This window comes from Nocardia anaemiae NBRC 100462 (assembly GCF_001612725.1).
GTDB classification, from domain to species: Bacteria; Actinomycetota; Actinomycetes; order Mycobacteriales; family Mycobacteriaceae; genus Nocardia; species Nocardia anaemiae.
Map to the genome: position 1 here is coordinate 1 of NZ_BDAZ01000019.1, position 57,671 is coordinate 57,671.

Consider the following 57,671-nt stretch of genomic DNA (forward strand, 5'->3'; position numbering starts at 1 on the left):
ACCGCCAGTTCGGCTTCGGCCGCGCTCAGTAGGCTGCGGGCCAGGTCGTAGCGTTGATCGATGGCGCGCCACGCGGATACCGCCCTGTACCAGGCGGCCGGATCGCTCTCCCCGATCGCGGCGCAGACACCACGGTAGGCCGTGTCGACGGCGGTGGTCACCGGTAACTGGTCCGCGGTGGACGTGAGATCCGCGATCCGGGCACCGGTCGCGACCAACGGCCACACCTCATGGTGGTGCGTGGTGAGATCGTCGGCCGCCAGCGTTTCGGCGACAATCTCGCGCGCACATCCGGTTTGTCCGTCAGCGATCGCGATATCTGTTCGCACCGTACGCAATTGGAACTGGTACTGGCGCGCCCACGGTCCGTCGCTCAACAGTTCCGCAGCGGCGTCCGCACTGCTTGTTGCCGCAGCCGAAGAGCCCTGAGCCAGTGCGATTCTCGCGTGACAAAGCAGCAGCGCGGCCTTGCTCAACGGCGGCAGGTGTCCGGTGAGCGATTCATCGATGAGGCCGAGCGCCTCCGGCCAGCGTCCGAGCGCGGCCAACGCCTGGGCCCATTTCACCAATAGGATGGGCCCGGCATCGGCGAAACGGAAGGTTTCGTGGGCGGCCCGCAATCCCTGCTGGATGGCCTCGATGGCCGCAGAGTATTCGCCCGCCGCGACCAGTGCCGCCGACTCCCACAGCACCACGGTCAATAACGTCTGCGGATCGTTCGCCGCAGCATGCGCCTGTTCGAAATACCGTACGGCGGAACCATTTCCGGCGACAGCCGCCAAACCCTGGTAGGCGTAGCCGTGCGCGGCGAGCGCTGGGGTGCCGGTCTGTTCGGCAATCTCCACGGCGGCACGGGCGTCGCGCGCGGCCCCGTCGGCGTCACCGTTGAAGACGCGGGAGGCGGCGAGTGCTGCGAGCACCTCGCCGCGCAGCACGTTCGGCGGCTGTGTGGGCAATAACTCCAATGCCCTGGTCAAGTCATCGACGGATCCGCCGCTGCTCTGATTCCGCAGACCCGCGCGGTAGTAGTACAGACGCGCCGCCCGCTCGGGTGCTTCCGAGACATCCAGCAGTTCCAGCGCCGCACCGGCGGCCGTCACACCGCGTTCGACGATGCCACCGTGAAAGCAGGCCTCGACGACGCGTTCCAGCACCGTGCGGCGATCGGCCCCGATCAGCGTGGCCGCGTCGGGCACTCGATCCCACAGCTCCAGCACGCGGTCCAGTCGGCGTACGCGCTCGCCTTGTGCCCCTACATTGGCTGCACCCCAGGACGCCACGAGTGCGCGTGACAGATCGCCCGCGGCGTACGCGTGGTAGGCCAGCTCGCCCATCCGCTGGTCACCGGCCTGCATTGCATCTTCGGCGAGCAGCACCCGAGAGAGCTTGCTGTGCAAGCGCTTTCGCTCGACGGGCAGCATATCGTCATAGACGGCATCGCGAATCAGGCTGTGCCCGAACTCGTAGCCGGTCTCGGTGACGAGCAGTAACCGCTGGTCGGTCAGCTGGCGCAGGGCCAGGTGCAGCGCGTCGTCGGTCAGGTCTGTCGCGGATTCGAGTAGCGTGGCCCGCACCGTCGAACCTGCGGCCGCGGCGAGTCGCAAGAGCGCCTTGGCATCCTCGGGGAGCCCGGCTTGGTACCCGAGCAGCAGATCGGATAGATCGGCGGGCACGCGGTCGGGATCTTCCTGCAGCGCTCGTCCGAGTGCCTCGACGAAGAGCGGAATTCCCTTGCTGCGCTGAAAGACTCGGGCGGTCACCCCCGGCTCGGGTTCGCGGTTGAGCACCGCGGCGAGTTGACGGCCCACCTCGTGTTTGGTCAGTGGCTCCGGATTCAACACGCGCACACCGGGATCGCGGCGCAGCCCGGTGACGAGCCGACGCAGCGGTTCCGAATCGGTGGGCCGGTAGGTGCCGATCAGCAGCAGATCGCGCTGGGTGAGATTCGCGATGAGGAAGGCCAACAGTTCGCGGCTCGAATCATCGGCCCAGTGCAGGTCCTCCAGGACGAGCACCACCGGATGCGCCAGTTGCTCGACCACCGCAAGGATCTCGCCGAACAACCGGATCGGATCGCTTTCGGGCTCGGCCGCACCGGTGCGCATTGCCAGCTCGGGCAGCCAGCGCGAGAGTGCGGGGCGTTCGACCGGAAGTAGCGCGGACAGCTCGTCCAGTCCGATCCGCCGCACCAGAGTGCGCATGATCGTGACGAACGGCGCGAACGGCACCCCGCTCGCGCCGAACTCCGGACACCGGCCGGTCAGCACGAGCACATCCGCGCCGAGCCGCGAGGTGAATTCGCTGACCAGCCGCGATTTCCCGAGACCGGGCTCACTGGCGATCAGTACCGTATGCACCGACTCGTCCTCGTACGCCCGCTGGAGCGCGGCGACCTCTGCCGCTCGCCCGACAAAGGCCCCGAGAACGATCGACACCACGCGATCATGCCCGGCTGACGGGCACAGTGCCAACGTAAAGAGCCGCGGACCCGAAGATAACGAATTCTCGTGATTCGTCGGCACCCGTGTTACCAGCAGAGTCGATCCCATGACGAACAACGACATCCACCCCTTCCACATCGAGATCCCGCAGGCCGCTATCGACGATCTGCGCGAGCGGCTGGCCCGCACCCGCTGGATCGACGACCTGCCCGGCACCGGCTGGGAACGCGGCGTGCCCACCGCCTACCTGCGCGAGCTCGCCGGTTACTTGGCCGAGAAATTCGACTGGCGTGCGGTCGAGGCCGAGCTCAATGCATACCCGCAGTTCAGCACCACCATCGACGGGCAGGGCATGCACTTCCTGCACGTGCGCTCCGTCGAAGCCGATGCCACCCCGCTGCTGTTGCTGCACGGCTGGCCCGGGTCGGTGGTCGACTTCCTGGACCTGATCGAACCGCTCACCGATCCGAAGGCGCACGGTCACGCCGACGTGCCCGCCTTCCACCTGGTCATTCCGTCGCTGCCGGGCCACGGCTTCTCCGGTCCGATCACCGCGGCGGGCTGGCACGACGGCCGGGTCGCGGCGGCGCTGGCGGAGCTGATGGCTCGCCTCGGCTACGACCGGTACGGGGTGCACGGTGGCGACCACGGTGCGTTCCTGGCCCCGCGGCTGGCCCGTGTCGATGGCACGCATGTGTTGGGCGTGCACGTCAATGCGCTGGTCACCTTCCCAACCGGGGATCCGGCCGATATGGCCGCGCTCACCGCGGCCGAGCAGCAGCGGCTGGCACGCATGCAGAACTTCCAGAAGGACGGTTCGGCCTATATGAACCTCAACGGTTCGCGTCCGAACACCATCGCCCAGTTGCTGGCCGATTCACCGGCCGGGCAGCTCGGCTGGATCGTCGAGAAGTACAAGGAGTGGATCGACCAGTCGCGTGAGCTGCCGGAACAGGGCATCGACCGCGATCGCATGCTGGCGAATGTGAGCATCTACTGGTTCACCGATACCGCCCGCAGCGTGGCCAACTTCTACTACGAGCGCTTCCACGATGCCGCGATGTTTGCACCCGCCGCGAAGGGCACCGTGCCCACCGGTGTCGCGGTCTTCAAGGACGGCGACTACGCGATCCGCCGCTTCGCGGAAAAGACGCACAACATCACCCACTGGTCGGAGTTCTACTCCGGCGGCCATTTTCCGGCGCTCGAGGTCCCCGACTTGCTCATCGGCGATATCCGCGAGTTCTTCCGCACTATCGGCTGACCCGTAGCATCACGCCGGGATTTGCGTCTCCACCAAGTGGAGACAGGAGGGTAGCGGTATGGACGGCGACACGCTCTATCCGATCGGCACCATGGCCGAACGGACCGGCCTCTCGGTCAAGACCATCCGGTTCTACGCCGATACCGGTGTCGTGCCGCCGACCAGCCACAGCCCCGCCGGTTATCGGCTCTACGACGACGACGCACTCGCCCGCCTGCAACTGGTGCGAACCCTGCGCGAACTCGGCATCGACCTGCCCGCCATCCGACAGGTGCTCGACCGCAAGCTGACGGTGCCCGAGGTCGCGGCCGCACATGCCGACGCACTGGAGTTCCAGATCAGCACACTTCGAGTGCGGCGCACGGTGTTACGAGCGATAGCCGAGCGGGGCCCGACTCCCGAGGAGATGGAACTCATGCACAAGCTCGTCGAACTCTCCGACGCCGAAAAGCGCCGCCTCATCACGGAATTCATCGAGAACACCTTCGGCGGCATCGATGCCAACCCGGAATTCGTCGACCTCATCCGCTCGGCGATGCCGGAACTGCCCGACGATCCGGAACCCACCCAGGTGCGGGCCTGGGTGGAATTGGCCGAACTCACCCGGGATCCTGATTTCCGCGCATCGGTGCGCCGCATGGCCGAGTACCAGGCCGCGCAGCGCGCCGAAGGCGATACCACCGGCCTGCACCATGAGCTGACCGAACTCGTGCGCGAACGAGTCGGCCGGGCGCTGGCGGCCGGAACAGCACCGTCGTCGGCTGCGGCTCGACCCATCGTCGACGAGCTGGCCGCGGCATACGCGTCGACATTCAGTCGGCCTGATGACGCAGAATTACGGAACTGGTTGCTGACCCGCCTCGATGTCGCGGGAGATCCACGCGCCGAACGCTATTGGCAACTTCTCTCGATCATCAACGGCTGGCCGGTCCCGCCGACCTTGGGACCGGTGTTCGAGTGGTTCGGTGCCGCATTGCGGGCGAACTAGTCCAGATCCGCCAGCTTGGCAAGAATGGCCGCGGCCATGGCTGTCGGATCGCCGTCCGCGGGGCGCAGCACCAGGTCGGCTCGGGTGGGCGCCTCGTAGGGATCGTCGATGCCGGTGAAACCGCGGATTTCACCCGCACGGGCCTTGGCGTACATGCCCTTGGGGTCGCGGGCTTCGCAGACCTCGAGCGGCGTATCCACGAAGATCTCGACGAAGGGGATGCCCGCGGCCTCGTGCACGGCACGGACCTTATTGCGATCGGCGGCGTAGGGACTGATCAGTGAAACCACCGCGACCACACCGGCTTCGGCGAACAGTCGAGCCACCTCGCCGACGCGACGGATATTTTCGACGCGATCGGCGGCGCCGAAGCCGAGATCGGCATTGAGGCCGTGGCGCAGGTTGTCACCGTCGAGCAGGAAGGCCGGACGGCCCGCCGCGACCAGGCGCCGCTCCAATTCCACTGCGACAGAGGACTTTCCGGAGCCGGACAGGCCGGTCAGCCAGACGGTCAGTCCCGCGGTGGGGCGCTCGTCGCGGCCGACGGCGGTGGCGTGCCAGACGACGCGGGAGGAGGGCAGGGTCGGTCCGGTGATCATGCCCGCGGCGACGGTGTTGTTGGTGGTGTCGTCGACCAGGATGAAGCTGCCGGTGGTGCGGTTGCGGCGGTACGGATCGAACAACAGGGGCTGGCGGGTGCGCAGCTGGATGCGCCCGATCTCGTTGAGCGACAGCGAATTAGCGCTCTCGTCTCGGTGCAGGGTATTGACGTCGAGCCGGTAGTCCAGGCTGCGCACCTCGGCGGTCGCGGTGCGGGTGGTGTGCCGGATGGTGTAGGTGGCGCCGGGGGTGAGTTCGGAATCATCGGCGAACCAGCACACCATCGCGTCCAGATCGCGTCCGACATGCGGCCGGTTCGCGGGACGGCAGATCAGATCGCCACGGGAGACGTCGAGTTGGTCGGCGAGCTGAATGGTAACCGCCTGCGGCGGAAAGGCTTCCGCGATCGGCGTCCCCCCTGGACCCCAGATCGCCTCGACCGTGGTGGTGAATCCGGAAGGCAGCACCGCGACCTCGTCGCCCGGCTTGAAGACGCCACCGGACACGGTACCGGCGTAACCACGGAAATCCTCTGCGTGCCTGCGGGTTACGTATTGCACCGGGAATCGCGCATCGATGAGATTGCGGTCGGAGGCGATATGCACCTCCTCGAGATGGTGCAGCAGGGGCGAGCCCTCATACCAGGGCATGCTCGCGCCGCGGTGCACGATATTGTCGCCGTGCAGCGCCGACATCGGGATGAAGGACAGATCGGCGACGTCGAGTTTCGTTGCGAAGCCGACGAATTCCTCCTTGATCTCCTCGAACCGGTCCTGCGACCACCCGGCCAGATCCATCTTGTTCACACACAGCACCAGGTGCGGGATGCCGAGCAGGCTGGCCAGGAAGGCATGCCGCCGAGTCTGTTCCACGACGCCCTTGCGCGCGTCCACCAGGATCAGCGCGAGATCGGCGGTGGAGGCGCCGGTGACCATATTGCGCGTGTACTGAATGTGGCCGGGGGTATCGGCGATGATGAATTTGCGCCGAGGCGTGGCGAAGTAGCGGTGCGCCACATCGATGGTGATGCCCTGTTCGCGTTCGGCGCGCAGCCCATCGGTGAGCAGCGCCAGATCCGGATAGTCGTCGCCGCGTGCCTTACTGGTCCGCTCCACCGCGGCGAGCTGATCGGTGAAAATCGTCTTGGAGTCGAACAGCAGACGGCCGATCAGTGTCGACTTTCCGTCGTCGACGCTGCCCGCGGTGGCCAGGCGCAACAGGGTGGTGGTCGTCATCAGAAATACCCTTCGCGTTTGCGGTCTTCCATGCCTGCCTCGGAAATACGGTCATCGGCGCGGGTGGCGCCGCGCTCGGTGATCCGGGTTGCGGCGACTTCGGCGACCACATCCGCCGGGGTCGCCGCGGTCGATTCGACACAGCCGGTGCAGGTGGCATCGCCGACCGTCCGGAATCGCACCGTGCTGTCATACGGCTGCTCGCCGTCGAGCAGGGTGAGAAACCGGGTGTGCGCCAACAACATTCCGTCGCGCTGCACCACCTTTCGGCGGTGCGCGTAGTACAGCGGCGGCAGCTCGATGCCCTCGGCGGCGATGTAATGCCAGATATCGAGCTCGGTCCAGTTGGACAGCGGGAATACCCGGATGTGTTCGCCTTTACTGTGCCGACCGTTGTAGAGATTCCACAGTTCCGGTCGCTGATTGCGCGGATCCCACTGCCCGTATTCGTCACGGAAGCTGAATACGCGCTCCTTGGCGCGTGCCTTCTCCTCGTCCCGGCGCGCGCCGCCGAATACCGCGTCATATCCGCCCTCGCGGATCGAGCGCAGCAAAGTGGCTGTCTGCAAACGGTTTCGGGAGGCGCGCGGTCCGGTCTCCTCCTTCACCCGCCCCGCGTCGATATCGTCCTGCACGCTGCCGACCACCAGACGTAAGCCGAGCCGCTCGACGGTGCGGTCGCGGTATTCGATGACCTCGTCGAAATTGTGTCCGGTATCGATATGCAGCACCGGGAACGGCAGCGGTGCGGGCCAGAAGGCCTTTGCCGCGAGGTGCAGCATGACCACCGAATCCTTGCCGCCGGAGAACAGCAGCACCGGCCGTTCGAAGGTCGCGGCGACTTCCCGGAATATATGTGCCGACTCGGCCTCGAGCGCCTCGAGATGAGGCAGCTCGTAGGTGCTCGCCGTCGACTTCGCGTACTGGCTCACGCCCCAAAACTAGAACACGTTTCGGTCATTGGTCAATGGGTGGAAACCGGCTTGTGACCCCCGGATTCGGCGGTCACCCGATCCGCGGCGGCCACGAGTGCCGTTCCGCGACGGTCGATCTCGGCGCCGGTGATGGAAGCTCCGACGTACATCGTCAGCACCATGTTCTGCCTGCCGTCGCCGCCGTAGGTGGGTGCGGCGAGCAGGCTGACCGGATGTTCTTTGCGCGGGCGCAGATCGGTGCCGAGATAGACCCGCTCGCCGAGGCTGGTCACCAGTTCGCCGACGAGTTCGCGCACTTCATTGGGCAGATCGCTGGCCGCGACCCCGGCCAGCAGAGCGTACAGCCGCCGACCGGCCGCGGTCAGGCTTTCGACCAGGTAGCCGCGCTCACGACACTCCGCCACGATCCGGCGCAGCCTGGCCTCGTCCTGGCGCAGCGGCACCGTCGGCGGCTTGCGCAACCAGGCGTCGAAGGCCGCGTCGGTATCCCAGAGCACGTACATCAGACCGACCGGCGGCGCGAAATGGTAGGCCGCACCCACCTTGACCAGGCCGGGACCGGTGCTCTCCAGCACCATGATCTGCTCACCGACCACGGCAGAGGCGGTACAGGTGGTGCGGTAGAGGGCCGTGAGTTTCTCCAGTTCGGCGCGCGCGATGCTGGCGATGGCGAAGCTGTCCTGCGCGACCCGGCCTGCTGCGATAAGCGCAGGTCCGAGGCCGTAGGTGCGGGTGTTCGGGTCACGCATGAGATAGCCGCCCGCGGTCAGTTCGGTGAGGATGCCCAGGCAGGTCGGCTTGGCCAGGTCGAGTTCGCGGGCCAGTTCGGAGAGTCCGAAGCGCTTGCCGCGCCGCTCGACGAAGAAATCCAGCACTTGGACCACCCGTGCCGTCGGGGCGGATCTGCGGGCAACCATGGACAACTCCTAGAACAGGTTCTAATCTTGCTCATATCGAAATGTACCAGAGCGGTACATATTTGGAACAGCTACTTCGGAGAAGCCTCTTGCTGACACAGCCGTTCGCGGAAGCCATCGCCGCCGCCGAGGAAATCATCACCGGCGCACCGCATATTCGGACCGAACAGGATCTCGTCGAGGGCTACGACTACCTCGCGGGCAGTATTCGCGCCTCCATCCAGATGGCGTGGGCCTTCGAACGGGACTTTCCGTTCTTCGTCATGTCCACCGGGCCGTACACCAAGATGGGTCTGGACAATCCGGACACCCTCTACTTCCACTCATATCTGCGCCCCGACGCCGAGTACGTGGTGACCGGAACCCGCGGCACCACCCGTGACCTCAGCTTCCAGGTGCTCAACGGCAACTACTCGCCGGTGGACGTCCCCGACAGCGAGACCGCCTTCGATGCCCGCGCCCTCGATATCGCGGCCGACGGGTCCTACGAGCTCCGTCTCGGCCCCGGTGCGGCGCGCCCTGGCTATGTCCATCTCGCGCCCGACTCCGCGATGCTCGTGGTGCGCGAGGTCTACAGCGACTGGGCCACCGAGAAGCCGGGCACGATTCGCATCCAGCGGGTGGATACGATCGGCGACGCTCCGCCGCCGCTGACCAAGGACCTGATGAGCAAGCGATATGAGATCGCCGGGAAGATGCTGGTCTCGCGGCTGAATACCTTCCTGGCGTTCCCGAAGTGGTTCTATCTGAACCTGCCGGTCAATACGATGACCGAGCCGCGCTCCACCCCGGGCGGACTCACCACCCAGTTCTCCTCCGTCGGTCACTACGAACTCGACGATGATCAAGCGATGATCCTCACGGTGCCGAAATCGGATGCGCCGTACCAGGGTTTCCAACTCGGCAGCATGTGGTACCTGTCGCTTGACTACATCAACCACCAGACCAGCCTCACCGCCGATCAGGCGCGCGTGGATCCGGACGGGATGATCCGGCTCGTGATCAGCGAGCGCGATCCCGGATTGGCCAACTGGATCGAGCGCACCGGGCATGCGCGCGGGTACCTGCAGTTCCGCTGGCAGCAGCTGTCGCGGGATCTGAAGCCCGAGGACGGGCCGACGGTGGAGGTGGTGTCGGTCACCGAATTGCCCGAGCGACTGCCCTACTACCAGGAGGCTCGGGTCACGCCCGAGCAATGGAAGGCGCGGATCGCGGCGCGTCAGGTTGCCGTGGCGGAAAGGATGCTCGGCTGATGTTGTTGCAGGACAAGGTAGTTGTCGTCTCCGGGGTCGGTCCGGGACTCGGCCGGGCCATCGCGGTGCAGAGTGCGCGCGCCGGTGCCGATGTGGTGCTGGCCTCGCGTACCGAATCGCGGCTGACCGAGGTGGCCAAGGAGATCACCGAACTCGGCAGACGCGCGGTGGTGGTGCCGACCGATATCAATGATGAAGCGGCCGTGACGAATCTGGTCGAAACGGCGCAGAGCGCGTTCGGCCATGTCGACACCCTGGTGAACAATGCCTTCGCGATTCCGCCGATCACCGATCTGGCCGATGTCGACCTCGATGACGTGCGCGCCGGTTTCGAGACGAATGTGCTTGCCGCACTGCGCTTGACGCGTCTGTTCGTGCCCGCGCTCACCGAGTCCAAGGGCTCGGTGGTCATGATCAATTCGGCGGTGTTGCGGCATTCGCGGCGCACCTTCGGGCCGTACAAGATGGCCAAGGCGAGCCTGCTGGCGTTGGCGCAGAGCCTGGCCACCGAACTCGGGCCGAAGGGCATTCGGGTGAATACCATTGCGCCCGGATATATCTGGGCCGACAACCTGAAGTGGTACTTCAACTATCAGGCCAAGCAGCGCGGAATCAGCCCCGAAGAGGTGTATGCCGAAACTGCCGAAACAATCGATCTGCGCAAGCTGCCCGAACCCGATGAGATCGCCGATGCCGTGGTGTTCTTCGCCTCGCACCTGGCGCGAGCGATCACCGGCGCATGCCTGGATGTCAACGGCGGCGAATACCACCACTAGGAGATGACTGTGATCGGCAGAGACGACGTCGGCACCATCGACGATCTGCACGCCTCGGCGACCAAGGTCGTCGGATTGACCGATTTCGGCGACGACGGCTACCGCGAGGGCCTGGCAGTGCTGCTCGAGTCCTATGCCAAGGAAGCCGAGCTGACGCCGTTCGGCAATAAGGTCAATCGGGCCTTCCTGCGCGGTGCGCTGATTGCCCGGCTGCTGAGTGAGGCGGCGTGGCAACGCTTTCCGGAACATGCCGAAGTCGCGATCGAGCGCCCGATCTTCGTGACCGGGCTGCCGCGTTCGGGTACCACGGCGGTGCATCGGCTGCTCAACGCGGATCCGGCGCATCAGGGCCTGGAGATGTGGCTCACCGAGATGCCGCAGCCGCGGCCGCCGCGCGAGACCTGGGCGGACAATCCGGTGTATCAGCGGATCGAGGCGGCATTCGAACAGCATCATGTGGAACATCCGGAATTCATGGGGGTGCACCATATTTCGGCGGATCAGGTGGAGGAGTGCTGGCAGCTGCTGCGGCAGTCATTGATGTCGGTGTCCTACGAATGCCTGGGCTATGTGCCGGGATATTCCGAGTGGTTGCGCGAACAGGATTGGACCGATGCCTATCGCAGACATCGGCGCAACCTGCAGTTGATCGGGATGCCCGATGCCGACCGGCGCTGGGTTTTGAAGAATCCGAGTCATCTGTTCGCGCTGGATGCGATCTTCGAGGTGTATCCGGATGCGCTGGTGATCCAGATGCACCGGGATCCGCGCACGATCATCGCCTCGGTGTGCAGTCTGAACGAGCAGGCCACGGCAGGGTGGTCGGAGAAGTTCCGCGGTCCGGTCGTCGGTGCGGGGCAATTGGATCTGTGGGCCAGGGGTGCGGATAAGTTCCTCGCGGATCGCAAGCGGCACAATGCCGCTCAGTTCTGCGATGTGTACTACGACGATTTCGTCGCGGACCCGATCGGCACCGTCGGATCGATCTACCGGCACTTCGATATCGAGCTGAGCCCCGAGGCCGAAGGGGCGATGACGGCACTGCATGCGGAAAGCACCTCGGGTGCGGCCCGTCCCGTGCACCGCTACACGCTGGAGGACTTCGGCCTCACCGCCGATCAGGTCGACGCGCGCTTCGCCGAATACCGCAACAAACATTTCCCGACGAGCTAGGGGTACCCGAGCTCAGGTGTAATCACTTGAGCTCGGCACTCACTGCTGTCCCGGTTTGAGCACAATGAACAGCCCGTGTGCCTCCGCGCACAGGCGTTCGCCGTCGTGCAGGGTGGCCCGGACATAGACCTTGCGGCCCTCCTGCCGTTCGGTCCAGGCGTGCACCCGCAGTTCGGTGTCGAGCGGGGTGATGGCGCGGTAGTCGACGGTCAGCGAGGCGGTGCGGGTGACCTCGCCCGCGTGCATTGCCGCGGCCATGCCGAGCAGATCATCGAAGGCGACCGCGATCTGTCCGCCGTGGGCGGCCTTATTGCCGCCCAAGTGGAAGGTCCGGAAGGTGATCCGAGCATGCACGCCGTCCCGGCTCGCCTTGTCGACGGTGAACGGTGGGAGGGTGACATTGCCGCGCGACGGCAGGTCGGCGCGGGTCCAGGTCGGCGCGGACCATTCGTCGACGATCGCGGCGTCCAGCTTGTCGTTGAGCTGCTTGAGTACGCCGATCGTCTCCAGCGCGAGTTCATCGGTCGGACAGGCCAGCCGGGCCCGATCCATCAGGCTGCGCACCTGTTCGATGAACGCGCCGTAGTGCGGGCCGCCGCGCGAAATATCGAGGTCGTCCAGCTGTGCGTCGATCAGCTCCGACATCGGCCGGAACCCGCCCTCGTGGTGCTCCGCGCTCGGCAGCGAGTTACCGACCTGCTCATCGTTCATATAGAACACGTTATCGGTTACGGGTCGAATGCTCGTTCGCTGGGCCAGCGTGATGGGCCGGAATCGGGCGAAGCCGCCGAATAGGGCGGCGACATGGTGGTGGCGTGCGGGGGCGGGGTGGGCTGGCCTAGTGTGGGTACTTGTTCTTGATTCAGGTCTTCCGAAATCCCCACCGCGGGGCGGTCGATGGGTCGGCCATCGGGTCGTCGCCGAACGGTGTTGCCTGGCGAAAGGCTTTGTCCCGTATGAACATTGCTGCTGTTGTCTTCGATTTGGACGGCGTTCTGATCGACTCGGAGCCGGTGTGGGAGCAGGTGCGCCGCGCGTATGTGGCGGAGAAGGGCGGGCGCTGGCTACCCGATACGCAGCAGCGGTTGATGGGGATGAGTACGGGGGAGTGGTCGGACTATCTCAGCGCTGAACTCGGTGTCGGTGCGCCGCCGGATACCGTGGCCAATGATGTGATCGATCGCATGGCGCGGCATTACGAACAGGCGGTGCCACTGCTGCCGGGGGCGGTCGAAGCAGTGCAGCGCATCAGTGAACACTGGCCGCTCGCGGTGGCCAGTTCGTCGCCGCGCACCTTGATCGATACGGTGCTCGGTCGCACCGGCCTGATCGAATTCTTCGGCGTCACCTTCTCGACCGAGGAGGTCGATCGGGGTAAGCCCGCGCCCGATGTCTACGTGGCGGCGGCCGCCTTCATGCGACACAAGTCCACCGAATGCGCCGCGGTCGAGGATTCGAGTAATGGACTGCGCGCCGCACACGCGGCGGGTATGCGCGTGATCGCCGCGCCGCGCCCGGAATATCCGCCCGCGCCGGACGCCCTTGCCTTGGCCGCCGAGGTGATCGACACCCTCGACAAACTGACCCCTGAGATCGTCGCCGGGGAGTGAGACCGACTCGCCGATTTCGATGTCGGGACCGTAAGAGGCGCGGATCTCGAGGCGCGGCTCACGGGTGGTAGGACTCGAGCAGGGCGCGGGCGGCGGCAGTGAGGTCGGCTTCGAGCCAGGTCGGCAGGGCGGGGGCCTGGGCGTGGCGGCGCAGCGCGGCGTAGGGCAGGTCCACTACCGCGCGGCTGACGGCATCGATCTCGCGGTCGCCGTCGCGGCCGAAGCGGGCGGCGGCGATGCGGCGCAGGTGCTCGATGAGCGGTGCGTTCATCTCGTCGAGGCGGGCACGGAATTCCGCATCCGGTCCGCCGTCGAGCAGATCGCTGGGGCGCAGGTTCAGCAAAAGTCTTGCGTCGTCGGGTAATTCGCGACCGAAGTGGATGCTCGCGACGGCCATCGCGACACCGGCCTCGACCGGGTCCGGCTCGGCGGCCGCGGCCTTGACCCGGTCCTGGAAGCGTTCGAGCGCACGCAGCCAAGCCGCGGTCAGCACGCCGTTGCGGTTGCCGAAGCGGTGATAGAGGGTGCCGACGGGTGCGCCACTGGCCGCCGCGATCGCCGCGACGCTGGCGGCGCGGGGACCGTCGGTGAGCACGAGGGTGCGCGCTGCGTCGAGGATCACGTCGGTGTCGTGCTTGCGGGGAGGCGCCATGTACTAGTACGTTCCTTCTATATGGAGCGATTGCCCTACATAGATGAGCATGCCAGATCGGTGGACGCGAATCGCGATCGGGCGTGGAAAGCCTTGCTGAAAGTTGTCTGCAAGGACCCCAATGATCCGTCGAAGGCGCCGACCGGGTTCGTGCTCGAAGCCGCCGAGGAGCCCGCTCGGCTGGCGCTGCGCGGGCGGCACTGGTTCTCGCGTTATGCGCTGGTCTTCGAATTGGATGAGCAGGGGCCGAGCCGGACATTGGTGCGGGCGCGCAGTTGGGCCGAATTCCCCGGACTACACGGAAAGATCTACCGCGCGTTGGTCATCGGGACCGGCGGCCACAAGCTCGTGGTGCGCGATATGCTGCGCCGAATCGCGGCCGCGGCATGATCCCGGGTTTGGTGTGGGGTGCCACCGAGGCCGAATGCGAGCTTCCCCTGCCCTGCGACGAGGTGCAACCCGGTGGGGTGCAGGCGGATCGGGCCATCAGCATCGACGCGCCACCCAGCGTGGTCTATGGCTGGCTGTGCCAATTGCGGGTCGCGCCCTACAGCTACGACTTGCTCGACAACTTCGGCAGGCGCAGCCCGCGCCACCGTGATCCGGCGCTGACCGAACTGGAAGTGGGACAGCGGTTCATGTCCGCGTTCACCCTCGTCTCCTTCGTGCTGTGCCGCCATATCACCCTGGTCTCCGGCAAGGTTTGCGTCACCTACGCGGTGCGCCCCGAGGCGCACGGCACCCGTCTGACGGTCCGAATGCATTGCGGCGCACCGTGGATCATCGCCCGCGTGCTGGCCCTCGGCGATGTGCTCATGATGCGCAAGCAGTTGCTGACGCTGAAGGAATTGGCCGAGGCCGAGGCGCGCGCCACGGTGGTATCCCGATAACCAGGCACGATGGGTGCCACGCTCAGCCCGGCCGACCTGGGTGTCGATCACCAGCCGCACCGTCGTCCTCGGCGAGGACGATGATGCCGTGACCTTTGAATACACGTCCAACGCATTACGTCGGTAGCAGTTTCTGGTCGCAGGTGTCGCGGATGGTGATCATCTTCCGGAGCACTATTCACATCCGGCCATGCGGTCCAGTAGCAACGCTTGTTCGGCATTGTTTCCGGTCAGCTCCGCCGCACGGGCGAATTCGGCGCGCGCCTCGTCCGGCCGACCGAGCCGGTCGAGCAGGTCGCCGCGGACAGCGGGCAGCAGGTGATAGTTGTCCAGCGTACCGGTGGCGACGAGCGCGTCGACGAGTTCGAGCCCCGCGGCGGGGCCGTGCACCATGCTGACCGCGACGGCTCGATTCAGTTCCACGATCGGTGACGGAAAGCGTTCGGCCAGAACCGCATACAGGCCCGCGATGCGCCGCCAATCGGTCTCCTCGGCGCTCGGAGCCATGGCATGCAATGTGGCGATCGCGGCCTGCAGCGCGTAGCGACCCGGCCGCATCCCGCGAGTGCGGCTGGCCGCATGGGACCGGCCGAGCGCCGCGAAACCACGTCGAATCAGCAGTTGATCCCACCGCGAACGCTCTTGATCAGCGAGCAGGACAACGGTTTTCGTGGGACTCATCCGTGCGGCCGAGCGCGAGGCCTGCAATTCCAGCAGTGCGGCCAGGCCGTGTGTTTCCGGTTCATCGGGCAGCAGATTCGCCAGCATCCGTGCCAATCGCAATGCGTCCTCACACAATTCGACCCGGATCCAATCCTCGCCCGCCGTCGCCGAATAGCCTTCGTTGAAGATCAGGTAGACGACCTCGAGCACCGAATCCAAACGCCGAGCCAGCTCGTCGCCGTGCGGCACCGCATACGGCACGCGCCTCGCGGCTAAGGTGCGTTTAGCCCGCACAATACGTTGGGCGACAGTCGATTCCGGAACCACGAAGGCGCGGGCGATCTCCTCGGTGGTCAATCCGCCGAGCAGCCTCAGCGTCATTGCCACCCGGGCCGGTTGCGACAACACCGGATGACAGGCGGTGAAAATCATGCGCAGCAGATCATCCTCGATATCCTGCGCCACCTCGGGCTCGGGAGCGGTCCGCAGTTCGTTGCCGACCAGCGTCAGTTTCCGCGCGAGGTTCTGATTGCGCCGCACCCGATCGATCGCCCGGTGTTTCGCGGTGAGCATGAGCCAGCCGCCCGGATTGGGCGGCACACCGTCGCGCGGCCACTGCTCCATGGCCGCGACCAGCGCGTCCTGGGCCAGCTCCTCGGCCGCATCGATATCGCCGACGACCCGGGTCAGCCCGGAGACCAGGCGCGGCCATTCCATCCGCCAGACGGTTTCGACGGCATCTCGAGTCTGCTCGGGCGACCGGCTCATCTATCGGATCAGCCCTCGGCGACCTGACGAACCTCCACCTCGATAGTCCACTCCGGTCCGTGCACGCTCAGGAAGCGCGAGGTCCATTCCACCGCCTCCTGCTTGGTTTTGGTCTGCAGCAGACAGTACCCACCGACGACCTCCTTCGATTCGGTGAACGGGCCGTCGAGCACGGTCTGCTTGCCACCGCTCTGAGTGATCTTGGTCGCCTCGGTGATCGGATGCAAGCCAGCGGTGTCCAGCAGCACCCCGGCCTTGGTCATTTCCTCGATCACCTTGTTGACCTGCTCGATCAGCGCATCGTCGGGAACCGGCGCATCAGTCGGATCGACTCGGATCAGCATCATGTGTCGCATCTGGCCATCCTTCGTTCGGTGGTCGGCTCGTCCGACCCTCACTCAACGCATCGAACGGCTTCGGCTCGAATCGACATTCTCCCGGAAATTCTTCCGGAAGTTTGCTGAGTGGGCCAGGCGCGCACGCTCCAGCGGCCGTCGTCGTAGCGGACCGCCACCGGGTGGTCGAAGGCCGCGCTCACCGTGTCCGTCGTAACCGTTTCCGCGGCGGGACCAGCGGCAACGGTTCGGCCGTCGGCGATGAGCAGCGCGTGGGTCGTGGTGCTCGGCAGTTCCTCGAGATGGTGGGTGACCAGAATCGAGGCGACCTCGGGATGGGTTTCGCCGAGCGCGTCGATGGTCTCCAGCAATTGTTCGCGGGCCGCAACGTCGAGGCCGGTAGACGGTTCGTCGAACAGCAGCAGGCGCGGCTCGGCGATGAGGGCACGCGCGATCAGTGTTCGACCGCGCTCGCCCTGGGACAGCGTCGGCCAGATCTCCTCGGCCTTGCCTTCGAGGCCGACGGTGTCGATCATGGCGTCGGCGCGGCACAGATCCTCCGGTGTCGGCGTCCAGCGCATCGGGGTATCGATGGTGGCGGTGATGCCGGTGAGCACGACCTCGCGGACGGTCAGCGAGTACCGCAGTGGATGGCGCGGATTCACATGGCCGATCGCATGGCGCAGTGGGGCCAGATCGACCCGGCCCATCCGCTGGCCGAGGATGTCGACGGTGCCGGAGGTCGGGAAGGTCACCGCGGCGCAGAAGCCGAGCAGGGTGCTCTTGCCTGCGCCATTGGGTCCCAGCAGCGCCCAGTGTTCGCCCGCGTGCACGGTCAGCGAGATGCCGTCGATGATCTGCTTGCCTTCGCGGCGGAAGGTTACGTCGGTCAGTCGCAGCACCGGGGTCTCGGGCACGGGAGATCTCCGTTCGGTCATCACGTGAATGCGTCTTTCAAAGCCGTCAGATGCTTTCGGCTGAATTCCGCTGCGGCACTGGGATTTCGATGTGCGATCGCATCCACGAGCCGAATGTGCGCGTCGTGGTCGGCGGGCTCCGAGGGGACCGGGCGGATCCTGAGCATATCGATCATGGCGACCCGCAGGCGCGGAAGGAAGCTGTCGAAGAGTTGGGTGAGCACATCGTTGTGGGCGGCGACGATGACCGCGCGATGGAATGACATATCGGCATCGACATGGTCGGCGATCGGTTCGCCGTGCGCCTCGCGCGCGGCCAGGGCCCGCCGGATGGCGCGCAGGTCGGCCGGGGTGCGGCGCTGCGCGGCGAGGGCGGCGGCCTCGGCCTCGATGGCGATGCGGGCCTCGATGACCGCGGCTATGGAGGCGCGGCGCAGCACCACATCCCAGTCTTCGGGGACATCCAGCGCGGTTACGAAAACCCCCGCGCCCTGACGACTGTCGAGCACGCCTTTACCCGCCAATTCGCGGATCGCCTCGCGCAGCGTCGAGCGGCCAACGCCGAGTTGCGCGGCGAGCGTCGTCTCACCCGGAAGGCGATGTCCCAGTGGCCATTCCCCGTCGCGGATGCGGGCGAGCAGTAATTCCGCCGCCTGTGCCGCGAGTGGATGCCGCCGTACCTGCGAGACCATCCGAACCTCTCTACTTGTCTGAGGAGTTGTGTATAGTCTAGCCATCATGCGCACCATGCTTCTGCTTAGCCGCCACGGCGGGGCCTGACGACCGGCCGCCCGCCGTGGGGCTCCGTCGTGGCCGGTCACCGTTCTCTGTGACGGCCGCGAAGGCCAGGAAGCAGCAATCATGACCATGTTCCCCACCATTGCCACGCCCGCCGGTGCCGTCTCGGCCTGGAACAGGCAGCGGCATTCGCAGATGCCGTCGCACCGCTATCGCAGTGTCTACGATCGGGTGGAAGTGCCACTCGCCGAACGCGATTGGCCGAATGCCAGGCTCACCCACGCACCGCTGTGGGTGCCGGTCGATCTGCGCGACGGCAACCAGGCGCTGGCCGAACCCATGGATCCGGTGCGGAAGCAGCGATTCTTCGAACTGCTGGTAGCCATGGGCTACAAGGAGATCGAGGTCGGCTACCCGTCCGCATCGCAGACCGATTTCGATTTCGTCCGCCTGATCGCGCGCACCGATATCGCGCCGGAGGATGTCACGATCGTGGTATTCACCCCGGCCCGACGCGATCTCATCGAACGCACCGTGGAATCGGTGCGCGGTATCCGCAACGAGGTCGTCATCCACATGTACACCGCGACCGCGCCGGTGTGGCGAAATGTGGTGCTGGGCAAGGACACCGGCGAACTCCGCGAGCTGATCGTATCCGGCGGCCGCGATGTGCTCGAGTTCGCCGGTGCGCTGCCGAATGTGCGGTTCGAATTCTCGCCCGAGGTATTCAACCTGACCGAACCGGATTTCGTCCTCGATATCTGCGACCGCATGACGACCCTGTGGGACGCCACCCCGCAGCGGCCGGTGATTCTGAATCTGCCCGCCACTGTGGAGATCGCGACACCGAATGTCTACGCCGACCAGATCGAGTACATGCACAAGAATCTGGCCCGGCGCGAGAGCGTCGTCCTGTCCGTGCACCCGCACAATGACCGCGGTACCGGTATCGCGTGCGCGGAACTGGCCGTACTCGCCGGAGCCCAACGCGTGGAGGGGTGCGTCTTCGGCAATGGCGAACGCACCGGCAATGTCGATATCGCCACCCTGGCGCTGAATCTGCACGCCCAGGGCATCGATCCGATGATCGACTTCTCCGATATCGACGAAATCCGCAGGACCGTCGAGTTCTGCACGCGCATGCCGATCCACGAAAGGCATCCCTACGTCGGCGATCTCGTGCACACCGCGTTCTCCGGCACCCATCAGGACGCGATCAAGAAGGGGATGGCCGAACATCGCGAACGGGCGGCCGCGACCGGTACCGATGAACGCCAACTCGATTGGCATGTCCCATATCTGCCGATCGATCCGGCCGATATCGGACGCGGCTACGATGCGGTGATCCGGGTGAATTCGCAGTCCGGCAAGGGCGGAATCGCATATCTTCTGGAATCCGAATACGGCCTGGAATTGCCGCGTCGACTCCAGATCGATTTCGCGCGGCAAGTGCAGGCGCGTACCGACGACACCGGTCTGGAGATCACCGCCGCCGAACTGTACGAGCTGTTCGAAGCGACCTATCTGAACACCGAGGCGAGATCGGTCGAGTTGACCCGATGGCGCACGACCGACGCGTTCACCGAGATCACCCTGAGCGTTGGTGGTGTCACCGAGCGCAGCGAACATCGCGGTGTCGGTCCGATCGAGGCGCTCACCGCGGCACTGGCTCGGGTGGGCTATCCGGTCCAGGTACTCGGCTCGACCCAACAGTCCATCGGCGGGACCGCGATCACCTACCTCGAGTACCGCATCGGCGCACGGACCGGATGGGCCTGCGGACGCGGCGATTCCGTCCACACCGCATCGCTGGCCGCCGTCATCCGAGCCGCGAACGCGATAGTCTCCTAACGGGTACCAATACGACATCTCGGTCAAAATGCCCGGGACGGCGGCCGCGCATGAAAAGGTATGCAGCGTGGTGCGGCACGTGACAGGGAACCTCCCCGCTGAGGTGACGAGCTTCGTCGGTCGTGACGCCGAGGTCGCCACGGCACGCAAGCTGCTGTCCAGTACCCGGCTGCTCACCCTGACCGGGCCGGGCGGTGTCGGGAAGACTCGGCTCAGCCGAAGGGTGGGGGAGACGGTGCGCCGCGCCTTTCCCGACGGCGTCTGGCTGGTCGAGGTGGCGCATGTGCACGATGGGGACTTGGTGGCGTTGAGCGTCGCGCAGGCGCTCGGTCTGCGCGACGACACCACTTCCCCCGTCATCGGTCTGACCGAATTCCTCGCCGACAAGAGCCTGCTGTTGATCCTGGACAACTGCGAGCACTTGATCGGCGCGTGTGCCGAACTCGTGGACCGGTTGATTCCGGCGACCACCGATGTGCGGATCCTCGCGACCAGCCGCGAGCCGCTCGGGGTCTCCGGGGAACAGGTCATGCCGGTATTACCGCTCGCGGTGCCGGAGGTCGACGAGCACGAGACACGTCCGGCGCACGTCGACAGCGATGCGTTGCGGCTGCTGATCGATCGGGCCGTCGCCGCGAATCCAGACTTCCGAGTCACCGATGCCAATCGCGGGGCGCTGGCGGCGATCTGTCGTCGCCTGGACGGTATACCGCTGGCGCTCGAGCTGGCGGCACTGCGGTTGCGGATGTTCACGCCGGATCAGGTGCTCGCGCGTCTGGACGATGCGATGCGGCTGCTCACCGCGGGGTTGCGCACCGCACCGGAACGCCAGCAGACCCTGGAGGCCGCGATCCGGTGGAGCTACGACCTGTGCACCCCCGACGAACGGCGGCTGTGGGAGCAGCTGTCGGTCTTCGCGGGCGGTTTCGATCTGGAGGCCGCGGAGGCGGTCTGCACGGTCCCGGACGCGCTGTTGGACGCACTGACCGGGTTGGTGGACAAGTCGGTGCTCGGCCACCGGCAGAACAGCGACGGTACCGGGCGCTACACCATGCTCGAGCCATTGCGTCAGTTCGCGTTGGCGCGATTGGTCGCCCGGGGTGGTGAGCGGGCGGTGCGGCTGCGTCATCGCGACTACTACCACGGGATCGCCGCGCGGGGACGCACCGCGTATTGGGGGAGCGAGGACGTCACCTGGTTCCGTGACGTCACTCGCGAACATCCGAATCTGCGTGCGGCACTGCAGTTCTCGCTCGCCGATCCGGAAAGCGCCCATCGCGCACTGGAGATCGCGACGGAACTGCGACCGTTCTGGGAGCATTACCGCTTCCTGCTGGAGGGCTATCGCTGGCTGCTGGAGGCGCTGGAGAAGGATCTCGACCATTCGAAGGATCGAGCGCGGGCATTGGCCGCCGCCTCGGTGATCGCCGCCATGCTTTCGGATCCGGAGACCGCGACGCGATTCGCGGACGAATGTCTGGACATCGCAACCGAACTCGATGCCGATGATGTGCTCGTCGAACATGCCCTGCTCGCCGCACTATTGGCATTCGCCAACGACGAACCCAGAGGGGCACTCGATATCGCCGAAGCCGCATCGGACCGTGCGCGAGCCTGCGCCCACCACGGTGTCGAGATGGAGAGTCTGGCCTTCGCGTATGTGTGTGCGCTGGTGCTCGACGATGAGCGGGCGGGCGCGATAGCGGATCGATTCCTCGCCAAGACCAAGGACTACGGCTCGCACCTGTTGGGCGGTCTGGGACACTGGGCCGTTGGCACCGACCGCTGGCATAAAGGTCAGCAGGACCAGGCGATCGCGGAGCTACACAAGGCGGTCGAGCTGTTCAGCCTGTTCGACCGGTGCGTATGGACGGCATCCGGTTTCGATGGACTCGCGTGGGTGGCCTCGGCCGCGGGCGATCTGAACCGTGCGGCGCGGCTGATGGGCGCGGCATCGACGGTGCGCCGCGGCAGCACCCAGCGACTCGCCCATGAGATGACCGAATTCGTCGGCGACAAGGTGCGCCTGCAGGTACGCGATGCGATGGGCGAGAAGGAGTTCCAGGCCGCCTTCGATGCGGGCGCGGCGTTGGGACTGGAGGAGGCGGTCGCTTTCGCGCTCGGCACCCCGCTGCCTACCGCGCCGGTGAAAACCGTTGCGGCGGATGTGCTCACCCGGCGGGAACGGGAAGTCGCGCGGTTGATCGGGGCGGGTCACAGCAATAAGAGCATCGCGAGTGAGTTGGTGATTTCGATTCGGACCGTCGAGAGTCACGTCGACCACATTCTCACCAAGTTGGGCTTCACCTCGCGGACCCAGATCGCCGCATGGGTCAGCCGGAATGAGATCTGACGGGTCAGTCGCCGGTCGCGCCGTCGATGCGTTCGCGCAGGAAGTCGGCGTGGCCGTTGTGTCGCGCGTATTCCTCGATCATGTGCACATAGACCCAGCGCAGGCTGTATTCGGTATTGCGATGGGTGAACACGTGGTCCAGGGGTAGGCCCGCGACGGCGGCGTCGGCCGACTTGATCTCCGCGTGCAGCGTCGCCAGATCCGCGGCGGCATCGGCATTGGCGATATCGTCGAAATCGCCGTTCGGGTTGTCTTCACTGCAGTACAGGTAATCCAGCGGTTCACCGCAGCTGGCGATGCGGAACCAGCCGCGTTCGCATTCGGCGAGATGGCGGACCAGGCCGAGCAGCGATAGCGTCGAGGGTGCGACGCAGCGCCGCTTCAGCTGTTCGGCCTCGAGCCCGGCGCATTTCCACAGCAGGGTGCGGCGGTGCAGGTCCAGCCAGGTTTGCAGCATGGTTCGCTCGTCGGCGACCAGCGGCGGCTTGGTTCTGGTGATCTCGGGTGCGGTCCACGTCACCGGCCGACTGTAGCTCCGAACCCGCGACCGGATCTCGTGAATTACCGCGACATCGACCGGACATAGTGATGCCTATGTCGCCTCGGCATCGGCGCTACAGGCCGGAGTTCAGGAAGTCGATGACCGCGCGCTCGAAGGCGTACTTGCGCTCGACCTGCACCCAGTGTCCGCATCGCCCGAACAGCCGCAGATCGGCATTCGGCAACAGACGCGACGGCAGCAGCGCGCCCTCGGCCGGGGTGACCCGATCATCGCGACCCCACAGCAGCAGCACCTCATTGCGCAATCCGCGCAGCCGTGCCCACAGCGGAACAGGTTCCGCGAAGGCGGGATTCGCGAACGTCGCGTAGGCGTCCCGGATCGCGGCGATGGCGGCCGGATCCGCCGCCGCGGCCCATCGGCTCTCGACGAGTTCGTCGGTGAGTACCGCCTCGTCGAAGACCATGGTCCGCAGCCAGGCGAGTACGCGGTCCCGGGTCGGCTCGCCGATGAAGTCGAGCAGCCGTCGAATCCCTTCGGACGGTTCGGGTCCCAGCACATTGGCGCCGACACCGCCCGGCGCCATGAGCACCAGTCGATCGATGCGCTGGCCGTGTTCCAGCGCCACGAGCGTCGCCACCGCACCGCCCATGGAGTTGCCGAGCAGGTGCACCGACGGCAGTTCCAGTTGATCCAGCAGTGCGAGCACCGCGTCGGCGGCGATGCGCAGATAGTTGCGCTGGTACACCTCGGGTCGCTCGCTCGCGCCGAAGCCCGGCTGATCCAGGATCAGGCAGCGGAAGTGTTCGGCGAGTACCGGCAGGTTGGCACCGAAGTTGGCCCAGCCCGACACACCGGGGCCGGAGCCGTGCAGCAGCACCAGCGGCGGGCCCGAACCCGCCTCGTGGTAGCGCAGTTTCAGCCCGTCGACGGTGATGTGGCGACTGGTATCCGCCGCGTCCATCAGACCATCCGATCTTCGACCGGCAGCCCGAACTCACCGCGGCCGAACATGGCGAGGGCGCGCTCGACATCGTTGATGACGTGCACGCTGCCCGCGTGCGCATCGCGCCAATGGCGTTCGATCGGATTGGGTTTGCGGATCGAGTGGCCACCGGAGTTGTCGAACAGCAGCTCGATCGCCTGGATCGCGCGCTCGGTGCCGCGTACCTGATCGCGGCGGGTGCGCAGCCGGATTTCGTACGGAATCTCTTCGCCCGCTTCGGCATAACGCAGTTGCTCGGAGATGTTGTATTCCATTTGCAGGATGGCCGCGTCGATTTCGGAGCCCGCGCGGGCGACCCGCACGTGTGCGAATGCGTCCTCGGCCACCTTCTGCCCGCCGTAGGACAGTCGGACCCGCTCGCGCATCCGCTCGATATGCGCCTCGTACGCGCCCTGCGCGGCACCGATGATCGGTGCGGTGATGGTGTTGGAGAAGACGCCCGCGAATGGAATCCGGTACAGCGCAGCGGGATTGGCCTCCTGGCCCGGCCCGCGCAGCTGTGATTGCTCGGTGGCGCTGTAGGCGCGGTGATGCGGAACGAAGGCCTTCTCGATGACGATATCGTTGCTGCCGGTGCCGGACAGGCCGACCACGTGCCAGACGTCATCGATGCGATAGTCGTTGCGCGGCACCAGGATTGTCAGATAGTCCTTGGGATTGCCGTGCTCGTCCGGGGCCAATGCACCCAGGAATGCCCACTGCGCATGGTCGCAGCCGGAGGAGAAACTCCATCGTCCGCTGACCTCGTAACCGCCCTCGACCGGCGTGAGTCGACCGGTCGGCGCGTACGACGAGGAGATGAGCGTGTCGGAATCCTCGCCCCATACTTCTTCCTGCGCCCGCAACGGGAAAAGCGCCAGCTGCCAGGGGTGCACGCCGAGCACCGAGGAAACCCAGCCGGTGGACGGGCAGGCCGCGGCGATCGTGCGAATGACCTCGTAGAACGCCACGGGGGAGGCTTCCTCGCCGCCGAAACGCGACGGCTGCAGCATGCGGAACACCCCCGCCTCGGTCAGTTCCCGGATGCTCGCCACCGGAACCCGCCGCTGCAGATCGGTGTCCGCGGCTCGCTGCCGGATTGCCGGGACCAGATCCCGAACCCGATCGAGCACCTTATTGGGCCCACCCGTCACCCGGCCACCACCCCTCATCGAATCGCTGCGCGATGCTGGGCCCATGGGAGTCCTCCTATGTTCTCGCGACCGGTTGTGCCGGACGACGCCATAGTTTCGACGCTATGGCGGCCGTGGCGGCGCGTCGGGAACAAGTCCCGGTGATCGGAACGCTCGGAGGTGGCGGCTATACCGCGTGCAGCAAATTCGATTCGGTGTTGGTTTCGTAATGATCCGGACCCCAGCGATAGCCGTAGCCGCGGATATTCGTGATCAATCCGGGGCGGTCCAATTTCGCGCGCAACGACGCCATATGCACATACAGTTTCCGCGATACCGCCAGCATCGAGTCACCCCAGACGCAGTCCATCAATTGCTCACGGCTGACCGCGATTCCGGGGCGCTCGACCAGTACGCGCAGCAGCTCGAACTCCAGCCGGGTGAGCGGAACCAGTTTCCCGGCCACCTCCACCCGGCGCGCCGCGAGATCTACGCGAACGTCTTCGCTGGTCACCGTCTTACCCCGGGCGGTACTGGCAACGCCGACCCGACGGGTGACCGCCTCGAGGCGCGCGGCCAACTCGCCGATGCGCGCGGGTTTGACCAAATAGTCGTCGGCGCCGCTGTGCAGTCCGAGCACAATCGAACGTTCATCGGCGTGCTCACCGAGTATCACCACCGGCACCGAACTCACCTCGCGCAATTTGCGCAACACCTGCAACCCGTCCATATCCGGCAGGCCCATATCGAGGATTACGGCGTGATAGCCATGATGCGCCAAGAGCAGATCCGCTCCACGATGCTTGCGCTCCACCTGATGACCGTGCAGTTCGAGCCCCTGTGCGAGGGCGTCGCCGCCATCGGCCTCACCATCGATCATGATCAGCCGCATCCGTCTCACCTTCCCGCACGATCCGCCGAACAGCAGCGAACATGCATGGTCGCCGCCGCCACCCCAGCACGCAAAGTTATTCGCTTGCCACCCTTGGGAAACAACGCTCCGCCCCAGCTGGACAAGTGATCACGGGGAATCCTTGGCGGCAAACGCGAGAAGCCCCCGCCACCAGTGCCACCTGATCTTGATCGCTTCCTCGTCGACCGATGAGTTTCGGGGTGGGGATTCGTCCTAGGTGGTGGAGGGGGTGGCCAGGGGTTGGAGGAGATGCGATGAGCGAGACCGAGGTGCGGGTGGCGATCGAGGCGGAGCGGGGTGAGTTGGCGGAAATGCTGGCCGGGCTGGAGCCCGAGGCGTGGGATGAGCCGACATTGTGTGCTGGATGGCGGGTGCGGGAGGTGGTCGCGCATATCACCATGCCGTTTCGGATGTCCATGCCGCGGTTCGCGCTCGAAATGCTCAAGGCGCGTGGGAATTTCAACAAGATGGCGGATAAGAGCGCGCGGTCGGACGCGGCGGTGCTGACGGCCGAAGAGCTGGTCGCCGCGGTGCGGGACAATGTGAATCACCCGTGGAAGCCGCCGGGTGGCGGATATGCGGGTGCGCTGAGTCACGATGTCATCCACGGTTTGGATATCACCGTGGCGCTCGGGCTCGACCGCGTCATCCCAGCCGAGCGCATGCGACTGGTGCTCGGCGCGCTTTCACCGAGGAGCGTCAACTTCTTCGGGGTCGACCTGGACGGGATCGAACTGCGGGCAGACGATCTCGATTTCACTTACGGCTCGGGTTCGGTGCTCGCGGGTTCGGCGCAGGATCTGCTGCTGGTGTTGTGCGGACGGACCCTGCCCGCAGGGAGTCTGCGTGGCGACGCGGCCGACAGATTCACCGGGCCGGTGCCACCCGCACAGTGACACCGGCACAGGCTCAGTGATTGGTCAGTAACTTCGCCTTCAGCGCGTCCAGCGTCGCACCGTCGATGCCGAGACCATCGGCGACGAACCGGTCGAACGAGCCGTAGGACGCCTGGACCTGGTCGAATGCCGCGTCCAGGAATTCGCGCTGCACACCGAGGAGCGGCTCCCACAGCGCGCGATCGGTCACCAAGCCCTGGGCGACGAGTCCGTCCAGCAGTGCCTTGTTACCGGCTGCCAAGTTGTCGTTGGAGTCCAGGAAGTCGTTGTAGATCTGTCCCTTCGGCACATCCAGCGCGCTCATCAGGATCGCGGTCATCCAGCCGGTGCGGTCCTTACCCGCCGTGCAGTGGTAGAGCACCGCACCCTGCGCGGTCGCGATGTCGGTGAAGGCCTGGGCGAACTGGGCGCGTGCGGTGGGATTGGACACGAACCAGGCGTAGTAGTCGCGCATGATCTTGGCGGCCTTGCCGTCGCCGAGCGCTTCCTGCTGTGCCGTCGGTCCGGCCTGGATCAGGCGCGCCACCATGAGGTAGAAGTCATTGGCCGGGTCGTAGATCGGCTGTTCGGTGCGGCGAATCGATGCCGGGAGCCGATCGGGATCGCGGCCGGTTTCGGTGGGACTGCGGAAGTCGATCACCTGAGTGATATTGAGCGACACCAGTTTCTGCTGTTCGCTGGCGTCGAGTTTGGCCAGCGCGTCGGCGCGGTACACGACACCGGTCGCCACCTTGCTGCCGCCCTTGGCAGGGTAGCCGCCGATATCGCGGGCATTCGGCGCATGCGCCAGACCCAGCGGCCGATCGGCCTGGCCCGGGGACCGCAGCACCGGCACGGCCGGACCCGATAGCGCCGGACCCGCTGACGCTGGACCGGCCAGCGCCGGGAGAACGCCGACCAGCACTACGGCCGCGGCCGCGATCGTGCCGCGGAAAGCGCGCGAATTCTTCACGAGGGGTGTTCCTTTCATCAAGGGCCGCATATGGTCGGCGACCCAAGTTCGGGCTGCGCTCAGTCGGCCAGCAGCGTGACCGTTCCGGCCGCGCCGTCCACGCGCACGCGCTGGCCGTCGGCGAGCCTGGTGGTCGCGGTCTTGGTGTCGACAACACAGGGAATGCCGAATTCGCGCGCGACGATCGCGGCATGGGATGCGGAGCCGCCGATATCGGTGATCACCGCGGCGGCGTAGGCGAACATGGCGGTGTGGCCGGTATCGGTCACCGCGGCGACCAGGATGTCGCCGGGCTCGATATCGTCATCCAGCGACAGCACCAGCTTCACTCGGCCCTCCACGACACCGGCGCATACGCCGATGCCGGTCAGGCTCTCATCGGCGGTCAGGGCCGCCGCGTCCGGGACCGGTTCCCATTGTCCGGCAATGACATCGGGCATTCTGATGGTTTGCAATCGACTGCGTTCCGCGCGCCTGCGAGCCACCTTGTCGGCCGCATCCGCTGGAAGACAGAAGATTTCGTCCAAGGTGAGATAGCAGGCATCGTCGATTTCGCGCAGTCGTCCGGTGCGAACGAGCCGATCGGCCCACTCGCGCACGGCAAGTCGCAGGCAGTGGGTGATCCGGACGACGCCGTCGCGTGCGCGTTCCCGAGCAACCGTGGCTTCGGCGGCCATTCGCGCGGTGCGGCTCGGCGATGAATCCACGGATTCGCGCTTGGGAGCCTGCATTTGAGCGGCGCGGGCCGCGGCGCTCAGCAACAGGGCGGGGCGGTCACCGAATGTCGGGTTGATCAGCTCGCATTCACCGGGACCTCGGTGTCCGACCTTCGCCAACTCCTCGTCGAGCGCGGCGGCGAAGGCGGGTGATTTCGCCCGTGCCGCATCGATATCACCGGCGCGCGCCAGCTCGGCGAGATCAGGGTCGGCGCGACAGAATTCGGCCAGGCGTTCCACCGCGAGCATGGGTTTCGCCGATTCCAACCGATTCAGATCGATCGGAACCTCGCCCGCATTCTTGCCGCGTGCGTGGATGGCGGTGGCGGCGCCGGTCATCATCACACCGATCGCCGCGGCCTGCCACGCCTGGTGCAGACGATCGCGCCAGAGCATGGCGCGCACGTGCAGCTGCTCATCGGACAGTGCGTGGATTTCGTTCGCGTTCAACGCTTCCGCATGCGATGCGGCATTGATCAGTTCGGCCGTCTTGCCGAAGCGGCGGGCGGTGGCGATGACTCGGGACGTCGCGCGCGCCGTTGCCAGCGTGCTGGCCAGTCCCGTCGGCATCGGCGGCTTGCCGTGCGGCTGCAGGGCGATTTCGGCCGGAATATTGCCGTAGGCGTCGCGGCGGATGCTCTCCTCATCCCAGCCCGGCATATTCTCGGCGGCGAGTACACCGATCGAGGCATTGATGTAGATGTGGTGGCCGAGCACGGTGGTGACCCGACTCGTCCAGTGCTCCAAGGCGATTCCGTCGAGTGCGATCATCTCGCCCATGGCCTCGTTGCTGAGGCGGATGGCACCGGCCTGCAGATCGATGGTCAGCGGTGTCATCGGGCCGGGCAATGCTTCAGAGGTATTGGTTGCGGTGTGCACCGGATAGCGCTCGTCGACCCGATCATCGAATTCGCCCTCGAGGCCCTCGGGGGCGACATCGGTGAGCGGATGGTTGTCCGAGGTGGCGGCCCGGGTGGGAATGACGTGCGACGGCAGCGGGATTGCGCCCCGGCGCGTGCGGAAGCCGCCGCCGTCGGGCTTGCGGCCGACCATGCCGCGCACCAGATCGGCGATGACCTCGCGTGCCGTCCAGCCGCAGCGGAATCCCCACTTCTCCTGTGCGACAGTGGGATCCAGGAGGGGCTGGCGACGAGACCAGCCTGGTACCCAGGCCGAGTAGCGTGGGCCCGCTTCCCGCATCATGCGGCGCACCTCGTCGGTGGTGACAACGCCGGGTGCCGCGAGTTCGACGATCTCGAGCCCATCGTCGCTGTGACCGGACGGCAGTGCGGTGGCGGCCAGTACCAGGAAGCGGTCGAGGTCGTCGCTGTGCAGCAGTTGAAATCCGTCGTCGGACTTCGAACCGAGGATCGGCTCCAGAGCCTGGCGGGTTTCGTGCCCGATCCGGCGACCGGCTATCGGTGCGGTGCGCACCAGCACGCTGTCCGCACCCGAGGCACGCAGCACCGCCGTCGGATCCGAAAGCCGCGTCGAGTGGGGAACCACCATGCGCGCACCGGCTTCACTTGCGGCGGCGGCGATTTCGACGAGTCCACTTCCGGCCAGATGCACGACGCTCGCGCAGCCGTCGACTGCGGCGGTGTGGTCGGTCGTGAAACGCACCCGCGGATCGATATACCGATGCCACCGCTGGTCCAGCCCGGCCACTTCGTGCCCGGCGGCCAGCAACATGCGCGCCACCGCGCGACCGCTCGGCTCGGTGATTCCGGTGACCAGGACCCGCATCGATTTCCTCTCCTCACTGGCGCCGGGATACGCGAACGTGACGCCGTTCACACACCATCGCGAGTGCGGGACGCCGCGATCGGTGCCAGTCCCACTGAACGGGAGTACCCGGCTCGACCACCGAGATGATCGATTCCGGCATTGCCGGCCCGGCGGCAGCCTCGATGCCATGACGGTCCGGAAATCGGTCGCGCCGCGTGCCGCCGCCGAGGTGAAGTCCTATGACATCGAGACCGACGTGCTGGTCGTCGGGTACGGCAGTGCGGGGGCGTGCGCCGCCTTCGAGGCCGCGAAGGCCGGTGCCGAGGTTGTGGTGCTGGATCGGGCAGGTGGGCCGGGTGGCGCGTCGGCGTTGTCGGGTGGCGAGATCTACCTCGGCGGCGGTACGCCGATTCAGCGGGCATGCGGGTTCGACGACAGTCCCGAGCAGATGGCGGCATTCCTGGTGGCGGCGCTCGGGCCGGGCGCGGATGTGGCGAAGATCGCGCACTACAGCGAGCACAGCGTGGCGCATTTCCACTGGCTCGTCGAGCGCGGTGTGCCGTTCAAACCCAGCCTCTGGGATGCCCCCGCCTGGGTGCCGCCGACCGATGACGGTCTCATGTGGCTCGGCGAAAACAGTTGGCCCTTCACTGAAATCGCGATCCCGGCCCCGCGCGGGCACCGTCCCACCGCGAACGACTTCGGCGGTCGACTGCTGCTGGACTGTCTGGTGTCCACGGCCGAATCAGCGGGTGTATCAGCGCAATACGACACCTATGCGACGAATCTGATCCTGGGCGAGGACGGTTCGGTGGTCGGTGTGGTTGCCCGACGCTACGGCACGGAGTTCACCATTCGGGCACGACGCGGATGTGTGCTCACCACCGGCGGTTTCGTCGACAACGACGATATGCTCGCCGCCCACGCGCCGCGACTGCTCGGCCACACCAAGGTGAGCGCGGGTACCGACGACGGCAGCGGTATCCGCATCGCACAGGCCGCCGGGGCCGCCGTACGGCATATGTCGGCGGGTCAGGTCGGCGCCTCGCTGATTCCCGGTTTCGCCGCGCGCGGCATGATCGTCAACCATCGCGGCCAACGGTTCGTCAACGAGGACACCTATCCCGGGCGCATCGGCCAGGCCGCGCTATTCGGTCAGGATATGAACGTCTGGGTGGTGCTCGACGAACAGGGCTACGAGGAGGTGCCCGAACGCGAACGCTGGGGCGTGCGCCCGACCCACGTCGCCGAATCCATCGACGAACTCGACGAACTACTCGCCCTGCCGCCCGGCGCCCTCGCCGCCACCATCACCCGCTACAACGAATTCGCCTCCCGCGGAACCGATCCCGATTTCCACAAGGCACCGCGCTGGCTGCGAGCACTGACGCCGCCGTTGGCCGCCATCGACGTGAAAGCGGGCGTCCGTCCGCCCGCGGAATCCGGCAATCGCCGCGGCACCGGCGCCTCCGTCTTCACCCTCGGCGGCCTGCACACCACCCTCGACGGCCGAGTCCTCAACCTCGACGCCCATCCCATCCCCGGCCTCTTCGCAGCCGGTCGCGCCGCCTCCGGCCTCCACGGCGAGGGCTACATCAGTGGCACCTCCCTGGGCGACGCCACCTTCTTCGGCCGCAAAGCAGGCACCGCCGCCGCCCACTCACCCGAGCACTGAACACGACCAAGATCAGGTGGCACTGGTCAGGCGACCCGCGTCCAGGCGGTACCCGTCGGCGAGTTCATCGGCGGGCCGGTGGAGCGCGGCAACGTATTCATCGAGCGTAGAGGGTCTGACGGGTGCTTGCGTACGCAGCCCGGATTCGCTTGCCGATCGCGCCACCATCGCTGGGGGCGCGGATCTCGGCGATGGTACGTGCGGGCCAATTCGGCGGCTGTGCAGTGCCGGTCAATGCCCACGCGGCCTGTCGGGCGGCCCCCAGCGCGACGTATTCGTTCGGCTCCGGGACCGTGACCGTGAGGCCGAAGATCTGGGCGGCGATTTCGGCGACCAAGGCGGAGCGGGCCGCGCCGCCGATGAGCAGGACGCGCCGGATCGGGATTCCCGCGGCGCGCAGGTGGTCGAGCGCATCGGCCATATTGCAGAGCATGCCCTCGACAGCGGCGCGCGCGATATGGCTGGGGCGCAGGGTTTCCGGTCGTAGACCGTGCAGACTGCCAGTGGCTTGCGGCAGGTTCGGTGTGCGTTCGCCGGAGAGGTAGGGGAGCATGACGACGCCCTCCGACCCCGGCGGCGCCTGGCGCGCAAGGGATTCCAGGCCGCTGTTATCGACGCCGAGCAGTTCGGCGGTGGCGTCCAATACGCGGGCGGCATTGAGCGTGCAGGCCAGCGGTAGGAATGCGCCGGTCGCGTCGGCGAATCCGGCAATGGCTCCGGTGGCGTCGGCGCTGGGTGCGGCGGCGCGGGTGTAGACGGTGCCGCTGGTGCCGAGTGAGATGACGACATCGCCGTCCGTGATGCCCAAACCCAATGCGGCACCGGCATTATCGCCGGTGCCCGCCGCGACCAGCGCGCCCGCGGGTGTGCGTCCGACCGCTTCGGCGGGCCCGGCGACGCGGGGCAGCTCGGGGTTCCGTCCTCGGAAGGCATGGGCGAGCAGGTCTGGGCGATATCGACCGGTCGCGGGCGACCAGTAGCCGGTGCCCGAGGCGTCGCCGCGATCGGTGGTCGGTTCGACGGTTGGATCGGATGACCCACCTCGTAGCCGCCAGGTCAGATAGTCGTGCGGAAGCAGCACCCGGTGTGCGCGGTCGGCATGTTCGGGTTCGTGATCGGCGAGCCAGCGCAGCTTGGCGACGGTGAATGCGGCCAGTGGCACGCTGCCGACGGCATCGGCCCATACCTGCGGGCCGCCTAGTTCCGCGATCAGTTCTTCCGCCGCGTCAGCGGATCGAATGTCGTTCCACAACAACGCATCCCGGACCGGCCGACCGTCGGCGTCCAGTGTGACCAAACCGTGCTGCTGGCCCGCGATCGCCACCGCATCGGCCCGGTCCAACAATCCCTCGCCCGCCGAACACAATGCCTGCCACCAGGATTCGGCGGGCACCGCGGTTCCTTGCGGATGCGGGGCATGCGCTTGGTCCAGAATCTCGCCGGTGTCCGCATCGCACAGGACGACCTTGCATGACTGGGTGGAGCTGTCCACCCCCGCGACGGTGGCCATCACGCACCCGGCCGCAACTGGATCTTGCGCCCGATGCCAGCGCGGAATGTCTCCAACGCATCGGGGAATTCGTCCAATCCGAAACTGTGGGTGATGATGGTGTTCGCATCGATCGCGCCCCGGCCCATGAGTTCCACCGCGCGACCGAAGCTGTGCAGCACCGCCATCGAACCGACAATGGTGATCTCGTCGTTGTAGATACGGAACGGTGAGATCGACGCGGTGGCCGCACCCGGCGCCACCCCGAACTGCTGGAACACCCCGCCCCGGCGCACCCGGCCGAGTCCGTCCTCGATCGCGGCGATCGCGCCCGTACAGTCGATGACCACTTCCCAACCCCGCGACCGGTCGAAATCGTCGGCGGTGGTGGCGGCGGCATCCGCGCCGAGCTCGATGGCCACCGGGAGCCGGTCGGTGTTGACGTCGACCACCGACACCGACGCGGCCCCGGCGACTCGCGCCAGCTGCAACATCAGCAGACCCATCGTGCCCGCGCCGTACAGCAGATAATGCGCGCCGAGCGCATGCGGCAGCACATCGAACGCGTGTACCGCACACGACAGCGGCTCGACGAGCGCGCCGTGCGTCAACGACAGCGTCTCGGGCAGCCGATAGCAATTCGCGACGGGCACCGCGACGTATTCGGCCATCGCGCCGTCGACGGTATCGCCGATCGCGCCCCATCGTTCGCACAGATTCCCGCGCCCGATCGTGCAGTAATGACATGCCCCGCAGAACAACGACGGATCGACCGCGACGGAATCGCCGACCCGCACACCGTCGACCCCGGTGCCCAGCGCCACCACCGAACCGGCGAACTCGTGACCGGGCACGATCGGATACTGCGTCGGCGGGAATTCGCCATCGGCGATATGCACGTCGGTGCCGCATATCCCGACCGTGTCCACCCCCACCACGACCTCACCGGGGTCGGGCGTCGGATCCGGCACGTTCTGTACCGCGAATTTCCCAGGCCTCTCGATCACCACCGCGCGCATAGCACTACCTTGCACCCGAACCCCGCCGCCCCGTGGCATTTCGCCCCGCCGCATCGCGGATTTCCGGATGAGGCAGACTGTCGCGGTGAACGACGACCCGGACCGGCACGTCGACGTGCACGTCCGCACGGGCGACGGAACCACACTGCCCGCCCTGACGGATCCGCTGCTGGATGATCTGCTGCGCGAACCACCCCACCCGGAATATCCGGCGATCGTGGTCGAACGCGGCGAGCACGCCTACATCCAGGCTCGCCTGCTCCCCGACGGTGTGTACGAACTCGAGCACCGCGCGGCCGGATCGGCGGAGTGCTTCCAGATGTACACTCCCGATGCCGAGCTGGTGCGTGATGTCATGTGGTCGTGGATCGACGAAAACGCTTGGTGGCGCGACAGTGTCGGATGGTATCGCGTCGATCCGGCGGTCGCGGAATTGGAGGCCGCCCGGCGCGAGTTGTCCGGTCTGCTGGACGGACTTTCGGTCATGGACGGTATCGAATCGGCGATGGATGATGCGTTGAGCCGCGCCGACGAGCTACTCGCCATGGAACTTCCGGATGATGACGAGCTAGACCGAGGTTAGGCGGCTCTGGTACCACAGCGCCGTTGTCGCGATATCGGCTTCGGCCAGCGGGAGATAGGTGCCGTCGTCGTGCCAGCCGAGCGCCTGCATCGTCACGCGCAACTCGTCCTGGAAGCAGATCGGATCACGAATATGCCAGCGGTACATGCCGAATCGCTGATCCGGCTGATAGATCTGATCGGGCGGCAGGACCTGATGCAGGCCGAGGTAGGGCGTCGAATATGTCCGGTACGCGCCGTCGAGGTCGAAATTCCATGCGCCACCGAAGTAATCCTCGGTGCCGGTGCCACACAGGGTCGGATGGGTGGTGTCGCCGTCGAGGTAGAACTTCAGCTCGCCCTCACCCCACCAGCCCGGCGCGCCGGGGCGAATCGCCAGATAAGTGCCGACGTATCGGCCGGGACCCGGCACGGTGTCGAGAATTGTGTGCACGGTGGGCTCGCCGAGTGGCGTGCTCTGGCGTCGTAGCGCGTGCAGATATCCGGCGGAGTTCGGGACGTCTTCCTCGTTATAGGTGAATTGGTAGTAGACCGGCACCGCACGATCACTGCCATTGTGCAGTGTGATCCTGGCCTGCACACGAAAAGGCATGGGCCAGAAGCTGTTCAGACCACCGGCGGGAGCGACCACCACCATCTCGGAGCGCACCAACGCGAGCTCGTCCCAGCCGTTGCAGAAGAAATCACCGAGCGGCAGGTCGATCGATGGCTGGGGTTCGCGATCCCAGTACATGCGCAGGGTGAGCTGTCGCAGCACCGCACGGTCGGTGGTGAGCCAGCAATGGCGCAACACACCGGGGCCGGAAATATCCGCGAGCGTGACGGTTTCGCCCGCGTCGAGGTGAATCGACGGAGAGATCTTCCAGCCTGGCCCGAGCAGCCGTGCCGCATGTGCGCCGGTGCCCTCGATCGCGCGGGCTCCCGCACCGGGGGAGCCGGTCGGATTCTCCGCACTGATCGAGCGGGTCCGTGCGGCGTCGAGCCGCCAGAGTTCCGATGCCGAACCCGGGACGGTCACGGCCGGCCGTATCGATCATCGATCAGCACCAGGACACCCTTGGAACTGGAGGGCCCGATATCGACGCCGAGGAATGCGCTCGTCATCGGGTGAACTCGTCGAGGGTGATATCGAGCAGATCGCAGGCCGCCCGAACGGTGGCACGATGGTCGCCGGGGACGGCGTGTATATGGTTGGCGCCGAACCGGGACAGGAAATCCTCGGCATGTGCGTCCAATCGGGCGAAGGCATGCGGCCATTCCCAGGTGGACTGTTTCATCAGCGATTCATTGGTCGCCTGGTCATAGGTCTCGAAATCGCCGAGCATCAACTGCATTCGATAGTCGCCGTCCTTGCGGGTGAGACGGGCCAGGGTCATGCGGCCGGGCGCGGCCAAATGATGCACCGAGGCACCGCCCGCCGGGAAGAAGAACACCTCCGGATACAGATGTACGTTGGCGAGATTCTCGGTCGGCTCCTCGCTGCGTGCCGAGAACCAGGTGGCGTGCTGGCCCGAGTTGCACAGATCCCAGATATCGCGGTCCGCGTGATAATGCCGGACATCCGCGAAAAGCACCGGGGTGTCGGCGATCTGCTGCAGCAGCCGCATAGTGAGTGCGCCGTCCATATCCGCTTCGGTCGCACACACATGGGGTTGTTTGGGGCCGTTCCAATCATAGGGATCGTTGAGGAACGCCTCGGTGATATCCATGGTGGCGAAATACTGGGTGAGCTCGGGCTGGCCCTTGATGCCCGAGAAGTCCAGCCGCCATTCCTCGATCAGCTCACGCACCGCCAGATACGAGCGAATCTGGCGTTCCAGCAATTCCGGAGTGAGCTTCACACCGTCGTAGTGCACACCGGCGGTATTGCGCTCCAACCACTCTCGCGCGCCCTTCGCCTCACCGGCATCGGCCTGTTCGGCGCGGCGCACGATCTCCCACTGGTCGATCTCCTCGACATCGATGCCGAACAGGCGCTGCCACTGATCGGTATTGGCGACCGCCGTATTCATCCCCATCGGCCGACCGCCGAAGCGCCCGAAGGTGCTGCCGCGCAAGCCCGATACGGCGGCCGCAGCGGTCGCCCGGGTACCGATCGCCTCGATCAGCTCGGTATCGGCCGGATTGCCCCACAACCGGGTGTGCGCGCGGCCGATCTGATCCAACGCACCACCCGCGGCCAGCATGCCGACCATGCCCGGTTGCACCGGATCGATATTGGACAGCAATAGCAGCGGACCCGGTGTCGCGCCCGCGGCCAGCATGGTGAAATGCGGGAACGCCCAGACCGCGTAATGCAGCACCGTGAGATCCACACCGGCGGTTGCCACTTCGCGTGCCACCGATCCGGCCAGTGCGTTGCTACTGATCTGCGTCGGGCCGCGAACCACCTCGTGCCCGGCCGCCCGCAACGCTGTGACCAGCCGATCCTCGGCCGACTCGATGAACTCCGCTATCCCGGCGTGCACATAATCACGCCCATCGGACAGGCTCATGACTCCGATCCGCGCCATCCCGACCGCCTCCCAACCCGCAGGCCCCCTCCAGGATTATCTATCCGAAGGGGGCCGCCGGTGGTCGGCTTCGGGCGAGCGGAGCCGAGGTCGTTACCGGCCGGTGACCCGGCTGTCGACCAATTCCGCGGTGATCGCATCGAGTCGCCGGGCACTCTCTGGATCGAAATCCTTGCCCGCCAATGCGAGTCGCGTGCGGCGCCGGTAGGCGGCGAGCGGTTCGGTCGGCGGATGGTCGATCAGTTCGGCGATCGGGACGATCGCCTTGTGCACCGGTTGCCCGGCGAGCCGCAGCCAGGTCTTGGTGAGGATGCGGTGCGCCGTCGGCAGCGAGTCGGCCATGGCGGTGCGCACCATCAGCGGGTTGTAGAGCACATATCGCGTGCGGGCTCCCGGATGACGTTGCGAAAATGCCACGCCGAGCAGGTCGATGCAGCGCGAGGACTGCATGGCCGCGCGCATGCCGCGATATCCCGTACGCAGCTGCAGATCGTCCCATTCGATGGTGCCCGGCAGTCCACCCGAACCAGCGATATTCATGATGACCGGGGCTTCGGCGCGTTCCAGTGCGTCGAAGAGCCCGTGCCCGATGACGTAGCGGCTCAGGTAGGCAAGGGCGAAGGTGTATTCGAAGCCGTCGGCGGTCTCCTGACGTGCGGACCGGAAGTTCTGCGCGCCGAATACGACGCCGTCGACGGTCTCGGTGACCGCCGCGACTTCCGCGATGACCTGGTGCATTCCCGCGAGTGTGCTCAGGTCGGCCTGGATGAAGCTGGCTCGATCGGCGGCGCCGAGTTCGGCGGCCTCGCGCAGGAATCGGGCGCCCTTGACCGCGCCACTGGCCACCGCGAGCACACGGTCGCCGCGGCCGAGGAAGTGCAGGCCGAGACCCTTGCCCATGCCGTCGGTACCGCCGGTTATCACGTAGGTGCGCATCGAATCGCTTCTCCTCGAATCGTTTTCGGATGAGTCATCGGCCGATGACATCGAGGCTAGGAAGTCTTCGAGATACAAGTCAACATTTGGTGACTTATGCTGACCAAATGACCGAAACCGCAGCGCCGGGCCGTCGGCGCGACCGTGCCGCCACCCGAGCCGCACTCTTGGACGCCGCCCGGATCCGGTTCGCCACGACCGGATTCGACCGCACCGGAGTCCGCGATATCGCGGGTGATGTGGGCGTCGATCCGGCGCTGGTATTCCGGTACTTCGGGTCGAAGGAACGGCTCTATGCCGAGGCGATGCATATCGAGATCCCGAAAGGCGTTGCGGCCGATCGACATCGACCCGTCGTTTCGATCGCGGATGCCCTGCTACGCGATGTCGTCTTCGCGGAATGGCCAGAATTCGGCGGTGAGCATCCACTGGTTGCGGGGCTGCGATCGGCCGGTCATGAAGTCATGCGCGACCAGTTGCGCGCGCAACTCTGCGATGGCTATCTGCGGGAGATGGCCACGCGCCTGGGCGGTGCGGACGGCGCATTGCGCGCGGAATTGATCGGTGCGCTGCTACTCGGCTTGGGTGTCATGCGCACGGTGGTCGGCGCACCCGCGGTGTCCGAAGCGTCGTTCGAGCAGATCAGGGTGCTGGTGGCGGGCATGGTTCGATCGCTCAGCGGGGAACGGCCGCGGTGACGGTGCGCGGGGTGGGGAAGTCGAGCGGTGCGAGGTGGACGCCGCCCTGTGCCCAGCCCGCGCTGGTGATCCACCAGCGGTCGTCGTCGCGCACGAGTTCGGCGGCGTGCGCGGCGATATGGCCGACCTTGTCGCCGATGCGGAACCGGAAGGGGTTGTCGCTGCGGAATACGTCGGTGCCGACGTAATGCGGCCGCGGACCGATGAACAGGTACCACCAGCCACCGTGGTGCGCCACGAACGGTGATTCGGTGTTGCCCGCTTCGGTGCCGATGGTCGGGTCGGTGTAGGCGATATGGCGGTCGCCCCAATGCCGGAGATCGCCGCTGGTGCGATAGGCGACGACATGGTGCCCGCCGCTCGGTGTGCTGGTTGCGCAGTAGTACATGACCCATTTCTCGCCGATGCGTAAGACCATGGGATCCCTGGCGTCGTAGCCGTCGCGAAACAGCGGTCCGGCGCGGCTGCGAGTCCAGCGGAACAGGTCGGTCGAGGTGGCGAGGTTGATGGTGGCGGCGGTGCGGTCGGGGCCGCCGCCCGCGTAGAACATGTAGTAGCGGCCGTCGACGCCGATGACATGCGGCGCCCATAGATGTGTTTCGCCGTAGTCCCGATCGACGGTCAGGGCGGATGGCCGCTTGCTCCACGGCCCGTGCATCTCCTCCGCGGTGGCGTGGGCGAATTCCGTTTCGTGGAACGGGTCGGCGGGTTCGGGATGGGTGATGCCGAACAGGTGCCAGCGGCCGGATTCGTCGCGGACGATGGTGTGGTCGTTGATATACCAGGGATGCTGTTCACCCTCGCCGGGGTTGTAGATCCTCGTGAACGCGCCCGCTCTCACCACCTCGCGCGTCGCCATACACCTCATGATGACGTGCGCGGACCTCGTTGAGGTCAGGTCTGGAGCATCGGGATGTCGCGGGTCAGTGGACTGGTGGGTGCTTCGGGGCCGTGTCTTCGGAATATCAGGTGATGGTTGTTGGGCTTCGGCTGCTCGAGGACGGTGTCCCGTTGCTACGAGGTTGGCTCGGGAACTGCGGGCTCGCATGTCGTTTGGCTCAGGCCTGTGGACAGGGGTGTCGATGGCTCAGGCGGTCTGTGCTGCCTCGAGCTGATCCACTGGGGTTTGGGGAGCAGAGGATTAAGGTGCCGGTGGCTCGGGCGTCGTCGGCTTCGACGCTGTGGACGCGGGTGCCGTTTTTTCGGGCGCCGTGGTCCGGGATGCCGTTGAATCCTGCGCTGTGGGCACGGTCGACGTTGCCTCGGGAGCGGTCGGCTCGGGCGTCGTCGGCTCTGGTGCTGTGGGTTCGGGTGTCGTTGATTCCGGTGCTGTGGGTTCGGGTGTCGTTGATTCCGGTGCTGTGGGTTCGGGTGTCGTTGACTCCGGTGCTGTGGGCTCGGGCGTCGTTGACTCGGTCGCTATCGGCTCGTGTGTCGTTGGCTTCGGCGTTGCGGGCTGGGGCGCCTCAGGCTGGTTCGCTGTCGGCTGGGGCGCAGTGGACTGAGCTACTGGTGGTTGCGGAGCTAGCGACTGAGATTCTGTCGCCTCGCGCGCGGCAGCCCGCTGCTGGTTACGCCGCAGCACCGCCTGGCTGAAACTTGTACTGCTGAAATGCGTTCCGTAGACGCCGAGCGCGACTACCCCGGCCGCGATCACCGCGACACCCGCGCTCCAGTCGATATGCCAGAACGCCGCGACCACACCGACGAGTGAGCTGAGCAGGGCAATGGCCTTGGCCGCCTCATCGGTCATGCTCGGGTTCGGCGCTTGTTCGCCCGACTGCCATTCGTCGAGCATCAGCAGCACCGCGAGCAGTGGCAGCGAGATCGCGAAGGCGATCATGGAGATCCGCCCGGATGTGCCGAGCGGCGAGGCCGTGAGGAAACCCTGGAGGATGACGACGCCGATGGCGATCAACCCGCCGTACATCAAGCTGTTCTGCTTGGCGAACTTCTTCTTCTCGGTCGGGGTGACCAGCTTCGCGTAGTCGACATCGTCGTGCACGTTGGTGACCATACTGGACCTTGGGCGGTAATTCCGGGTGAACAATCGCCACCGCGGGAACTAGCCGACGAGCACCGCGCGGAGCCTGGCGAGTTCCGTGCCGGATAATCCGTTGGCGCGCAGCCATTCTGCCGCTCCGCCATGGGTGGTGTGCAATTCGTCGAGGAACCGGATGATCACATCCGGATCGACGCCGAGAATGCCGGTGCGGACCGGCGGCAGCCCGTGATAGGACGGCAGCGCGTCCAGGCGTTCGCGGATGCGTTCCAGGCGTTCGCCGGTGAGCGCGTAATCGGTGGCGATGGCCTCGGCGGCGACACCCACCGCGTCCAGCACCATGGCCGCGAGGATGCCGGTGCGGTCTTTGCCTGCGGCGCAATGGAAGAGGACCGAGTGCCGCTCGGCGTCGCCGATCAGCCGCGCCGCCGCCACAATGGATTCGCTACTGCCGGTGAGAAGTTCGCGGTAGAGAGCGACCAGGTCGTAGTCTCTGCCGTCGGGAACCAGCTCGGCGGGTGTCGCGACGACTTCGGTCGCCTTCCGCACCGGAAGATTGACCATGCGCACTGCCGCACTGCCGGTCAGCAGGCCGTAACCCTCGCGCAGCACCTCGTCCGGGTTGCGCAGGTCGATCAGTGTGCGCAGGCCGACCGGGCCGGTCAGGACGGCCAGGTCCTCCGCAGTGAGATGCTGCGGTGTGCTGGATCGGTAGACGACGCCGAATCTGGTTGTGCCGCCGCCGGTCACCGGAAGCCCGCCGAGGTCGCGGACATTGTCGATCTCGGCGAACTCCACCCATCGCCGCTGGGCGTTATCGGTGAACATCGCGCTAGTGGGCCCGGCCCGCGGCGGCCTCGTCGGCGCGGCTGAGCCCGCACAGCCCGATGAGGTCCTCGTGCAACTCGAACCACACCGTGTGATAGCTGTCCATGACCGGCCGAGCCACCCAGCTGTGGTCGCCGCCGTTCATCCGCTCGACGGCGCGGGCCAAACGGTCGGTGTAGGGCGCGAGGCGCGGCGCGATAGTGCCGATGCGTTCGACGAGGGGAGTTACGCCAGCGTGCAGTGCGGTCAATCGTGCCAAAACCGCTGCGTCATAGACGTTGTCGGAATGATCGTTCACCGTGCTCGCGTCCTTCATCTGCCAGGCCGTGATGACTGCCTTCAGCTCGGCGTTGAACTCGCAGAATTCATCGTAGGCCGCAGCGAGCGCGCTCCGGTCGAGATCGGCGCGCTCGTGTTCGAGAAATTGGGCGAGTTGTTCGCGGCCCTGCGGGGTCAGGCGGACGCCGACGGGTGTGCTGGCGCATAGCCCGCGCGTCACGAAATCAGCGGTGCGCGAGGCGGCTTCGGCCTCGGCGATCGGGAGGCTGGCTGCGATGGCCTCCGGTTGTACTCGACCCTTGATGCCGATCAGGCGAAGGACGGCGAGTTCGGAAACATTGTTGCCGTTGGCTTCTCGGGCCATCGGCGAATTTTCCGTATCTGCCGCGGAGCGATCTTCGTCCGGTGTCGACAGGAACGCGGGCAGCTCGCCCGATTCGACCCCTGCCCATTGTGCGAGTCGCTCGACATCTTCTATTACCGAGGCATCCACCGCCTTTCCGCTCACTTGTCCCGGCCATACGGTGCCCGCTCCGCCATCGACGGTGACGACATGACCCACCAATGCCTCGACAATGCCGGGGCCGCAGCCGACTACGCACGGACGGCCCAGCTCCCGGCTGACCAGCGCGGCATGCGAGGTGGCCCCGCCGAGTTCGGTGACGATGGCCTGCGCCGCGATCATTCCGTGCAGATCGTCCGGGCTGGTAGTCGGGCGTGCCAGGATCACCTGCTCCCCTGCGGCCGAACGGGTTTCGGCCTCGTCGGGATCGGTGACCACAATGCCGGAGGCGAGTCCAGGACACGCGGATTCGCCCCGGGCCAAGGGCTGCCGCCCGGTGTGGTCGCCCGATGCGGGCAGCAGGACTGTGCGCACTTGGTCGGCCGCGATCCGGCGCAGTGCCTCGTTCTGGTCGATCAGCCCCTCGTCGACCATGGCCACGGCGGCGCGAACCGCCGCACGCGCAGAGCGTTTCGCCGGTCGCGCCTGCAATAGCCACAGGCGGCCGGATTCGACGGTGAACTCGATGTCCTGGATATCGCGGCCATCGCGCTCGAGCAGTTCGGCGGCGTCGAGCAATCGCCGGTGCACGTCCGGCAGTGTCACCGCGAGTTCGTCGAGTGGGCGCGGGGTGGTGCGTCCCGAGACGACGTCCTCGCCCTGCCCGCCGACCAGCCATTCGCCGAAGACCGCACGGTCGCCGGTGTTCGGATTCCGGCTGAACAGCACGCCGGTCCCCGAGAGCGCGTCGAGATTGCCGAACACCATGGCCTGCACCGTGACCGCCGTGCCGAGCGCATCGGAAACGCCCCGGGTACGCCGATAGGTCTTGGCTCGTGCGGAATCCCATGAACGAAATACCGCGGTGATCGCGCCACGCAACTGCTCCCATGGATCCTGCGGCACAACGCCATTCGGATCACCCAGCACGATCTCCCGATACTGGGTGACGAACCGACGCCGAGTATCACTGGCGTATCCCGGATTTCGCGTATCGGCGGTCAGCGCCCGCTCGACCGAATCGTTCATGCCCAGATTCAGGACGGTATCCATCATCCCCGGCATGCTCACCGCGGCACCGGACCGCACCGACACCAGCAATGGACGCTCGGCGCCCCCGAACCGTCGCCCCGTGCCGCGCTCCAACGCGGCGATGCCGTCGCGGACCCGCGCCCAGATCTCCGCGTCGAGCGCCCCACCGTTGATCCCGAATTCCGCCCAGGCCTGGGTCGTCAGCACGAATGCGGGCGGCACCGGCAACCCCAACCTCCGCATATGATCGACGCTCCACGCCTTGCCGCCGATCCGCTCCCGCGAAAGTCCGCACGCCCCATCGAGTTCCACAACGACCGAACCACCGGCACCGGCCGTCCCGAAGGCGGCCCCCGGTCGCCGCACCGGCTCCACTCCGATCGTCATAACACTCCTTCGGTCATCGACAGCCATCACGCACCCGGCGCATGTCAGGGGCAGATCATCGGGCTGCTGGCCCGAACGCCCTGGCAATGGCGCAACCCCGCAGCGCACACCGCGGGCAGCCCGATTTCAGCCTGCCGTCCCGCTCGGTTCCGGCGTACTGGACGTCTCGGTCAGCAGGATGCGCCGAGTGGTCATGGCAGCACGACAACCTTTCCGGCGGCTCGGTTGTTTTCCATGTGGCGGTGGGCCGCGACAATGTCGTCGAGGCCGAAGACACGGTCGATATTGGGTCGATAGACGCCCGCCTCGACCTGGTCGATGACGCGCTGCAATACGGTCGTGCCCGCGCTGCCCTTGAAATCGTCGCTGTGGAAGGCCGTGAGTTTGGTTCCGGAGGGGATCATCGCTATCGGTTCGAAGTCCGGAATCAGCCAGCCGCTGAGCGAGCCCGATACACACACCGTTCCACCACGACGGACCAGGTGTAGCGAGTTCACCACCGTGCTCGTCCCGACAAGATCCAATACATAGTCCGGACCCTCGGGCCATACCGCCTGCACGCGCGCCGTCAGCGATTCACCGGTGTCGAGCAGGACGTGGTCGACGCCAGCCGCGGTCAATGCGTCGATCTTGTCTTGCCGCCGGGTCGTGGCCGCGGTCTCGATGCCGTAGCCGGAGGCGATCGACGCGGCCGCCATCCCCACCGACGAGGTCCCGCCACGGATCAGCAGCCGCCCCCGACCACCCGGCACGACGCCTAATGCGTCCAGCGAGCCCTGTGCGGTCAAGTAGGTCTCGGGCAGCGCGGCAAGTACGTCCCACGGCAACGTGGTGGTGACCGGCATGAGCAGCGAATTCGGCAATAACGCATACTCCGCGTAGCCGCCGTCGAACTCCCGGCCCATCTCACCCATCACCGCCGCGACGGTCGTCCCTTCCGGCAGCGTGGGATCCGTTGAGGCTGCCACGATTCCGACGCATTCGATGCCGAGCACACGCGGGAACCGCACGTTCGGGGAATGCCCTTGACGGGTCCTCAGTTCCGATCGGTTCAAGCCCGCGCCGTGCACCCGCACGAGGCTCCAGCCCGCCCGAACCGCTGGTATCGGTAGCTCACGGAACTTCAGTACCTCCGGGCCACCGGGCCCGACACAGACCGCCGCTCGCATTGTCGTACTCACCTCGACGGGTGAGTTTGTCCGGGACATCGTGCCGCCGATATCGGCTGAGTGCAGATCATGCATGCGTTCACTGTCGCGGGAAGGCCGTGTGGCTGGCTACCGATAGAATGCCAACATATGCCCGTTGGCCGCCAAACTTCCCAGCCCGATCGGACGTCACGTCTATGGCCGTCCGGAGGAGTGCATCTCTGGCCGTCCGGGGGAACAAGCACAGTGCATTCCCATCCACGTGGCCATCTGGTGTACGCGGCCCGTGGCGTCCTGTCGGTGCACACCGAACGCGGCACGTCGATCGTTCCAGCCAATCGGGTCGCATGGACTCCCGCCGGATTCACGCACTACCACCGGGCACACAGCCACACCGATATGCGGATCCTGTTCCTACCGGCATCCCTGGCCCGGCTCGCACCGGAGCAACCCACGGTGTTCATGGTCTCCGGCCTCGCCCGAGAAATCCTGCTGACCCTCACGGGCCCACGCGAATTCGATCGCGCCGCGCTCGCACGCCTGCGCCGGGTCCTCGTCGACGAGCTCCGCGAAGCACGCGAGCAGCCTTTGCAACTGCCCGAACCACATGACGATCGGTTGCAAGCGATCGCGCGGCTGCTCTACCACCAGCCCGCGGACAACAGCTCACTTGCCGAACTCGGGCAGCAGATCGGCGCCAGCGCCCGCACGCTCAGCCGACTGTTCCACAACGAACTCGGCATGACCTTCTATCAGTGGCGCACCCAACTACGCATCTATCACGCACTCGTGCTGCTCGCCGACGGCCACGACACCACCCAGGTCGCCCATGCCTGCGGATGGGCGAATCCCAGCGGCTTCATCGCAGCCTTCACCACCATCATCGGCACCACTCCGGGGCGCTACCGAACCAGTCGCGACCGCATGGCCTGAGCAGTCCGACCTTGAGTTGATCAGCTTCGCTGACTATAGTAGTCAGAGAAGCTGACCAAATACATCGGAGGCCGATATGGACCGGGATGCGCAGTGGCGGGTCATCGAGCAGCAACGACATGCCGTCGCCGACGTGCTCGACGACCTCACGCCGAGCGAGTGGGAGCTGCCATCGCTGTGTGCGGGCTGGCGAATTCGGGATGTGGCCGCGCACATCGCGTTGGCGTCGCAGCCGCCAGGACCGCTGGATATGCTTCGCGAAGGCCTGCGGGCGCGCGGGCGGTTCCATCGGCTGAATCACGATGTGTCCGCTCGCTATGCCGATGCGGGACATGATCTCGCGGCCGAGATCCGCGCGCATGCGGCATCGCGAAAGTTGCCGGTGGTCACCAACTATCGCAATATCCTCTACGACATCATGGTGCACGGTCAGGACATCGCGATCCCGACCGGCAGACAGATCGAGCTCCCCATCGAAGCCGCGGCGACGGCAGCCACTCGGGTCTGGACCATGGGGTGGCCATTCTGGGCGAAGCACCGGCTGGCGGGATTTCGGCTCGTCGCGACCGACACCGACTGGGCGGTCGGCGCCGGAGACGAGGTACGTGGTCGCATCGCCGACCTGCTATTGCTGACGACGGGTCGTTCGGTTGTCATGCCGCGTCTGTCCGGTGCGGGTGTCGGCAAGCTCTGGATGCGGTTGTCGTATCGAAATCTGGTCCGAGGGGTCGCGTCGAGGGGGCGTGGCCGGGCGTCATCCGACGCTGCGCCGCAGATAGTCGGCGGTGATGGAGCGCTGATCATGTAATAACGCCGAAGGTGTTCCGGTGAAGACGATTTCGCCGCCGTGCTTGCCGCCGTCCGGTCCGAGATCGATCACCCAGTCGGCTCGTTTGACGACCTCGAGATCGTGTTCGATGACGATGACCGTATTGCCCGCGTCGACCAGCCGGTCCAGCAGGGCGACCAGGGCATCGACGTCGGCCATGTGCAGTCCGGTGGTCGGCTCGTCGAGTACATAGATGCCGCCGCTGCGGTGCAGGTGATCGGCGAGCTTGATGCGTTGACGTTCACCACCGGACAGTGAACTCAGCGACCGGCCGAGCGACAGATAGCCGAGACCGACCTCGTTCAATGCCCGCAGCGGAGTCCGAATCTTGCTGCCCGCCTGGCCATTCCAGAAATCCAACGCCTGCTCCGCGGTCATATCCAACACATCGGCGATCGACGCACCGCGCACGGTGTAGCCCAGCACCTCGGCACGGTAGCGGCGTCCGTGACAGCTCTGGCACACAGTGGTGATCGGATCCATATACGCCAGATCGGTGAAAATGACTCCCGCACCGCCGCATTCGGCGCAGGCGCCGTCGGAATTGAAGCTGAACAGCCCCGGCTTGACGCCGTGCTCCTTGGCGAAAACCTGCCGCATCGGGTCCATGATGCCGATATAGGTTGCGGGGCTCGAGCGTCGGGAGGCCGCGATGGCGGACTGGTCCACCGCGATCGTCCGCGGGTAGGTGCGCGCGAATGCGCCCGATACCAACGTGCTCTTGCCCGAACCCGCCACACCCGTGACCGCGGTGAGCACGCCGGTGGGAAACCGCGCGGTCAGATTCTTCAGGTTGTACGAATCGGCGCCGGTGACGGTGAGCCAGCCGGTCGGGGTGCGGCTCGCGGTTTTGACCGGTTGCACCCGCCGTAGCCGCTCACCGGTCGACGTGCCGGACGTGCGCAACTTTTCGACGGTGCCCTGGAAGACGACTTGACCGCCGTGCCCGCCCGCACCCGGCCCCATATCCACGATGTGGTCCGCGACCGCGATGACATCGGGGGAGTGCTCGACCACCAGCACTGTATTGCCCTTGTCGCGCAACTGGATCAGCAGGTTGTTCAAACGACCGATATCGCGCGGATGCATGCCGACGCTGGGTTCGTCGAAGATATAGGTCATCCCGGTGAGACTGGAACCGAGATGCCGAACGACCTTGAGTCGCTGCGCTTCTCCACCGGAAAGTGTGGCTGTCTCGCGATCCAGTGCGAGGTAGCCGAGCCCGACCTCTTCGATCCGGCGCAACCGGGCGATGGCGGCATCGGCGATCTGGGCGGCGGCGGTTTCATCGAGCTCGCCGAGCACCTCGATGAGATCCGACACCTCCATGCGGCCGAAGTCGGCGATGCCGAGTCCGTTGATCCGGCTCGCCAGCGCGGCGGAATTCAACCGTGCGCCACCGCATTCCGGACACGTCCGGGCATGAACGATTTCCATCGCCGCCGCGCGAATCTTGTCGCTCAGCGCGCCGAGGTCGCGTTTGATGTAGAGCCGGTCGAAGCGCTCCAGCAGGCCCTCGTAGGCGTTGCTACCCATCGAACCGGTCTTGTTCGGGCGCGGTACCCGGAAACCCTTGCCGCGCAGGAACAACTGCCATTCATCCTGGGTGAAGTCGCGTAAGGGCTTGTCCGGGTCGAACAGTCCGGACTCCGCGTAGATCTGCCACTGAAATGTGCCCACCGCGAACGGTGGAAAGTTGATGGCGCCCTCGTTGAGCGATTTCGAGGTGTCGACCAGCTTGTCCAGATCCGGCCGCACGACTCGGCCGAGCCCGCCGCACTCCGCACACATGCCCAACGGGTCGTTGAACGAATAGCGGGTCGCCTCACCCGCACTCGGGTCGCCATGCCGGGAGAACAGCACTCGAATAATGGACTGGATATCGGTCATGGTGCCGACGGTGGAGCGGGAATTCCCGCCGATGGGCTTCTGGTCGACCACCACCGCTGGGGCCAGATTGTCGATCACATCGGCCTCGGGTCGCTCGTATTTGGGCAGTCGGTTGCGGATGAACCAGGTGAAGGTCTCATTGAGCTGACGCTGCGATTCGACGGCCACGGTGCCGAAGACCACCGACGATTTGCCCGATCCGGATACGCCGGTGAAGACGACGATCTTGCCTTTGGGGATGGCCAGGGAGACATTGCGCAGGTTGTTCGCGCGGGCCCCGATGATCTGGATGGTGTCTCGGTCTGCGTTCACCATCGCCACGGTAGGTGGCAATGAGGTCAGAATCGGTCCTCATTGCGGCGGATACTGGGGGCTGTGACCGAAACCGCCGCCCGCCTGCTGCAACTGCTGTCCCTGTTGCAGACCCGCCGCGAATGGACCGGCCCGGAGCTGGCCGAACGCCTCGGCGTGACGGTCCGAACGGTGCGCCGCGATATCGAGCGGCTGCGGGAGCTGGAGTATCCGGTGCGTGCCAGTCTCGGTTCGATCGGCGGTTACCGCCTGGAGGCCGGGACGGCACTGCCGCCGCTGCTGCTCGACGACGAAGAGGCCGTCGCGATCACGCTCGGGCTGCGCAATGCGGCGCTGGGCGCGGTCGAGGGTATCGATGAGTCATCGGCACGCGCGCTGGTCAAGCTGCAACAGGTATTGCCCGGCCGACTGCGCCGCCGAGTCGAAGCGGTGCGGTCGGCGACGGTATCGCTGGGCGGTCCGGCCGCCGGACCGATGGTCGACCCGGAAACCCTGGTCGTCCTGGCCGCCGCCTGCCGCGACCGGGAACGCATCCGCTTCCACTACCGCGATAAGGGCGATGCCGAGACCCGCCGACTGACCGAACCGCACAGCCTTGTCTCGGCGGGTCGCCGCTGGTACCTGGTCGCCTGGGATCTCGACCGCACCGACTGGCGCACCTTCCGGGTGGACCGCATCGATTCTCCGCAACCGATCGGAGTACGCAGTGCCTCGAGACAATTACCTACTGAAGACGCGGCCGCCTTCGTCACCCAGTCCCTGGCGCAGTCCCGACCGCTGCGCCGAGTCGTTTTCCTCGTCCACGCTCCGGCCGCGCAACTGATCGAAACCTTTCGAGTCCGCCCCGAGGAAATCGAGCCCATCGACGACCAATCCTGTCTGCTCCGGACCGCCGCCGACTCACTGGAATGGACCGCCGTGCGAATCGCCCACCTCGGCCTCGAATTCGAGGTCAGAGAACCGCCCGAGATGGCGGAAATGCTCGCCGAACTCGGCGCGAAATTGCTGCGCGCATCCGGAGCGAGTTGAGCGCAGGGTTGAGCTGGGTCGGACTCCCACCTGCGCAATTCCCCGGACCCGCCATCGCGTGCGTGGCAACTAGTGCCGCGTCCAAATTGCTTGCTGCGCTATCCGGCAGCCCGTCGAGCGTAGTGATATGGCGGTCGAATTCGCCGTGGGCGACCACCATTCGACTACGTTCGACGGAAGCCGCGGCAGCAGAAGCTATCTGGACACGGCAACTAGTTGGAGACCCATCATTTCCGCATAGCCGATGCACTGGACACAGGCGCGTCAATTGACGGGCATTTATCTGAATGCGGGAATGGTCCGAATGCCATCAGCGAGATAGCGCGGAAAAGGCAGGCGCGGCAACATGATTGGTCGTAGCAACCGTGACAGCGCGCGGAGTTTCGGCCAGTGGGCTCGGTGTGCCATATAGCGTGGCGACGATGACGGCCAGTACGAATAGGCTGCCGAGGGCGAGCACGATTTGCACCCATGACGGGCAGGTGTACTGCGTGGATCTGGTCCTGAACTGCGATACGTGCCCGAACGGCGCCGGGCGTGGTTGGTGCCGATATTTCACAAGGTGTTCCCTTGAAGTAGTTGAAACACAACTCGATTCGCGGTGCAACGGCGAGTTCCTCCGCGTCCGGAGTCGTCGCGTGGAGAATATCCTGACAGCACAGCAGTTTTAGAGCAACCACTTCCGAAGAATTAGTCGGAACCGGTCCGTCAAGCCCGGTTCCCGGTCGGCAGAGTGCCGACCGGTCTACACCTCGTTGCGCATCTGCGCCGTGATGATGCGCTGGTAGCCCGAGCCGAAGATCCTTGGCAGCAAATCGATTACGCGGGCATCGGTGCCGATGAGAATCTTGGCCCTATCCTTTCGGATGCCGCGCAGGATGGTCTTCGCCGCGGATTCGGGTGTGGTCTTCGCCAGCCGGTCGAAGTTGGCGGCCAGGGCGTCGCGGTCACGATCGCCACCCGCACGGGCCTTCCATGCGATTTCGGTTTTGATCATGCCGGGGTGGACGCTGCTGACCCCGACCGGATGGCCCGCGATCTTCATCTCCTGGCGCAGTGCGTCGGTGAAGCCGCGGATCCCGAATTTGGTCGCGTTGTAGGCGGCTTGGCTGGGGCAGGCGGCGAGGCCGAACATGCTGGAGACGTTGGCGATGTGACCGTCACCGGAGGCGATCACCTGTGGCAGAAAGGCTTTCGTGCCGTACATGACGCCCCAGAAGTTGATATCGACGATCCACTCGAAGTCCTCCCAGGTCAGCTCCTCGATATTGGCGGTGAGGGAGACGCCCGCATTGTTGACCACCACATTGGCCGGGCCGAAGTCGGAACGGACCTCCTCGGCATGGGCGTAGACGGCGGCACGATCGGTGACGTCCAGCTTGTAGGCCCGTGCGTTCGCGCCCGCCTTCTCGCACAACGCGGCGGTTTCGGCGACATTGTCCAGATTTCGCCCGGACAATGCCAGCCGCGCGCCGCGGTCCGCGAGCTCGACCGCGAGGGCACGGCCGATGCCCGCACCCGCGCCGGTAATGACGACGACCTTGTCCTCAAAGTTCTTCACAGCAGCTGTCCTTGGTCATTTGGTGGTGTAGCCGCCGTCGGCGACGAATTCGGATCCCGTGCAGAAACTCGCCTCATCGGAGATGAGGAACAGCACGAGATCGGCCAGCTCGCCCGGCGCCGCGGCACGGGGGAGCGGCTGGTCGTGCGCCATCGAGTGCGAGCGATCGGAGTCGGCGGTCATTTCGGTGGCCACCACGCCGGGATGTACCGAGTTGACCCGGATGCCGTCGGCCCCGAACTCCTGGGCGGCGGCCTTGGTCATCCCGCGCACCGCCCATTTGGAGGCGACGTAGCCGAGGATATTGCTGAAGGCGATGATGCCGCCGATCGAGGAAATATTGACGATCGAGCCGTCGCCCGCTCGGCGCATCGACGGCACGACGGCTTTCATGCCGAGGAATACTCCGACCTGGTTCACATCGATCACCCGGCGGTAATCCGCCTCGGCGAGCCGCTCGATCGGGTCGACGTGCACGATGCCCGCGTTATTGACCAGCCCGGAGACCGGTCCGAAGGTGCGTTCCGCCTCGGTGACCACTGCGGCCCAGGCCGATTCGTCGGTGACGTCGAGGGTGCAGAACGCCGCCTGGTCGCCTAGTTCGGCGGCCATCGCCTTACCTTCGTCGACGAGCACATCCGCCACGACCACCGAGGCACCCTCGCTGACCAGCCGACGGGCGAATGCCGCACCCATACCCCGCGCGCCGCCGGTCACGATGACCGTCTTGCCACTTACTCTTCCCACGTCATACTCCTGCGGTGATTTCGAGATCGGCGATGTGATTGGCCGCGATATAGCCGAAGACCATGGCGGGTCCGATGGTCGCGCCCGCGCCCGCGTAACTATTGCCCATGACCGCGGCCGAATTGTTGCCCGCCGCATACAGTCCGGAAATCGCCGCGCCGCCTTCGCGCAGCACCCGGGAGTGTTCGTCGGTGACCAGCCCGCCTTTGGTGCCGAGATCGCCCGGCACCATCTCGACCGCGTAGAACGGTCCATGATCGATCGGGGCCAGACAGGGATTCGGCTGCACGGTGGGGTCGCCGTAGTAGCGGTCGTAGGCGGATTCACCGCGATGGAAATCCTCGTCGCGCCCGGCGCGCGCGAAACCGTTGAACCGCTGCACCGTTGCGATCAAGGAATCGGCCGGAATACCGATCGCTGTGGCGAGTTCGGCGAGGGTGTCGGCCTTCTTGATGATCCCGGCATCGAAATACTTCTGCGGAATGGCCTGTTTCGGGAAGGTGCCGAGGAACAGGTATCGATCGCGGAAGCGCTGGTCCATGATGAAGTGCGCGGGGACATGACCAACACCGGTCGCATGCCGCTCGTACATGGTGTGCACCACATCGACATAGCTGGCCGATTCATTGGTGAACCGCTCGCCCGCATCATTGACCATGATCGCGCCGGGCTGGGATCGCTCGGCCAGGCAGAAGAACGGCGGCCCGTCCGGATTGCGCACCGACGGACCCCACCAGGCATCGTCCATCAGATCCAATGCGGCACCGAGCTTTTCACCGGCGCGAATGCCGTCGCCGACGTTTTCGGTGGCGCCGACGGTCCAGTCGGTGCTGACCGGTGCGGTGAAGAACTGTTTGCGCATTTCCAGGTTGTGCTCGAAGCCGCCAGCCGCGAGCACCACACCGCGCCGGGCACGGATGACGATCGGCGCCCCATCGCGCTCGGCGCGCACCCCAACCACCGCATCGTCGGCGGTAATCAGCTCGGTGAGTGGAGTATTCAGCCAGACCGGCACACCCGCGTCGCGCAGCGCCAACCACAGCCGGGCCACCAGTGCCTTGCCCAGGCTCAGCGGTTGCCGTCCCCGAATCCGGTTCAGCACCGCCGAGGCGGCGACCCGCAGCGCCGTGCGCTTCCCTTTCCAGGTCCGCGCGATCATGTTCAAATCGTGGAAGTCGCTGACGGTGAAGGCGATTCCCTTCGGCCCGGACATGGTCGGCCGGTTGATCAGCTCGAGATCCTTGCCGAGCAGGCGGCCGTCGATAATCGCCGGTTCGATGCTGCGGCCCTGCGCGAGTCCGCCGGGCAGTTCCGGATGGTAGTCGGAATAGCCACGGTCGTAGACGAATTGGAGGTGGTCGGTGCGTGCGCCGAGATAGGTCATCATGCGCGGGCCGTTGTCCAGGAAGGCATCCTGCTTGGCCTGCGGAACACGGTCGCCGACAACGGATTTCAGATAGACTCGGGCCAGGTCCGGACTGTCCGGCACGCCCTCGCGCACCAGCACCGGATTGTTCGGAATCCATACACCGCCGCCGGAGCGGGCGGTGGAACCGCCGAAGCTGCCGCTCTTTTCGATCAGCACCACCGAAAGCCCGCGGTAGGCGGCGGTGAGCGCGGCGGTCATACCCGCCGCACCCGAGCCGACGACCACGACGTCGTAGGTGTATTCCTCGGACATCAGGCTCCCTTTCCTAGTAACCGGCGCCGGTGAGCATGCCGCCGTCGATGACGACCTCGGTTCCGGTGCAATAGCTCGCGGCATCGGAGGCCAGGAAGACCGCCGCCTCGGAGACCTCGCCGGGCTGTCCCCAGCGGGGGATCGGCAATCCGGCGAAGAAGGCATTGCCGTCGACACCCGAGCCCGCCGCCGCCGTCATCGGCGTCGCGATACCGCCGGGATGGATGGAGTTGACCCGGATGCCATTCGCACCGAGTTCGCGTGCCGCCGATTTGGTCAGTCCGCGAATCGCGAATTTGCTTGCGCTATAAGCTGATAGGCCCGCCGCGCCGACGAATCCCTCGACCGAGGAGATATTCACGATCGCGCCGCCGCCGGTCATCGCGGGCGCGGCGGATTTGATGCCGAGCCAGGTGCCGGTGACGTTCACCGTCATGATCGTGGTGAAGTCGGCCAGGCTCATCTCGGCGATGCGCTGGAACCGCAGCAGGCCCGCATTGTTGACCAGCACATCGAGCCCGCCGAACTCGTCCACCGCGGTCCGCACCGCGGCCGCCCAGTCGGCCTCGCTGGTCACATCGTGGTGCAGATAGCGTGCGCCGGTTTCGGCGGCCAACTGTTCGCCCTGTTCATCGAGGACATCGCCGAACACCACCCGCGCACCCTCGGCAATGAATCGGCGCACATGTTCGGCGCCCATCCCGCGCGCCGCGCCGGTGATCAGCGCCACCTTGTCATCGAGTCGACCCACGTCAGGTCCGTCCTTTCTCCGGCGTCGGTTCGGACGCCGTGTGCGATATCGACGCTATGGGCGCGGGGTCGGCCCGAACCGGAATAGTCCCATCCACCGAGACATGCACCTGACCTCAACGAGAGCATCGGAAATATTTCTACTAGGCATATTGAGAAATGGAGGCGATGCATGAAGTTCTCGATGATCTTCGAGGCACAGATGACCGACCCGTCGGCCGATCACGAACGGCAGGTGTTGCGCGACTGCGTCGAGCAGGCGGTGCTGGCCGAGCAGATGGGGTTCGACACCGTCTGGGCGGTCGAACATCACGGCCTGAAGTGGTACGCGCATATGAGCGCCCCGGAGATCTTCCTGACCTGGGTGGCCGCGCGCACCGAGCGGATCAGGATCGGTCACGGCGTGGTGTGCATGCCGTTCAACTTCAATCACCCGGTGCGCGCGGCCGAACGCGCGGCCATGCTCGATGTGCTCTCCAACGGGCGGGTGAATCTCGGCGCGGGTCGCGGCGCCACGCCGCAGGAAACCTCCATGTGCGGTGTCGATCCCGACCGCACCTATCAGGAAGTGGAGGAGTCGCTGCGCATTATCGGCAAGGCATGGCAGGATCCGGAGGGCGAATTCGAATGGCACGGAGAGCTGCTCGATATCGATCCGCATCCGATGCTGCCGCGTCCGGTGCAGCTGCCGCATCCGCCACTGTTCATGGCGTGCACCAAGAAGGACACCCTGAAGCTGGCCGCCGACTACGGAATCGGCGCGCTGGTACTGGGTTTCGCCGGTGTGGAAGAGATCGCCGAACTGCGCCGCACCTATGACGCGGCCATTGCCGAGCGGACCGGCGAGAAGTTCGTCTCCACGGTGGTCAACGACCACTTCGCGGCCCTGTGCCCGACGATCGTGCTCGACGATCGGGAGCGGGCGCAGCAGATCGGCGCGCGTGGGCAGCGGTTCTTCGCACAGTCCATCAAGCACTGGTACGGCGCGGGTCCGGTGCCGGACGAGGCCATCGACCCGACGGTGGACGAGGTGGCCAAGATTCGCGAGGCCGCCGATGAGCATGTGGCGTATCTGCACGAGGCGAAGATTCCGGTGCAGGCCGGGGCCACTTCGGTTTTCAACGCCGAGCACGCGTACGGCAGCCCCGAGGACGCCATCGCCTATGTGGAGCGGCTGCAAGCGGCCGGTGCCGACGAGATCCTGTGCCTGATCCAGATGGGCACGGTGCCGCAGGAGGCATGTCTGGAGACCATCCGGCACTGGGGCGAGAAGGTCATCCCACACTTCCGGGCCGCCGAGCGCACAACTGAATTCGTAGGAGCTTGAGATGACCGATCTCACCGGCAAAGTCGCCCTCATCACCGGTGCCGCGCGTGGCCAGGGCGAGCAGGAAGCGCGCGTGTTCGCGGCGGCGGGCGCACGCGTCGTACTCACCGACGTGCTGGCAACCGAGGGCAAGGCCGTCGCCGAATCCATCGGTGACTCAGCGCGTTTCGTCCCGCACGATGTCAGCAGTGCGGCCGACTGGGCCGCCGCCGTCGACACCGCCATCACCGAATTCGGCGGCATCGATGTGCTGGTGAACAATGCGGCGATCTACACCGCCAAACCGCTTGTCGAAACCTCCGCTGCCGAGCTCGAACGCATCCTGCGCATCAACCTGATCGGCTCGTTCCTCGGCATCCAGGCCGTCGTGGATCCGATGCGGACGGCGGGCGGTTCCATCGTGAATATCTCCTCGCAGGCCGGATTGCAGGGCCTGATGGGGCATTCCGCCTATGGCGCGTCCAAATGGGCGCTGCGTGGTTTGACGAAGACGGCGGCGCTCGAGTTGGGTCCGCTCGGAATCCGGGTCAACTCGGTGCATCCGGGGCCGATCGCGACACCGATGATCGGGCATCTCGGGTTGAGCACCGGTCCCGGGAGCTTTCCCTCGCTACCGCTCGGTCGCGTCGGATTGCCCTCGGAGGTAGCGGATTTGGTGGCATTCCTGGCCTCCGATGCGGCCGCGTTCATCAGCGGAGCGGAACTGGCCATCGACGGCGGATTGTCGGCGGGACAGTTCATTCCGCCGAGTGCGCTGCCGCCGGTCGGAGCCGCGGGCGAGGGATAGGCATGCCGCTGAAGCCCGAAGCGCAGGCGATCGTCGACCTCGCCTCGGCGGCGTTTCCCGCGCTGGGCACCGCAGTACTCGATGCCGCCGAGGTGCGTCGGATACTTGCCGCGCGTCCGGCGCCCGAGGTCGATCCGATTCCGGTGCGGCGCGTCGAGGAGCGTTCGGTATCGGGACCTGGTGGGGCGCAGCAGGTTCGGGTCCGAATGTACTGGCCCGTCGCGTCCGGTGCCGATCTGCCGGTCGTGCTGTTCTGTCATGGCGGCGGATTCGTGATCTGCGACCTCGACAGTCACGATCAGCTGTGTCGTGCGATGAGCAATGGTGTCGGTGCAATCGTTGTCTCGGTCGATTATCGGCAGGCCCCGGAACACAGGTTCCCTGCCGCGGCCGAGGATGCCTACACTGTCCTGAAATGGATTGCGGCCCAGGCAACCTCGTTCGGCGGCGATCCCGCTCGCATCGCGGTAGCCGGTGACAGCTCCGGCGGCAACCTGGCAGCCGTCACGGCACTACTGGCCCGGGACCGCAATGGCCCGGACATCACCCATCAA

At 66.0% G+C, this 57,671-nt stretch carries 51 protein-coding genes (1 of these 51 running past the window's edge); 20 read left to right on the plus strand and 31 right to left on the minus strand.

Annotation, left to right across the window (positions count from 1 at the left end; genetic code table 11):
• Window positions 1-2,435, minus strand: a 2,435-nt coding sequence (locus NA5_RS13225) for an ATP-binding protein (protein ID WP_169811294.1), incomplete at its 3' end; no start/stop codon positions are given.
• 112 nt (window positions 2,436-2,547) lie between these two features.
• On the opposite strand from NA5_RS13225, the gene NA5_RS13230 reads away from it, so the two are divergent.
• Both NA5_RS13230 and NA5_RS13235 read left to right on the plus strand, forming a co-directional pair.
• Entirely contained in the window at window positions 2,548-3,705 is a 1,158-nt protein-coding gene (locus NA5_RS13230) for an epoxide hydrolase family protein (protein WP_062985512.1), read from the plus strand.
• A gap of 58 nt (window positions 3,706-3,763) precedes the next feature.
• Window positions 3,764-4,693, plus strand: coding sequence for a MerR family transcriptional regulator (locus NA5_RS13235; protein WP_062985513.1), 930 nt, complete (start codon window positions 3,764-3,766; stop codon window positions 4,691-4,693).
• On the opposite strand, the gene cysC is transcribed toward NA5_RS13235, so the two are convergent.
• Genes cysC through NA5_RS13250 form a run of 3 tightly spaced genes read right to left on the minus strand, consistent with a single transcriptional unit; the run spans window position 4,690 to window position 8,380 of the window.
• Window positions 4,690-6,528, minus strand: a complete 1,839-nt coding sequence (cysC, locus tag NA5_RS13240) for an adenylyl-sulfate kinase (RefSeq protein WP_062985515.1) — start codon at window positions 6,526-6,528, stop codon at window positions 4,690-4,692. The genes NA5_RS13235 and cysC overlap by 4 nt on opposite strands.
• Complete coding sequence (cysD, locus tag NA5_RS13245) at window positions 6,528-7,460, minus strand: sulfate adenylyltransferase subunit CysD (RefSeq protein ID WP_062985517.1); 933 nt, start codon at window positions 7,458-7,460, stop codon at window positions 6,528-6,530. The genes cysC and cysD overlap by 1 nt, the downstream gene beginning before the upstream one ends.
• Window positions 7,461-7,492: 32 nt before the next feature.
• Window positions 7,493-8,380 carry a helix-turn-helix domain-containing protein gene (locus tag NA5_RS13250; protein ID WP_062985736.1) on the minus strand — a complete coding sequence of 296 codons (888 nt, stop codon included), beginning with the start codon at window positions 8,378-8,380 and terminating at the stop codon, window positions 7,493-7,495.
• A gap of 89 nt (window positions 8,381-8,469) precedes the next feature.
• Here NA5_RS13250 and NA5_RS13255 point away from each other — a divergent pair, with 89 nt between their 5' ends.
• Genes NA5_RS13255 through NA5_RS13265 form a run of 3 tightly spaced genes read left to right on the plus strand, consistent with a single transcriptional unit; the run spans window position 8,470 to window position 11,582 of the window.
• Entirely contained in the window at window positions 8,470-9,633 is a 1,164-nt protein-coding gene (locus tag NA5_RS13255; protein WP_062985738.1) for a hypothetical protein, read from the plus strand.
• The gene (locus tag NA5_RS13260) at window positions 9,633-10,409 is read left to right on the plus strand and encodes an SDR family oxidoreductase (protein WP_062985519.1); all 777 of its coding nucleotides are present in this window, start codon (window positions 9,633-9,635) and stop codon (window positions 10,407-10,409) included. The genes NA5_RS13255 and NA5_RS13260 overlap by 1 nt, the downstream gene beginning before the upstream one ends.
• Window positions 10,410-10,418: 9 nt before the next feature.
• Window positions 10,419-11,582, plus strand: coding sequence for a sulfotransferase family protein (locus NA5_RS13265; protein WP_371856411.1), 1,164 nt, complete (start codon window positions 10,419-10,421; stop codon window positions 11,580-11,582).
• A 39-nt stretch (window positions 11,583-11,621) separates the two neighbouring features.
• On the opposite strand, the gene NA5_RS13270 is transcribed toward NA5_RS13265, so the two are convergent.
• On the minus strand, window positions 11,622-12,293 hold the full coding sequence (locus NA5_RS13270) for a PaaI family thioesterase (protein WP_062985740.1): 672 nt from the start codon (window positions 12,291-12,293) through the stop codon (window positions 11,622-11,624).
• Between the two features lie 245 nt (window positions 12,294-12,538).
• On the opposite strand from NA5_RS13270, the gene NA5_RS13275 reads away from it, so the two are divergent.
• The gene (locus NA5_RS13275; protein WP_062985521.1) at window positions 12,539-13,192 is read left to right on the plus strand and encodes an HAD family hydrolase; all 654 of its coding nucleotides are present in this window, start codon (window positions 12,539-12,541) and stop codon (window positions 13,190-13,192) included.
• 58 nt (window positions 13,193-13,250) lie between these two features.
• On the opposite strand, the gene NA5_RS13280 is transcribed toward NA5_RS13275, so the two are convergent.
• Entirely contained in the window at window positions 13,251-13,844 is a 594-nt protein-coding gene (locus tag NA5_RS13280; protein ID WP_062985522.1) for a TetR/AcrR family transcriptional regulator, read from the minus strand.
• Window positions 13,845-13,865: 21 nt separating this feature from the next.
• Between NA5_RS13280 and NA5_RS13285 the strand changes: the two genes are divergently transcribed.
• Together NA5_RS13285 and NA5_RS13290 are read left to right on the plus strand one after the other, a co-directional pair.
• Window positions 13,866-14,234: a hypothetical protein gene (locus NA5_RS13285; RefSeq protein WP_062985523.1), complete on the plus strand. Its 369-nt coding sequence runs from the start codon at window positions 13,866-13,868 to the stop codon at window positions 14,232-14,234.
• 11 nt (window positions 14,235-14,245) lie between these two features.
• Window positions 14,246-14,734, plus strand: a complete 489-nt coding sequence (locus tag NA5_RS13290; RefSeq protein ID WP_245672222.1) for a hypothetical protein — start codon at window positions 14,246-14,248, stop codon at window positions 14,732-14,734.
• A gap of 174 nt (window positions 14,735-14,908) precedes the next feature.
• Here the strand turns inward: NA5_RS13290 and NA5_RS13295 are convergent, their stop codons facing one another.
• Genes NA5_RS13295 through NA5_RS13310 form a run of 4 tightly spaced genes read right to left on the minus strand, consistent with a single transcriptional unit; the run spans window position 14,909 to window position 18,109 of the window.
• Window positions 14,909-16,114 (minus strand): RNA polymerase sigma factor, encoded by a 1,206-nt coding sequence (locus NA5_RS13295; protein ID WP_245672214.1) that lies wholly within the window; start codon window positions 16,112-16,114, stop codon window positions 14,909-14,911.
• Window positions 16,115-16,173: 59 nt separating this feature from the next.
• Window positions 16,174-16,521, minus strand: coding sequence for a YciI family protein (locus NA5_RS13300; protein ID WP_062985742.1), 348 nt, complete (start codon window positions 16,519-16,521; stop codon window positions 16,174-16,176).
• 38 nt (window positions 16,522-16,559) lie between these two features.
• On the minus strand, window positions 16,560-17,417 hold the full coding sequence (locus tag NA5_RS13305; protein ID WP_245672215.1) for an ABC transporter ATP-binding protein: 858 nt from the start codon (window positions 17,415-17,417) through the stop codon (window positions 16,560-16,562).
• Between the two features lie 20 nt (window positions 17,418-17,437).
• Entirely contained in the window at window positions 17,438-18,109 is a 672-nt protein-coding gene (locus tag NA5_RS13310; protein WP_062985531.1) for a FadR/GntR family transcriptional regulator, read from the minus strand.
• 241 nt (window positions 18,110-18,350) lie between these two features.
• On the opposite strand from NA5_RS13310, the gene NA5_RS13315 reads away from it, so the two are divergent.
• Together NA5_RS13315 and NA5_RS13320 are read left to right on the plus strand one after the other, a co-directional pair.
• Window positions 18,351-20,006, plus strand: coding sequence for a 2-isopropylmalate synthase (locus tag NA5_RS13315; RefSeq protein WP_062985744.1), 1,656 nt, complete (start codon window positions 18,351-18,353; stop codon window positions 20,004-20,006).
• 79 nt (window positions 20,007-20,085) lie between these two features.
• On the plus strand, window positions 20,086-22,359 hold the full coding sequence (locus NA5_RS13320) for a helix-turn-helix transcriptional regulator (RefSeq protein WP_245672216.1): 2,274 nt from the start codon (window positions 20,086-20,088) through the stop codon (window positions 22,357-22,359).
• Between the two features lie 4 nt (window positions 22,360-22,363).
• On the opposite strand, the gene NA5_RS13325 is transcribed toward NA5_RS13320, so the two are convergent.
• From NA5_RS13325 to NA5_RS13340, 4 genes are all read right to left on the minus strand, one after another.
• Window positions 22,364-22,879, minus strand: coding sequence for a DinB family protein (locus NA5_RS13325; protein ID WP_062985535.1), 516 nt, complete (start codon window positions 22,877-22,879; stop codon window positions 22,364-22,366).
• A gap of 94 nt (window positions 22,880-22,973) precedes the next feature.
• Window positions 22,974-23,822, minus strand: a complete 849-nt coding sequence (locus NA5_RS13330) for an alpha/beta fold hydrolase (protein ID WP_062985537.1) — start codon at window positions 23,820-23,822, stop codon at window positions 22,974-22,976.
• A complete protein-coding gene (gene hsaA / locus NA5_RS13335) occupies window positions 23,822-25,015 on the minus strand; it encodes a 3-hydroxy-9,10-secoandrosta-1,3,5(10)-triene-9,17-dione monooxygenase oxygenase subunit (protein ID WP_062985746.1) in 1,194 nt (397 codons plus the stop codon). The genes NA5_RS13330 and hsaA overlap by 1 nt, the downstream gene beginning before the upstream one ends.
• Before the next feature lie 148 nt (window positions 25,016-25,163).
• Complete coding sequence (locus NA5_RS13340; protein WP_062985540.1) at window positions 25,164-25,868, minus strand: response regulator transcription factor; 705 nt, start codon at window positions 25,866-25,868, stop codon at window positions 25,164-25,166.
• Between the two features lie 275 nt (window positions 25,869-26,143).
• Here NA5_RS13340 and NA5_RS13345 point away from each other — a divergent pair, with 275 nt between their 5' ends.
• Window positions 26,144-26,785: a maleylpyruvate isomerase family mycothiol-dependent enzyme gene (locus NA5_RS13345; RefSeq protein ID WP_062985542.1), complete on the plus strand. Its 642-nt coding sequence runs from the start codon at window positions 26,144-26,146 to the stop codon at window positions 26,783-26,785.
• A 13-nt stretch (window positions 26,786-26,798) separates the two neighbouring features.
• On the opposite strand, the gene NA5_RS13350 is transcribed toward NA5_RS13345, so the two are convergent.
• The gene (locus NA5_RS13350; RefSeq protein ID WP_245672217.1) at window positions 26,799-27,737 is read right to left on the minus strand and encodes a tyrosine-protein phosphatase; all 939 of its coding nucleotides are present in this window, start codon (window positions 27,735-27,737) and stop codon (window positions 26,799-26,801) included.
• Window positions 27,738-27,796: 59 nt separating this feature from the next.
• Window positions 27,797-30,199 (minus strand): PEP-utilizing enzyme, encoded by a 2,403-nt coding sequence (locus tag NA5_RS13355; protein ID WP_169811295.1) that lies wholly within the window; start codon window positions 30,197-30,199, stop codon window positions 27,797-27,799.
• Window positions 30,200-30,368: 169 nt separating this feature from the next.
• Between NA5_RS13355 and NA5_RS13360 the strand changes: the two genes are divergently transcribed.
• Window positions 30,369-31,856 carry an FAD-dependent oxidoreductase gene (locus NA5_RS13360; RefSeq protein ID WP_062985548.1) on the plus strand — a complete coding sequence of 496 codons (1,488 nt, stop codon included), beginning with the start codon at window positions 30,369-30,371 and terminating at the stop codon, window positions 31,854-31,856.
• Window positions 31,857-31,953: 97 nt separating this feature from the next.
• Here NA5_RS13360 and xylB read toward each other — a convergent pair whose 3' ends face one another.
• Entirely contained in the window at window positions 31,954-33,366 is a 1,413-nt protein-coding gene (gene xylB / locus NA5_RS13365; protein ID WP_062985550.1) for a xylulokinase, read from the minus strand.
• The gene (locus tag NA5_RS13370) at window positions 33,366-34,364 is read right to left on the minus strand and encodes a zinc-dependent alcohol dehydrogenase family protein (protein ID WP_062985552.1); all 999 of its coding nucleotides are present in this window, start codon (window positions 34,362-34,364) and stop codon (window positions 33,366-33,368) included. The genes xylB and NA5_RS13370 overlap by 1 nt, the downstream gene beginning before the upstream one ends.
• A 67-nt stretch (window positions 34,365-34,431) precedes the next feature.
• On the opposite strand from NA5_RS13370, the gene NA5_RS13375 reads away from it, so the two are divergent.
• Window positions 34,432-34,947: a hypothetical protein gene (locus NA5_RS13375; RefSeq protein ID WP_062985554.1), complete on the plus strand. Its 516-nt coding sequence runs from the start codon at window positions 34,432-34,434 to the stop codon at window positions 34,945-34,947.
• Here NA5_RS13375 and NA5_RS13380 read toward each other — a convergent pair.
• From NA5_RS13380 to NA5_RS13390, 3 genes are all read right to left on the minus strand, one after another.
• Complete coding sequence (locus tag NA5_RS13380; protein WP_062985556.1) at window positions 34,933-35,964, minus strand: glycoside hydrolase family 172 protein; 1,032 nt, start codon at window positions 35,962-35,964, stop codon at window positions 34,933-34,935. The two genes, NA5_RS13375 and NA5_RS13380, sit on opposite strands and share 15 nt — an antisense overlap.
• Window positions 35,965-36,046: 82 nt before the next feature.
• On the minus strand, window positions 36,047-37,459 hold the full coding sequence (locus tag NA5_RS13385) for an L-fucose/L-arabinose isomerase family protein (RefSeq protein WP_062985558.1): 1,413 nt from the start codon (window positions 37,457-37,459) through the stop codon (window positions 36,047-36,049).
• 93 nt (window positions 37,460-37,552) lie between these two features.
• Complete coding sequence (locus NA5_RS13390) at window positions 37,553-38,395, minus strand: SDR family NAD(P)-dependent oxidoreductase (protein WP_062985560.1); 843 nt, start codon at window positions 38,393-38,395, stop codon at window positions 37,553-37,555.
• A 107-nt stretch (window positions 38,396-38,502) separates the two neighbouring features.
• On the opposite strand from NA5_RS13390, the gene NA5_RS13395 reads away from it, so the two are divergent.
• Entirely contained in the window at window positions 38,503-39,093 is a 591-nt protein-coding gene (locus NA5_RS13395; protein ID WP_062985562.1) for a TetR/AcrR family transcriptional regulator, read from the plus strand.
• On the opposite strand, the gene NA5_RS13400 is transcribed toward NA5_RS13395, so the two are convergent.
• The 5 genes from NA5_RS13400 to NA5_RS13420 all read right to left on the minus strand — a co-directional run bounded on the left by NA5_RS13400 (window position 39,071) and on the right by NA5_RS13420 (window position 45,367).
• A complete protein-coding gene (locus NA5_RS13400) occupies window positions 39,071-39,952 on the minus strand; it encodes a glycoside hydrolase family protein (protein WP_062985564.1) in 882 nt (293 codons plus the stop codon). The two genes, NA5_RS13395 and NA5_RS13400, sit on opposite strands and share 23 nt — an antisense overlap.
• Window positions 39,953-40,234: 282 nt before the next feature.
• Complete coding sequence (locus NA5_RS13405; RefSeq protein WP_062985566.1) at window positions 40,235-41,110, minus strand: hypothetical protein; 876 nt, start codon at window positions 41,108-41,110, stop codon at window positions 40,235-40,237.
• A gap of 48 nt (window positions 41,111-41,158) precedes the next feature.
• A complete protein-coding gene (locus NA5_RS13410; protein WP_062985568.1) occupies window positions 41,159-41,923 on the minus strand; it encodes a tyrosine-protein phosphatase in 765 nt (254 codons plus the stop codon).
• Window positions 41,924-41,927: 4 nt separating this feature from the next.
• Window positions 41,928-44,123: a pyruvate, phosphate dikinase gene (locus tag NA5_RS13415; protein ID WP_063813350.1), complete on the minus strand. Its 2,196-nt coding sequence runs from the start codon at window positions 44,121-44,123 to the stop codon at window positions 41,928-41,930.
• 191 nt (window positions 44,124-44,314) lie between these two features.
• The gene (locus tag NA5_RS13420; RefSeq protein ID WP_218020090.1) at window positions 44,315-45,367 is read right to left on the minus strand and encodes a zinc-binding dehydrogenase; all 1,053 of its coding nucleotides are present in this window, start codon (window positions 45,365-45,367) and stop codon (window positions 44,315-44,317) included.
• A gap of 150 nt (window positions 45,368-45,517) precedes the next feature.
• Here NA5_RS13420 and NA5_RS13425 point away from each other — a divergent pair, with 150 nt between their 5' ends.
• Both NA5_RS13425 and NA5_RS13430 read left to right on the plus strand, forming a co-directional pair.
• A complete protein-coding gene (locus NA5_RS13425; RefSeq protein WP_218020091.1) occupies window positions 45,518-46,204 on the plus strand; it encodes an AraC family transcriptional regulator in 687 nt (228 codons plus the stop codon).
• 76 nt (window positions 46,205-46,280) lie between these two features.
• Window positions 46,281-47,012, plus strand: a complete 732-nt coding sequence (locus NA5_RS13430; RefSeq protein WP_063813352.1) for a maleylpyruvate isomerase family mycothiol-dependent enzyme — start codon at window positions 46,281-46,283, stop codon at window positions 47,010-47,012.
• Here NA5_RS13430 and NA5_RS13435 read toward each other — a convergent pair.
• The gene (locus tag NA5_RS13435; RefSeq protein ID WP_062985748.1) at window positions 46,959-49,238 is read right to left on the minus strand and encodes an ATP-binding cassette domain-containing protein; all 2,280 of its coding nucleotides are present in this window, start codon (window positions 49,236-49,238) and stop codon (window positions 46,959-46,961) included. The two genes, NA5_RS13430 and NA5_RS13435, sit on opposite strands and share 54 nt — an antisense overlap.
• Before the next feature lie 60 nt (window positions 49,239-49,298).
• Between NA5_RS13435 and NA5_RS13440 the strand changes: the two genes are divergently transcribed.
• Entirely contained in the window at window positions 49,299-50,264 is a 966-nt protein-coding gene (locus NA5_RS13440) for a helix-turn-helix transcriptional regulator (RefSeq protein WP_062985580.1), read from the plus strand.
• Window positions 50,265-51,009: 745 nt separating this feature from the next.
• Here the strand turns inward: NA5_RS13440 and NA5_RS13445 are convergent.
• From NA5_RS13445 to NA5_RS13460, 4 genes are read right to left on the minus strand one after another with little or no spacing between them, the layout of a single operon-like run.
• The gene (locus NA5_RS13445; RefSeq protein WP_062985582.1) at window positions 51,010-51,825 is read right to left on the minus strand and encodes an SDR family NAD(P)-dependent oxidoreductase; all 816 of its coding nucleotides are present in this window, start codon (window positions 51,823-51,825) and stop codon (window positions 51,010-51,012) included.
• Window positions 51,826-51,840: 15 nt separating this feature from the next.
• Complete coding sequence (locus tag NA5_RS13450; RefSeq protein ID WP_062985584.1) at window positions 51,841-52,572, minus strand: glucose 1-dehydrogenase; 732 nt, start codon at window positions 52,570-52,572, stop codon at window positions 51,841-51,843.
• Window position 52,573: 1 nt separating this feature from the next.
• Window positions 52,574-54,253 (minus strand): 3-oxosteroid 1-dehydrogenase, encoded by a 1,680-nt coding sequence (gene kstD, locus NA5_RS13455; RefSeq protein ID WP_062985586.1) that lies wholly within the window; start codon window positions 54,251-54,253, stop codon window positions 52,574-52,576.
• A gap of 13 nt (window positions 54,254-54,266) precedes the next feature.
• Window positions 54,267-55,004, minus strand: a complete 738-nt coding sequence (locus NA5_RS13460) for a glucose 1-dehydrogenase (RefSeq protein ID WP_062985588.1) — start codon at window positions 55,002-55,004, stop codon at window positions 54,267-54,269.
• 171 nt (window positions 55,005-55,175) lie between these two features.
• Here NA5_RS13460 and NA5_RS13465 point away from each other — a divergent pair, with 171 nt between their 5' ends.
• The 3 genes in view from NA5_RS13465 to lipP1 are tightly spaced (at most 2 nt apart) and all read left to right on the plus strand, a layout consistent with a single transcriptional unit that may run on beyond the window.
• Window positions 55,176-56,330, plus strand: a complete 1,155-nt coding sequence (locus NA5_RS13465) for an LLM class flavin-dependent oxidoreductase (RefSeq protein ID WP_062985591.1) — start codon at window positions 55,176-55,178, stop codon at window positions 56,328-56,330.
• A gap of 1 nt (window position 56,331) precedes the next feature.
• Complete coding sequence (locus NA5_RS13470) at window positions 56,332-57,117, plus strand: glucose 1-dehydrogenase (protein WP_062985593.1); 786 nt, start codon at window positions 56,332-56,334, stop codon at window positions 57,115-57,117.
• 2 nt (window positions 57,118-57,119) lie between these two features.
• A protein-coding gene (gene lipP1, locus NA5_RS13475) for a LipP1 family hormone-sensitive lipase (RefSeq protein WP_062985595.1) crosses the window boundary here: on the plus strand, window positions 57,120-57,671 show its 5' portion. It continues 396 nt past the right edge of the window; 552 of the gene's 948 nt are visible here — the first part of the coding sequence; its start codon is at window positions 57,120-57,122; its stop codon lies beyond the right edge, outside the window.

What these genes read in the sequence shown, in the direction of transcription:
- NA5_RS13230 (WP_062985512.1), top strand. Translation starts at nt 2,548, where the DNA reads ATGACGAACAACGACATCCACCCCTTCCACATCGAGATCCCGCAGGCC.
- NA5_RS13410 (WP_062985568.1), bottom strand. Translation starts at nt 41,923, where the DNA reads ATGTTCACCGATAACGCCCAGCGGCGATGGGTGGAGTTCGCCGAGATC.
- NA5_RS13235 (WP_062985513.1), top strand. Translation starts at nt 3,764, where the DNA reads ATGGACGGCGACACGCTCTATCCGATCGGCACCATGGCCGAACGGACC.
- NA5_RS13330 (WP_062985537.1), bottom strand. Translation starts at nt 23,822, where the DNA reads ATGGACGCGGCGGATACCAGTCGCCACATCACCGTCGACGGGCTGAAA.
- NA5_RS13390 (WP_062985560.1), bottom strand. Translation starts at nt 38,395, where the DNA reads ATGCGCACCTACGTGATAACCGGCGGTACCGACGGCATGGGCAAGGGT.
- NA5_RS13395 (WP_062985562.1), top strand. Translation starts at nt 38,503, where the DNA reads ATGACCGAAACCGCAGCGCCGGGCCGTCGGCGCGACCGTGCCGCCACC.
- NA5_RS13310 (WP_062985531.1), bottom strand. Translation starts at nt 18,109, where the DNA reads ATGGTCTCGCAGGTACGGCGGCATCCACTCGCGGCACAGGCGGCGGAA.
- kstD (WP_062985586.1), bottom strand. Translation starts at nt 54,253, where the DNA reads ATGTCCGAGGAATACACCTACGACGTCGTGGTCGTCGGCTCGGGTGCG.
- NA5_RS13285 (WP_062985523.1), top strand. Translation starts at nt 13,866, where the DNA reads ATGGAGCGATTGCCCTACATAGATGAGCATGCCAGATCGGTGGACGCG.
- NA5_RS13260 (WP_062985519.1), top strand. Translation starts at nt 9,633, where the DNA reads ATGTTGTTGCAGGACAAGGTAGTTGTCGTCTCCGGGGTCGGTCCGGGA.
- NA5_RS13340 (WP_062985540.1), bottom strand. Translation starts at nt 25,868, where the DNA reads ATGCGGCTGATCATGATCGATGGTGAGGCCGATGGCGGCGACGCCCTC.
- NA5_RS13275 (WP_062985521.1), top strand. Translation starts at nt 12,539, where the DNA reads ATGAACATTGCTGCTGTTGTCTTCGATTTGGACGGCGTTCTGATCGAC.
- NA5_RS13370 (WP_062985552.1), bottom strand. Translation starts at nt 34,364, where the DNA reads ATGCGCGCGGTGGTGATCGAGAGGCCTGGGAAATTCGCGGTACAGAAC.
- NA5_RS13315 (WP_062985744.1), top strand. Translation starts at nt 18,351, where the DNA reads ATGCCGTCGCACCGCTATCGCAGTGTCTACGATCGGGTGGAAGTGCCA.
- NA5_RS13300 (WP_062985742.1), bottom strand. Translation starts at nt 16,521, where the DNA reads ATGCGACACATGATGCTGATCCGAGTCGATCCGACTGATGCGCCGGTT.
- NA5_RS13470 (WP_062985593.1), top strand. Translation starts at nt 56,332, where the DNA reads ATGACCGATCTCACCGGCAAAGTCGCCCTCATCACCGGTGCCGCGCGT.
- NA5_RS13405 (WP_062985566.1), bottom strand. Translation starts at nt 41,110, where the DNA reads ATGGTCACCAACGTGCACGACGATGTCGACTACGCGAAGCTGGTCACC.
- NA5_RS13345 (WP_062985542.1), top strand. Translation starts at nt 26,144, where the DNA reads ATGAGCGAGACCGAGGTGCGGGTGGCGATCGAGGCGGAGCGGGGTGAG.
- NA5_RS13385 (WP_062985558.1), bottom strand. Translation starts at nt 37,459, where the DNA reads ATGGCGCGGATCGGAGTCATGAGCCTGTCCGATGGGCGTGATTATGTG.
- NA5_RS13415 (WP_063813350.1), bottom strand. Translation starts at nt 44,123, where the DNA reads ATGACGATCGGAGTGGAGCCGGTGCGGCGACCGGGGGCCGCCTTCGGG.
- NA5_RS13250 (WP_062985736.1), bottom strand. Translation starts at nt 8,380, where the DNA reads ATGGTTGCCCGCAGATCCGCCCCGACGGCACGGGTGGTCCAAGTGCTG.
- hsaA (WP_062985746.1), bottom strand. Translation starts at nt 25,015, where the DNA reads ATGAGGGGTGGTGGCCGGGTGACGGGTGGGCCCAATAAGGTGCTCGAT.
- NA5_RS13295 (WP_245672214.1), bottom strand. Translation starts at nt 16,114, where the DNA reads ATGGAATGGCCGCGCCTGGTCTCCGGGCTGACCCGGGTCGTCGGCGAT.
- NA5_RS13375 (WP_062985554.1), top strand. Translation starts at nt 34,432, where the DNA reads ATGAGGCAGACTGTCGCGGTGAACGACGACCCGGACCGGCACGTCGAC.
- NA5_RS13270 (WP_062985740.1), bottom strand. Translation starts at nt 12,293, where the DNA reads ATGAACGATGAGCAGGTCGGTAACTCGCTGCCGAGCGCGGAGCACCAC.
- NA5_RS13280 (WP_062985522.1), bottom strand. Translation starts at nt 13,844, where the DNA reads ATGGCGCCTCCCCGCAAGCACGACACCGACGTGATCCTCGACGCAGCG.
- NA5_RS13355 (WP_169811295.1), bottom strand. Translation starts at nt 30,199, where the DNA reads ATGCGGGTCCTGGTCACCGGAATCACCGAGCCGAGCGGTCGCGCGGTG.
- NA5_RS13420 (WP_218020090.1), bottom strand. Translation starts at nt 45,367, where the DNA reads ATGCATGATCTGCACTCAGCCGATATCGGCGGCACGATGTCCCGGACA.
- NA5_RS13400 (WP_062985564.1), bottom strand. Translation starts at nt 39,952, where the DNA reads ATGGCGACGCGCGAGGTGGTGAGAGCGGGCGCGTTCACGAGGATCTAC.
- NA5_RS13465 (WP_062985591.1), top strand. Translation starts at nt 55,176, where the DNA reads ATGAAGTTCTCGATGATCTTCGAGGCACAGATGACCGACCCGTCGGCC.
- NA5_RS13360 (WP_062985548.1), top strand. Translation starts at nt 30,369, where the DNA reads ATGACGGTCCGGAAATCGGTCGCGCCGCGTGCCGCCGCCGAGGTGAAG.
- NA5_RS13430 (WP_063813352.1), top strand. Translation starts at nt 46,281, where the DNA reads ATGGACCGGGATGCGCAGTGGCGGGTCATCGAGCAGCAACGACATGCC.
- xylB (WP_062985550.1), bottom strand. Translation starts at nt 33,366, where the DNA reads ATGGCCACCGTCGCGGGGGTGGACAGCTCCACCCAGTCATGCAAGGTC.
- NA5_RS13435 (WP_062985748.1), bottom strand. Translation starts at nt 49,238, where the DNA reads ATGGTGAACGCAGACCGAGACACCATCCAGATCATCGGGGCCCGCGCG.
- cysC (WP_062985515.1), bottom strand. Translation starts at nt 6,528, where the DNA reads ATGACGACCACCACCCTGTTGCGCCTGGCCACCGCGGGCAGCGTCGAC.